Annotated in this window: 40 protein-coding genes; 18 read left to right on the top strand and 22 right to left on the bottom strand. The window is 66.2% G+C overall.

Annotated features, from left to right (window positions below; all coding sequences use genetic code 11):
• The 3 genes from AC1DTF_RS19720 to AC1DTF_RS19710 all read left to right on the top strand — a co-directional run.
• Nucleotides 1-518, top strand: a 518-nt coding sequence (locus AC1DTF_RS19720) for a phosphopantetheine-binding protein (protein WP_477475278.1), incomplete at its 5' end; no start/stop codon positions are given.
• 4 nt (nucleotides 519-522) lie between these two features.
• The gene (locus AC1DTF_RS19715) at nucleotides 523-3780 is read left to right on the top strand and encodes a non-ribosomal peptide synthetase (protein ID WP_477475277.1); all 3258 of its coding nucleotides are present in this window, start codon (nucleotides 523-525) and stop codon (nucleotides 3778-3780) included.
• Nucleotides 3777-4787 (top strand): thioesterase domain-containing protein, encoded by a 1011-nt coding sequence (locus AC1DTF_RS19710; RefSeq protein WP_477475276.1) that lies wholly within the window; start codon nucleotides 3777-3779, stop codon nucleotides 4785-4787. Before AC1DTF_RS19715 ends, AC1DTF_RS19710 begins: the two co-directional genes overlap by 4 nt.
• Nucleotides 4788-4798: 11 nt before the next feature.
• Here the strand turns inward: AC1DTF_RS19710 and AC1DTF_RS19705 are convergent, their stop codons facing one another.
• Nucleotides 4799-5293: a YdcF family protein gene (locus AC1DTF_RS19705; protein ID WP_477475275.1), complete on the bottom strand. Its 495-nt coding sequence runs from the start codon at nucleotides 5291-5293 to the stop codon at nucleotides 4799-4801.
• Between the two features lie 188 nt (nucleotides 5294-5481).
• Between AC1DTF_RS19705 and AC1DTF_RS19700 the strand changes: the two genes are divergently transcribed.
• Nucleotides 5482-6735 (top strand): hypothetical protein, encoded by a 1254-nt coding sequence (locus tag AC1DTF_RS19700; protein WP_477475274.1) that lies wholly within the window; start codon nucleotides 5482-5484, stop codon nucleotides 6733-6735.
• Between the two features lie 16 nt (nucleotides 6736-6751).
• On the opposite strand, the gene AC1DTF_RS19695 is transcribed toward AC1DTF_RS19700, so the two are convergent.
• Together AC1DTF_RS19695 and AC1DTF_RS19690 are read right to left on the bottom strand one after the other, a co-directional pair.
• Entirely contained in the window at nucleotides 6752-7474 is a 723-nt protein-coding gene (locus AC1DTF_RS19695; RefSeq protein ID WP_477475273.1) for a GAF and ANTAR domain-containing protein, read from the bottom strand.
• A gap of 52 nt (nucleotides 7475-7526) precedes the next feature.
• On the bottom strand, nucleotides 7527-8258 hold the full coding sequence (locus tag AC1DTF_RS19690) for a GAF and ANTAR domain-containing protein (RefSeq protein ID WP_477475279.1): 732 nt from the start codon (nucleotides 8256-8258) through the stop codon (nucleotides 7527-7529).
• A gap of 475 nt (nucleotides 8259-8733) precedes the next feature.
• On the opposite strand from AC1DTF_RS19690, the gene AC1DTF_RS19685 reads away from it, so the two are divergent.
• A complete protein-coding gene (locus AC1DTF_RS19685) occupies nucleotides 8734-9513 on the top strand; it encodes a response regulator transcription factor (RefSeq protein WP_477475272.1) in 780 nt (259 codons plus the stop codon).
• Between the two features lie 3 nt (nucleotides 9514-9516).
• Here the strand turns inward: AC1DTF_RS19685 and AC1DTF_RS19680 are convergent, their stop codons facing one another.
• Together AC1DTF_RS19680 and kstD are read right to left on the bottom strand one after the other, a co-directional pair.
• Nucleotides 9517-10380: a MaoC family dehydratase gene (locus AC1DTF_RS19680; RefSeq protein WP_477475271.1), complete on the bottom strand. Its 864-nt coding sequence runs from the start codon at nucleotides 10378-10380 to the stop codon at nucleotides 9517-9519.
• Entirely contained in the window at nucleotides 10380-12065 is a 1686-nt protein-coding gene (gene kstD, locus AC1DTF_RS19675) for a 3-oxosteroid 1-dehydrogenase (RefSeq protein WP_477475270.1), read from the bottom strand. Before kstD ends, AC1DTF_RS19680 begins: the two co-directional genes overlap by 1 nt.
• A 95-nt stretch (nucleotides 12066-12160) precedes the next feature.
• Between kstD and AC1DTF_RS19670 the strand changes: the two genes are divergently transcribed.
• Genes AC1DTF_RS19670 through dmpG form a run of 3 tightly spaced genes read left to right on the top strand, consistent with a single transcriptional unit; the run spans nucleotide 12161 to nucleotide 14928 of the window.
• On the top strand, nucleotides 12161-12946 hold the full coding sequence (locus tag AC1DTF_RS19670; RefSeq protein WP_477475269.1) for a 2-keto-4-pentenoate hydratase: 786 nt from the start codon (nucleotides 12161-12163) through the stop codon (nucleotides 12944-12946).
• 9 nt (nucleotides 12947-12955) lie between these two features.
• Nucleotides 12956-13876, top strand: a complete 921-nt coding sequence (locus AC1DTF_RS19665) for an acetaldehyde dehydrogenase (acetylating) (protein ID WP_477475268.1) — start codon at nucleotides 12956-12958, stop codon at nucleotides 13874-13876.
• Nucleotides 13873-14928 (top strand): 4-hydroxy-2-oxovalerate aldolase, encoded by a 1056-nt coding sequence (gene dmpG, locus AC1DTF_RS19660; protein WP_477475267.1) that lies wholly within the window; start codon nucleotides 13873-13875, stop codon nucleotides 14926-14928. The genes AC1DTF_RS19665 and dmpG overlap by 4 nt, the downstream gene beginning before the upstream one ends.
• Nucleotides 14929-14951: 23 nt before the next feature.
• Here dmpG and AC1DTF_RS19655 read toward each other — a convergent pair whose 3' ends face one another.
• Nucleotides 14952-15557 (bottom strand): TetR/AcrR family transcriptional regulator, encoded by a 606-nt coding sequence (locus AC1DTF_RS19655; protein ID WP_477475266.1) that lies wholly within the window; start codon nucleotides 15555-15557, stop codon nucleotides 14952-14954.
• A gap of 253 nt (nucleotides 15558-15810) precedes the next feature.
• Between AC1DTF_RS19655 and AC1DTF_RS19650 the strand changes: the two genes are divergently transcribed.
• The 3 genes from AC1DTF_RS19650 to AC1DTF_RS19640 all read left to right on the top strand — a co-directional run bounded on the left by AC1DTF_RS19650 (nucleotide 15811) and on the right by AC1DTF_RS19640 (nucleotide 17558).
• Nucleotides 15811-16245 (top strand): nuclear transport factor 2 family protein, encoded by a 435-nt coding sequence (locus tag AC1DTF_RS19650; RefSeq protein ID WP_477475265.1) that lies wholly within the window; start codon nucleotides 15811-15813, stop codon nucleotides 16243-16245.
• Between the two features lie 80 nt (nucleotides 16246-16325).
• Nucleotides 16326-17051, top strand: coding sequence for a Type 1 glutamine amidotransferase-like domain-containing protein (locus tag AC1DTF_RS19645; protein WP_477475264.1), 726 nt, complete (start codon nucleotides 16326-16328; stop codon nucleotides 17049-17051).
• 3 nt (nucleotides 17052-17054) lie between these two features.
• Nucleotides 17055-17558 (top strand): GNAT family N-acetyltransferase, encoded by a 504-nt coding sequence (locus AC1DTF_RS19640; RefSeq protein WP_477475263.1) that lies wholly within the window; start codon nucleotides 17055-17057, stop codon nucleotides 17556-17558.
• 1 nt (nucleotide 17559) lies between these two features.
• On the opposite strand, the gene AC1DTF_RS19635 is transcribed toward AC1DTF_RS19640, so the two are convergent.
• Genes AC1DTF_RS19635 through AC1DTF_RS19615 form a run of 5 tightly spaced genes read right to left on the bottom strand, consistent with a single transcriptional unit; the run spans nucleotide 17560 to nucleotide 22658 of the window.
• Nucleotides 17560-18486: an alpha/beta fold hydrolase gene (locus tag AC1DTF_RS19635; RefSeq protein WP_477475262.1), complete on the bottom strand. Its 927-nt coding sequence runs from the start codon at nucleotides 18484-18486 to the stop codon at nucleotides 17560-17562.
• A 28-nt stretch (nucleotides 18487-18514) separates the two neighbouring features.
• The gene (locus AC1DTF_RS19630) at nucleotides 18515-19507 is read right to left on the bottom strand and encodes an SIS domain-containing protein (protein ID WP_477475261.1); all 993 of its coding nucleotides are present in this window, start codon (nucleotides 19505-19507) and stop codon (nucleotides 18515-18517) included.
• Nucleotides 19504-20703 carry a glucosamine kinase gene (locus AC1DTF_RS19625; protein WP_477475260.1) on the bottom strand — a complete coding sequence of 400 codons (1200 nt, stop codon included), beginning with the start codon at nucleotides 20701-20703 and terminating at the stop codon, nucleotides 19504-19506. The genes AC1DTF_RS19630 and AC1DTF_RS19625 overlap by 4 nt, the downstream gene beginning before the upstream one ends.
• A 21-nt stretch (nucleotides 20704-20724) precedes the next feature.
• Nucleotides 20725-22038 (bottom strand): glycosyltransferase, encoded by a 1314-nt coding sequence (locus AC1DTF_RS19620; protein WP_477475259.1) that lies wholly within the window; start codon nucleotides 22036-22038, stop codon nucleotides 20725-20727.
• The gene (locus tag AC1DTF_RS19615; RefSeq protein WP_057165520.1) at nucleotides 22038-22658 is read right to left on the bottom strand and encodes a TetR/AcrR family transcriptional regulator; all 621 of its coding nucleotides are present in this window, start codon (nucleotides 22656-22658) and stop codon (nucleotides 22038-22040) included. The genes AC1DTF_RS19620 and AC1DTF_RS19615 overlap by 1 nt, the downstream gene beginning before the upstream one ends.
• 208 nt (nucleotides 22659-22866) lie before the next feature.
• On the opposite strand from AC1DTF_RS19615, the gene AC1DTF_RS19610 reads away from it, so the two are divergent.
• The 3 genes from AC1DTF_RS19610 (at nucleotide 22867) to AC1DTF_RS19600 (ending at nucleotide 27370) form a co-directional block, all read left to right on the top strand.
• The gene (locus AC1DTF_RS19610; RefSeq protein WP_477475258.1) at nucleotides 22867-24255 is read left to right on the top strand and encodes an NAD(P)/FAD-dependent oxidoreductase; all 1389 of its coding nucleotides are present in this window, start codon (nucleotides 22867-22869) and stop codon (nucleotides 24253-24255) included.
• Nucleotides 24256-24268: 13 nt separating this feature from the next.
• Nucleotides 24269-25726 carry an aminobutyraldehyde dehydrogenase gene (locus AC1DTF_RS19605; RefSeq protein ID WP_477475257.1) on the top strand — a complete coding sequence of 486 codons (1458 nt, stop codon included), beginning with the start codon at nucleotides 24269-24271 and terminating at the stop codon, nucleotides 25724-25726.
• 216 nt (nucleotides 25727-25942) lie between these two features.
• A complete protein-coding gene (locus tag AC1DTF_RS19600) occupies nucleotides 25943-27370 on the top strand; it encodes an APC family permease (RefSeq protein WP_057165516.1) in 1428 nt (475 codons plus the stop codon).
• Nucleotides 27371-27377: 7 nt separating this feature from the next.
• Here AC1DTF_RS19600 and AC1DTF_RS19595 read toward each other — a convergent pair whose 3' ends face one another.
• A complete protein-coding gene (locus tag AC1DTF_RS19595; RefSeq protein WP_477475256.1) occupies nucleotides 27378-27686 on the bottom strand; it encodes a hypothetical protein in 309 nt (102 codons plus the stop codon).
• A gap of 129 nt (nucleotides 27687-27815) precedes the next feature.
• Here AC1DTF_RS19595 and AC1DTF_RS19590 point away from each other — a divergent pair, with 129 nt between their 5' ends.
• Nucleotides 27816-28310 (top strand): NUDIX domain-containing protein, encoded by a 495-nt coding sequence (locus tag AC1DTF_RS19590; RefSeq protein WP_477475255.1) that lies wholly within the window; start codon nucleotides 27816-27818, stop codon nucleotides 28308-28310.
• A gap of 5 nt (nucleotides 28311-28315) precedes the next feature.
• On the opposite strand, the gene AC1DTF_RS19585 is transcribed toward AC1DTF_RS19590, so the two are convergent.
• Nucleotides 28316-28759 (bottom strand): hypothetical protein, encoded by a 444-nt coding sequence (locus tag AC1DTF_RS19585; protein WP_477475254.1) that lies wholly within the window; start codon nucleotides 28757-28759, stop codon nucleotides 28316-28318.
• Nucleotides 28760-29090: 331 nt separating this feature from the next.
• Between AC1DTF_RS19585 and AC1DTF_RS19580 the strand changes: the two genes are divergently transcribed.
• A complete protein-coding gene (locus AC1DTF_RS19580; protein ID WP_477475253.1) occupies nucleotides 29091-31157 on the top strand; it encodes an adenylate/guanylate cyclase domain-containing protein in 2067 nt (688 codons plus the stop codon).
• A complete protein-coding gene (locus AC1DTF_RS19575) occupies nucleotides 31154-32563 on the top strand; it encodes a mechanosensitive ion channel domain-containing protein (protein WP_477475252.1) in 1410 nt (469 codons plus the stop codon). The genes AC1DTF_RS19580 and AC1DTF_RS19575 overlap by 4 nt, the downstream gene beginning before the upstream one ends.
• Before the next feature lie 86 nt (nucleotides 32564-32649).
• Here AC1DTF_RS19575 and AC1DTF_RS19570 read toward each other — a convergent pair whose 3' ends face one another.
• The 3 genes from AC1DTF_RS19570 to AC1DTF_RS19560 all read right to left on the bottom strand — a co-directional run bounded on the left by AC1DTF_RS19570 (nucleotide 32650) and on the right by AC1DTF_RS19560 (nucleotide 37377).
• Entirely contained in the window at nucleotides 32650-33645 is a 996-nt protein-coding gene (locus tag AC1DTF_RS19570) for an esterase family protein (RefSeq protein WP_057165510.1), read from the bottom strand.
• A gap of 169 nt (nucleotides 33646-33814) precedes the next feature.
• Nucleotides 33815-35212 carry a mechanosensitive ion channel domain-containing protein gene (locus AC1DTF_RS19565; protein ID WP_477475251.1) on the bottom strand — a complete coding sequence of 466 codons (1398 nt, stop codon included), beginning with the start codon at nucleotides 35210-35212 and terminating at the stop codon, nucleotides 33815-33817.
• On the bottom strand, nucleotides 35209-37377 hold the full coding sequence (locus AC1DTF_RS19560) for an adenylate/guanylate cyclase domain-containing protein (protein WP_477475250.1): 2169 nt from the start codon (nucleotides 37375-37377) through the stop codon (nucleotides 35209-35211). Before AC1DTF_RS19560 ends, AC1DTF_RS19565 begins: the two co-directional genes overlap by 4 nt.
• A 91-nt stretch (nucleotides 37378-37468) precedes the next feature.
• On the opposite strand from AC1DTF_RS19560, the gene AC1DTF_RS19555 reads away from it, so the two are divergent.
• Complete coding sequence (locus AC1DTF_RS19555) at nucleotides 37469-38800, top strand: NAD(P)/FAD-dependent oxidoreductase (RefSeq protein ID WP_057165507.1); 1332 nt, start codon at nucleotides 37469-37471, stop codon at nucleotides 38798-38800.
• 10 nt (nucleotides 38801-38810) lie between these two features.
• Here AC1DTF_RS19555 and AC1DTF_RS19550 read toward each other — a convergent pair whose 3' ends face one another.
• The 6 genes from AC1DTF_RS19550 to AC1DTF_RS19525 form a co-directional block, all read right to left on the bottom strand.
• Nucleotides 38811-40091 carry an alpha-amylase family protein gene (locus AC1DTF_RS19550; RefSeq protein ID WP_477475249.1) on the bottom strand — a complete coding sequence of 427 codons (1281 nt, stop codon included), beginning with the start codon at nucleotides 40089-40091 and terminating at the stop codon, nucleotides 38811-38813.
• Entirely contained in the window at nucleotides 40088-40567 is a 480-nt protein-coding gene (locus AC1DTF_RS19545) for a nucleoside deaminase (RefSeq protein WP_057165505.1), read from the bottom strand. Before AC1DTF_RS19545 ends, AC1DTF_RS19550 begins: the two co-directional genes overlap by 4 nt.
• Nucleotides 40568-40576: 9 nt before the next feature.
• Nucleotides 40577-40783: a hypothetical protein gene (locus AC1DTF_RS19540; protein WP_156409010.1), complete on the bottom strand. Its 207-nt coding sequence runs from the start codon at nucleotides 40781-40783 to the stop codon at nucleotides 40577-40579.
• A 134-nt stretch (nucleotides 40784-40917) separates the two neighbouring features.
• Nucleotides 40918-42594, bottom strand: coding sequence for a tetratricopeptide repeat protein (locus tag AC1DTF_RS19535; protein ID WP_477475248.1), 1677 nt, complete (start codon nucleotides 42592-42594; stop codon nucleotides 40918-40920).
• Between the two features lie 20 nt (nucleotides 42595-42614).
• Complete coding sequence (locus AC1DTF_RS19530) at nucleotides 42615-43658, bottom strand: hypothetical protein (protein WP_057165503.1); 1044 nt, start codon at nucleotides 43656-43658, stop codon at nucleotides 42615-42617.
• Between the two features lies 1 nt (nucleotide 43659).
• On the bottom strand, nucleotides 43660-44259 hold the full coding sequence (locus AC1DTF_RS19525) for a TetR/AcrR family transcriptional regulator (protein ID WP_057165502.1): 600 nt from the start codon (nucleotides 44257-44259) through the stop codon (nucleotides 43660-43662).
• Nucleotides 44260-44417: the final 158 nt, after the last annotated feature.

The raw sequence follows: 44417 nt of genomic DNA, 5'->3' as shown, positions 1-44417 counted from the left end.
ATCTGGTGGCCCCGCAGGCGCCACCGGCTCTGATCGCCGATCTGCGCCAGAGCCTGCACACCCGGTTGCCCGAATACATGGTGCCCGCGCACTTCCAGTACCTGGACGCCCTGCCGTTGACCACCAGCGCCAAACTCGACCGCAAAGCCCTACCCGCCCCCACCCACCACCACAGCGGAACCTCCGAACCCCGGCAGGCGCCGCGCAACCCGGCGGAGGAGACGATCGCCGGTGTCTGGAAGGCGGTGCTACGTATCGACAGCGTCGGCCTTGACGACCACTTCTTCGAACTCGGCGGTGATTCGCTGCTCAGCATCCGGGTACATGCGCAACTCACGGACAAACTGCGCGCCGATCTGCCGATCGTCGCCTTGCTGCAGTATCCGACCATACGCACGTTGGCGCGCCACCTTGCCGGGGAACCCCGTGACGTCATGGGTACCGACGACGCCATGGACCGCGCACACAGACAACGCGAAGCCTTTGCGCGCCAACGCAAACTGGTCGGACGGCGGTGACATCATGGCTCACTACGAATCCGTGGACTTCGACCCGTTCGCCGAGCTCGAGGATGACTTCGCCCTGACCGAGCCGCAACGTGAGATCTGCGCGGCGACGCTGATGGGCGATGACGCGAACTGCTCGTACAACCAGTGTTTCGTGCTGACGTTGCAGGGCGAGCTGTCGGTGGAGTCGTTGCACACCGCACTGTCGCAGGTGGTGCGTCGGCACGAGGCACTGCGCATCTGCATCGATCTGGTGAACGAATCGCAGCGCGTCCTGCCCGAGGTGGAGGTCACGCTGGCACTGACCGACCTCGTGACGCTCGGGGCCCGGGACCGCGAGACGGCGATCGCGGCCATCGTGGACCGTGAAACACACACACCGTTCGATCTGGGGGCCGCTCCCTTGTGGCGCGCTGAAGTCCTCCGCGAGGCGCCCGACCGTCATCGACTGATATTCACCGCGCACCACGTCATCGTCGACGGGTGGTCCTCGACCGTGATTTTCGATGACCTCGCGAAGATCTACGCGGCCGACCGTGTCGGTCTGCCGGCCGATCTGCCCCCAGCAGCTTCCTTCCGTGACTTTGTGGCCGATCAACAGAGCACCGACACCATCGCAGAAATGGATGCGGCGCTRGACTTCTGGACAGACCAGTACACGAGTGGCGTGCCGAGCTTCGAGCTGCCGCTCGACCGCAACCGCCCCGTCTACAAGACCTATACCGCCGGCAGGCAGGTCCTGGCCATCGACAAGGAGCTCTTCCGGGCTTTTCGTGCCGGCGCGGCAAAGGAGGGCGCCACGCAGTTCGTGGCCATGCTCGCCGCCTTCGAGGTGCTGGTCGCGCGCCTCACCTCCGCCGACGATTTCATCATCGGCGTTCCGATGGCGAGTCAGGCGCTACAGGAGAACCGACACCTGGTGGCACACGGGGTCAACACGATTCCGCTGCGCTGCCGCATCGATGAGCAACTGACGTTCGCCGAACACCTGCGCGCGGTACGCAGCGCGTTCTTCGATGCCCAGGCACATCAGCGTCTGACCTTCGGCACGCTGGTGCAGCGCCTCAGGCTGTCCCGGGACCCGGGCCGGATGCCGTTGGTGTCCCTGTTCTTCAATGACAAGTTCAGCAGCACCTTCGATTTCGGCGACACTGCCGTCACGGGCGTCGAAATGCCCAGGGCGTATTACAACTTCGAGCTCGGCGTCACCGCGATCGATGACGGCGACAGCGTCGTGCTCGAATGTGAATTCAACGCTGACCTTTTCGAGGACACGACGGTCGCGCGCTGGCTCACGCAGTACCGCCTGCTACTCGAACAGATCGTGGCCGACCCGGCCGCACCTCTGGCCGACCTGTCACTGCTGAGTGCTGCTGAGCGGGTGGTGTTGGTGGGTGATGGTGGGGTTCCGGTGGTGGTGACTCGTGATGTGACGTTGCATGGGGGTTTTGCGCGTCAGGTGGCGGTGCGTCCGGATGCGGTGGCGGTGTGTGCTGATGGTGTGGGTGGTCGGGTGGAGTTGAGTTATGCCGAGCTTGACTGTCGTGCCGAGGCGGTGGCGGGGTGTTTGCGTGGGCTGGGTGTGGGTGCCGGTGCCGTGGTGGGTCTTCGGGTGGCTCGTGGTGTTGATGTGGTGGTCGGGATTTTGGGGATTTTGAAGGCGGGTGCGGCGTATCTGCCGTTGGATCTGTTGTATCCGGTGGATCGGGTGGGGTTCATGCTCGCTGATGCCGGGGTTGAGGTGGTGTTGACCCAGCGTGGTGTGGCTGGGCAGTTGGGTGTGCTGCCGGTGCGGTGTGTGTGTCTGGATGAGCCGCTGCCGGTGGTGGGCCGCGACCCTGCGTCGCCGGCGGCGCAGGGTCGCGGTGAGGACCTGGCCTATGTCATGTACACCTCGGGTTCGACCGGTCAGCCCAAGGGTGTGCGGGTTACTCACCGTAATGTGTTGCGGCTGTTCGAGACCACGATCGGGCAGTTCGGTTTCGGTCCTGATGATGTGTGGACGTTGTGGCATTCGTATTCGTTTGACATCTCGGTGTCGGAGTTGTGGGGTGCGCTGCTGGTGGGGGGCCGGCTGGTGATGGTGGATCATGACACCAGCCGTGATCCGGCGGCGTTTCGTGCGCTGGTGGCCCGTGAGGGGGTCAGTGTGCTCAGTCAGACTCCGACGGGGTTCAGTGCGTTCATCGATGTCGATCGGGTTGCCGCGCGGGGTGTGTTCGCGTTGCGTTATGTGTTGTTGTGCGGTGAGGCATTGCAGTTGGCGAGTCTGGCGCCGTGGTTCGAGCGTTACGGTGATGCCGGCCCGCAGGTCATCAATATGTACGGTCCGACCGAGGCGACGTTGTATGTGACCTGTCGGCGGATCACCGGGGCTGATCTGGCTGCTGGTGTCGGCAGTGTGATCGGGTCGCCGTTGCCTGATATCCGGATTTATCTGCTCGATGAGCGTGGCCGGCCGGTGCCGGTGGGGGTGCCCGGTGAGCTCTATATCGCTGGTGCGGGGGTGGCGGCGGGTTATCTGAATCGTCCTGAGCTCACTGCGCAGCGGTTTCTGACCGATCCGTTCCATGGTGGGCCGATGTATCGCAGTGGGGATCTGGCGCGTTGGTGCCAGGGTGGGGAGTTGGAGTATCTGGGCCGTATCGATCAGCAGGTCAAGATCCGTGGTTTCCGTGTCGAGCTCGGTGAGATCGAGACGGTGATCGCCGAACATCCTGCGGTGCATCAGGTTGCGGTCATCGACCGTGAGGATGTTCCCGGTGAGAAGAAGCTGGTGGCCTATCTGGTGGCCCCGCAGGCGCCACCGGCTCTGATCGCCGATCTGCGCCAGAGCCTGCACACCCGGTTGCCCGAATACATGGTGCCCGCGCACTTCCAGTACCTGGACGCCCTGCCGTTGACCACCAGCGCCAAACTCGACCGCAAAGCCCTACCCSCCCCCACCCACCACCACAGCGAGCCGTGTCCGTTCATGGACCCGCGGTCGACCACCGAGGCGCTCGTCGTCGCCGCCTTCAGCGAAGCGCTGCGCCGCAGCGATATCGGTGTCTTCGACAACTTCTTCGAACTCGGCGGGCATTCGCTGATGGCAGCCAGGGTGATGGCGAACGTGTGCGAGTCGGCGCGTGTCGAGCTGCCCTTGCGCAACCTCTTCGAACGGCCGACACCGGAACAGCTCGCCGCCGCGATCGACGCGCTCTCGTGGGCAACCGTCAGCAGCGACCAACTGGCGTTCGCCGGCGGCGGGGAGAGGGAGGAGATCGAGCTGTGACGACTGCTGACCTACTGGAAGAGCTGCGCAAGCTCGACGTCCGGATAGCGCTGGACGGTGATCGCCTGCGGCTCAATGCGCCCGTCGGGGCGCTGACCGACGCGCACAAGCGCGATCTCGCGCAGCGTAAGCCCGAAGTCATCGCGTTCCTGCGCGAAGCGCAGCGGGTCGTATCCCAGCAGCGCGCAATCGTGCCGCTGGAACCGCGGGGATCGCGGACCCCGATCTTCGCGGTGGCCGGCCACAACGGCGATGTTTTCGCCTATCGCGCGCTCGCGCGGCAGCTCGGCGCGGAGCAGCCCTTCTTCGGCCTGCAGCCGCCCGGGCTCGAGGAGGGCAGCGAACCGCTGACGTATGTCGAGGACATCGCCCGCTATTTCGCCGATCAGATCCGCGCGTTCCGACCCGACGGGCCGGTCACCATCGCCGGTTACTGCGCCGGCGGCTCGATCGCGTTCGAGCTCGCCCGCCAGCTCACCAACTCCGGCACGTCGGTCGCCAATCTCATCATGTTCGGCGCGCCGTACTGCACGTTCTATCGCCGACTGCAGTGGACGGTGGCGCTGGCTCGTCATTACGGCAGCCGATCGATGACGCACGCCCGCAGACTGTGCACCGTCCCGATGGCCGAGCGCAGGCGTTACATCGCGCTGCGCGCACGGCATCTCGCCGACACCGTGCGCGGCCTACGACAGCAGCGGTCTGAGCAGGTGGGCGACGCCGTGCTGGCCCGCCGCCGTGCCGTGGTGGCGGCGACGCTGGCTGCGGCACGGGCGTATGTGCCGACATCCTCGGGTCTGCACCTCGACGTCATGCTTCCGTGCGAGTCGTGGCAGCGGTCATCGGCGCGCCCGTTGCGATGGAATCGACTTGCCGCGAGCACCACTGTGTTCACCGGACCCGACGGCTGCAGCAGCGACACCATGCTGCTGCCGGAGCACGTGGCGACGTTCGCGGCCTTCGTCCTGCAGACGCAGCAGCGTTATGCGCAGAGTGGCCCGACGTGACCGCCACGAGTTCAGCAGCCGGGTTGCAGCAGTGCCCGGACGTACCCCGCGGTCTGGTACAGGTACTCGAATGCCCACCGGCGCGCCGAGATGGGGGTCGGGTTCGGCACCATCACGAGCTCACCGTCGAAACACTGGCGAAGGATGTACCTGGCCCGGGATACGTGAGGCCGAAATGTGACGACGATGACTGTGCGCCAACCATGTTCGGCAGCCAGCGCCTGCAACTGCCGCGCTTCGCCCTTGGTGGTCGGTGGGTCCGGGACAAAGCAGTGCACCGCGAACCGGGCATGCGGTTCGGCGCAGTACCGGGTCAGGCGGGGATTGTCCGTCCCGCTCGGGTTCGACACGACCAGATTGGGCGCCCAGCCCTGTTCGGCGAGTTCGAAGCCGAAGGGGTAGCGGCCGTGGTGCGGCCCGCTCAGGATCACTATGGCGTCGGCGTGGCGCAATTCGTCGACGCGCGGATGGACGTAGACCGGGAGGCCGGCGGCGACGGCGGTCATCAGAACGAAAGCAAGAAATATCATACGGCGCACCAGTTTCCGCGCTGTCGCGGACGAAGTGTGTCGTCGACGATCAGGGCGCACAGGTGTGCCCGCGGCGGATCCTCACGGAGATCGTCATATCGCTACACGGTAGTCGGGCTCCCGGCCGGCCGGCGCCACGAATGCTTAAACGAGGAGTGCGTCCGATGAACGATCACACTGAACTTCAGCTGCCGCCGTTGACGGCCATCCGCGAACCCAAAACCGGCGGGCGCGGGTTTGCGCACCCCATCGGCCGCGGTGTCGGACCCTTGGGTGTGACGGGTAAGCGCGGCTTTCTCGTGCTGCTCGTCTCGGGCGTGGCGATCAACGCGTGGGCGCTTTTCCCCTCGGCTGTCGAGTCGGGAGTCTATGTCCCACTCCCGCAGGGGCCTCCTCCCGTCGCCGCGGAATCCAATCCGGTGCGGGATGCCGCCGGCGATCTGTCGGTGCAGACGAGCCGGATCAGCTTCAGGTTGATGGACACCGGCCGGTCGACCGCGGTGTCGGCGAGCTACGGATCGTTCAATCATGCGAGTGCGGCGTTCGCTGTCGCCATGATGCCGCTGAGGTCGAAGCTCGAGGCGTTGTTGATGCTGCTCTACTCCCGCTACGGCCACGACGCGAGTGTGGTGGGCCTGGAAATGAAGCTCCAGGCGTTGCTGCGGCTGCCGGATTCGCTACTGGCCCAGCTGATTCAGCATCCTGATCTGGCCGATCTGGCCACCATGCTGGATGCCGTTTTCCTGGACTCGAACAATCTGTCGGGAATCAGGACCGAGTTGGACAAGATCGACATCAACTCCACGACGGGGCCGACCGAGCAGATCGATGTGGTCAGCATCAGCGGCAGGCAGTCCTACATCGTCTATTCCCCTGCCGTCCAGCCGGCGGCCGAGAACATCGCAGTGATGCCGACATCCGTGGTCCTGCAACAGCCCGTCCAATTCGCGGTGGTGGTCCAGATCGAGGCACCGGCCGAGATGGCCGCTTTCTCGATCGCGCCGAGCATGGAGACGTTCGCAGTGGAGACGTTCGCCCCGGAGACGTTCGCCCCCGAGACGTTCGCCCCGGTTCCCGAGCAGGCCGAACCGATCATGGCCGACTTCACCACCCCCGCAATCGCCGAGCCGGTGGCGCCCGCCGAGCCGTCCTTCACGAGTGCCGCGGCGTCCGAGGAGCCCACCTTCTCTCCGCAACCGGACTTCGAGGACGCCGTGGACCCCGACAATCCGTTCGAGTCGGACGAGGAGTCGCAGGACCAGGGGGAGCCGTTCTCCTCTCCGGACGATCCCGGCGCCGCCCCGGGTCAGGACGATGCGCCCGCCGCGGAGGCGAACGATACGTCGCCCGCGGATGAACCGAGCGCCGCCGCGCACAATGACAACGAGGGGAACTCGTCGGGTGAGCCGAGCCCCTGACCGGGTGGTCGAGCAGTTAGCTCGGGTTGAGGATGTCGGCGGTGTCGGCGCCGTCGACGACGGAGCGTGCGACATCGGCGAGTCGTCTGTTGTTGCGACGGGCGTAGCGGCGCAACACACCGAATGCCGCGTCCATGTCGACGCCGCCCCGCTCGGCGAGGACACCCTTGGCCTGTTCGATGACCGTCCGTGTGTTCAGCGCGGTTTGCAGCTGCTGATTCAGGACGTCCGACTGTAAGGCGACACGTTGGTGGACGATCCCGATCGTCGCCACGTCGGCGAGCGCCTGACCGATCGCGATATCGGTATCCGACATCTTCCCGGAATCGAAGCGCAGCAGATTCAACGCGCCCACCCGATCGTTGCGCAGCCGTAGCGGCAGTGCGTGCACGGACAAAAAGCCGTATTCGATGGCCAGTGCGGCGAACTCCGGCCAGCGGGCGATGTCGATCCGAAGATCCTCGGCGACCACTTGTTCGCCGGTGCGGTAGGACAGCAGGCACGGGCCGTTGTCATGCTGGATCTGGAACAGTTCCAGCAAACGCGTCTGTTCGCTGTTGGAGGCCAGCACCTGGAATCTGCCGTGCACGTCGGCGAGGACGATTCCCGCGGCATCGACCGGCAGCAGCGTCATGGCGTTCTCCACCAGCTGCTGGGCCAGTTCGATCACGTCGAAGTCTGCGACCAGCGTGTCCGCCAGCCCCACAAATGCGCGGGCCAAACCCTCGTAACGGTCCATTTTGCTCCCTACGGCATTCTGCCACGGCGTGGCCTGTGTTCATACGGTGTGCTCATGAGGCGGGGGCCTGATCGTCATCGGGATCAACGTCGATGCGCAGGCCGCCGTGCACCACCTCGGCGGCCACGTCGTCGAGCCGGCGTCCCCGCACGAAGGCATATCCCTGCAATCTCGCGTACGCGACGCGGACACTCACCCCGAGTTGCGCGACGACCATCCCGGTGGCCTGGTGGATCTCCCGGGAAGACTGCGGCTGAACCCACCAGTGGTCGAGTGGATCCGGCTCCTCGGTGGTTCCCGAAGCGAGCAGAAGCGACGTGACGAGGTCGGCGATCGCGATGGCGTCGCCGAAATCGCTTGTGCTCAGTTGGGTCCCGGCGTCCAGATAGAGGCTGAGGACACCGACCCGGATCGCGCCCAGTTGTAGCGGCAGCGCGTACACCGAACCCGCCTCGGCGGCCTCCGCTTCCCGGGCGAGTAGCGGCCATCGGGGGTCCGGTGCCGACGCATCCGGTGTGGAGACCGGGCCGCCGGTCATGAAGGCTGCCACCGCGGGACCTTCTCCCAGCGCGATCTGAGCCCACTCCATCCGCTCTGCGACACTGTCGCTGGCACAGAGGAATTCGTGTCCTTCATCGCCGGATATGACGGATATGCCGACCCGTCGCACCGGGAGTGTGGCCAGACAGGCCGCGCACAGTTGCTCGGCGCCGCGCAGGTCCGTCGGTGTCTGACCGACAACGGCCAGAAAGTGGGCGCGGACACCCGTGCGGTCGGCCGGCATCACGGGAGGGGTCCGTCCGCAGACATGGAGGCCGGGCGGAGGTCCGGGGTGAAGGACACAGGGCACCGCCTCCCGTAGCTCGGATACGCCCACCGCGTGGCGGGCATGGCCCGACCCGCAGTCAGCGTACCGCCATTGCATCGGTCTGCCCGGTATGCGACCTGACGCCGTTTGCCGCTCAAGTGTTTGCGTTCGCCACGAGCTGTCGATCGCGTGGGTCAATCCGTTGCGGAAACTGCACGACATGAATTAACGTGTGCGTAGCAAAGCCGCCCCGGACCCTGGTTGTTTAGCTTTTGATCAGCTAGTTTGAACATCCGGGCAGTCGAATTTCGGGTAGCGGCCGATGGTGCAGGCATATGGGGGAGAATTTGCCTGATTCGCACCACTCGTCTCAGTTGCCCACTCGGAAGGCTCGGCGATACGCGAAGTGGGGGAAAAGATGAGGGCTTTCGGATCTGTCGCGGACAGGACGGTGCCGACCGGTATCGGCCTGGATCTGTCAGAGGACTGCGCTCGCGCCGAGGGGCACCGGGCCGGTGAGCCGGCCGGGATGGCATTGCCGACGGGCCGGGACCGGCTCCGGGACGTGCAGATCCTCATCGTCGACGATTGCGTGCTGTACCGGGACAGCCTGGCGACTGCGCTGGCGGCCAACGGCACACCGGCCACCGGCTCCGCGTGCGACCTGGTCACGCTGGTCACCGCCCTGCAGACGATTTCGGGTGGATTGATTCTGCTGAACATCGCCACCCGCGACAGTGCGGCGCTGTTGCGGACGGCGCTGGCCACCGATCCGGGTGCGCGGGTGGTGGTGCTCGGCGTCTCCGATGACGACGACGACGGCGTCATCCAGTGCGCCGAGGCCGGCGCCGCCGGGTATCACACCCGCAGCCAGTCCTTCCAAGATCTGCTCGAGGTGATGGGCAACGTCGCTGCCGGCGAGCCGTCGTGTTCCGCGCGGGTGTCGTCGATCCTGCTCCGCAGACTCGCGGCGCTCGGCTCGCAACGGCCACCCGAAGTCCAGGAATTGGCCCTCACCGCGCGTGAGGTGCAGATCTTCGGCCTGCTGAAGCTGGGATTGTCGAACCGCGAGATCGCCGCTCAGCTGTGTATCGCGGTGCACACGGTCAAGAATCATGTGCACAGCCTGCTGACCAAGCTCGGTGTGCGGACCCGCGCAGAAGCCGCAGCGCTCGCGCATCCTTCGCAGCATGGGTTCGCGGCGCCGACGGCCATCGCGGCATCCTGGTGAGGCCTACCGGGACGGAATGAGCTCCACGCCGGACAGCACCACGGTGTTGTCCCGGCTGGGTGCGGTGAGCGTCCCGATGTACGTGCCGTCCTGCTTCCAGATGTTGGCCTGCAACGTCTCTCCGGGGATGACGGTGCCGGCGAACCGCGCGCCGTAGGTGCCGACCTGGCGCACGTCGCCGTCCAGGAAGTGGTCGACGATGGCCTTGGCGCCGATGCCGTAGGTGCACAGCCCGTGCAGGATGGGCCGGTCGAAACCGGCGGCCTTGGCGAATCCGGGGTCCGAGTGCAGCGGATTGCGGTCACCGCACAGCCGGTACAGCAGAGCCTGCTGCGGCAGCGTCGGAATGGCGATCTCGGCATCGGGTGCCCGGTCGGGCAACTCCACCGACGTGGACGGCCCGCGCTCACCGCCGAACCCACCTTCGCCACGGGCGAAGATGGAGCGCTTCRTCGTCCACAACACCGTCCCGGACTCATCGGTCACGGTGGATTCGCTCACGATGACGGCGGCCTTGCCCTTGTCCCAGATCTCGGTGAAGCGCTGCTTGGACCAGGCCTTGCCGCTGGTCGGGATGGGACCGGGCACGGTCACCGCCTCGCTGGCGTGCAGCACCTTGGACAGCTCGATATCGATGCCGGGGAACTGCACCGACGGCGCCTCGGTCATGTGGAAACTGACCGCGACATTGCCGAACGTGGGGAGCACCTGCGGGGTGTTGTCGGTCAGGTAGCGCAGCTCCCGTTCATCCATCGGGTCCGCTCCGGCACCGAGGCCGAGGTGGTACAGCTGGATATCGCTACTGGTCCAGGAGAACTCGATGGGATCCAGGTCGGCGGYGAGCGCCTTTTCGACATCGATGGGCACTAGCGGGCCTTTCCAGCTATGGCGAGCGCGGCGAGGTAGCCGAACGTCATGGCGGGGCCGATGGTCCCGCCCGGACCGGGATAGGTGTGGCCCATCACCGGCGAGCTGACATTACCTGCCGCATAGAGCCCTTCGATCACGGAGTTGTCGTCACGCAGCGCGCGCCCGTCGTTGTCGGTGCGGATGCCACCCTTGGTGCCGAGGTCGCCGGGCACCATCTTCGCGGCATAGAACGGGCCGTGCTTGATCTCGCCCAGGTTCGGGTTGGGCTTGATGGTGGGGTCGCCGTAGTAACGGTCGTACGCGCTGTCGCCGCGGTGGAAGTCCTCGTCCACGCCGGAGCGGGCGAAACCGTTGAACCGGTCCACGGTGGCGGCCAGCGCCTCCGCGGACAGCCCGGTCTTCTCCGCCAGCTCGGCCAGCGTCTCGGCCTTGACCACGACGCCGGACTCCAGCCACTTCTTCGGGATGCGTTGTCCGGGCTGCAGTCCCGCGAAGATGTAGCGGTCGCGGTACTGCTGGTCGAAGACCAGCCAGGCCGGCACGTTCTCGCCCGGGCCCTCGCCCTGCCCGTACTGACCGCCGTACATGTGGTGGCAGGCCTCGACGTAGGGCATCGACTCGTTCATGAACCGCTTGGCGGACAGGTTGACGATGATCGACCCGGGTGAATTACGTTCGGACAGCGCGAACCACGGCGCGTCCACCAGCGGAACCGTCGGGCCCCACCAGGAGTCCTCCATGAGTTCCAATGCAGCACCGAGTTTTTCGGCGGCGAGGATGCCGTCACCGGTGTTGGCGGCGGCGCCCACGGTCCACTCGGTGGTGATCGGGGCCCGCTGGTACTTCACCCGCATCTGCTCGTTGTGCTCGAAGCCGCCGGAGCCCAGGATCACGCCCTTGCGAGCCCGGATCAGCGTCGGCTCAGCGCTTTCGGGGTCGTGCGTATTGCGCACGTAGATCCCGCGCACCACGCCGTCCTCGACGTACAGATCGGTGAGTGCGGTGTCGAGCAGCACCGGCACGCCGGCCTTCTGCAGCCCGATGCGTAGCGGCGCAATCAGTGCGCGGCCCATGCCGACCAGGTTCTTGCCGGTCGCGTTGGCCCAGACGGAGCGCACGCCGACCTTGAGGCTGCGCAGTACGCCACGCGGGTGGCGCTTGAGCTGGTTGAGCCGGACATAGTCCTGCTGCAGGACCACCATGTTCAGCGGCACCTTGCCGTAGGGCGGCTCGAGGCCCTTCTCGTCGGGGCCGAGCTTCTTGGCGTTGAACGGTTTGGGTTCCACCGACCTGCCGGTGGCCTTACCGCCCGGAGTCTCCGGGTAGTAATCGGAGTAGCCCGGCACCCAGCAGAGCTTGAGTGGGGAGTTCTTGAGGACGAACGACAGCATCTCCGGACTGCGGTCCAGGTAGGTGTCGATCTTGTCGGCGGGCACCGCGTCGCCGATGATGGCGTGCAGGTACCTGCGAGCCTCCTCAGCAGTGTCTTTGACCCCGTCACGCTTGAGGATCTCGTTGTTCGGGATCCACACTCCGCCGCCGGATCGCGCCGTTGAACCGCCATAGTGCGGAGCCTTCTCAACGACTACTGTCGAGAGACCCTGGTGAGCAGCGGTGAGGGCGGCGACCATGCCGGCAGCGCCGCTGCCGACCACGACGACGTCGTACTCCTGTCCAGTCATGTAGAACACGTTATAGAATTGCAGTGCCTTTCGACAACAGGCCCGCAACTGTGCCGGTCGGGGGCTTAACAAGATTATGAGGGGAATTCACCAAGATGCTCAGTGTCGAGGTCCGTGACGAGCTTGCTGCCGACCTGGCTCAGGCGGAGCGTAGTCGGGTGCCGACGACTCCGTTGACGGATCGGTATGGCGATATCGATGTGGTCGATGCCTATGAGATTCAGTTGATCAATATTCGGCAGCGGGTGGCTGAGGGTGCGCGGGTGATCGGGCACAAGGTGGGGCTGTCGTCTGAGGCGATGCAGAAGATGATGGGCGTCGATGAGCCTGATTACGGTCATCTGCTGGCCGATATGGAGGTTTTTGAGGACAAACCGGTTGCGGCGGGCCGGTTTCTGTATCCGCGGGTGGAGGTCGAGGTGGGTTTCATCCTGGCCGATGATCTGCCYGGGGCGGGGTGTACCGAGGATGACGTGCTGGCGGCCACGGCGGCGTTCGCACCGTCGATYGAGCTGATCGAYACCCGGATCACGGACTGGAAGATCAAGTTGTGCGACACGATCGCCGACAACGCCTCGTCGGCGGGATGGGTGTTGGGCCCGGAGCGGGTGTCGCCCAAGGACATTGACATCAAAAACATCAGCGCCGTGCTTAAACGCAACGGCGAGGTGGTRGCCGAGGGMCGCAGTGACGCTGTGCTGGGCAATCCGGTGACCTCGGTGGCGTGGTTGGCGCGCAAGGTCGATCAGTTCGGGGTGCGTCTTCGTGCGGGKGACATCGTGTTGCCSGGTGCGTGCATGCGTGCGATAGATGCTCGTCCCGGTGACGATTTCGTAGCAGATTTCGACGGGCTAGGTTCAGTTCGTCTTTCTTTCGAATAGGAGCCGTATATGGCTGAGAAGTTGAGTGTCGCGATTGTGGGGTCGGGCAATATCAGCACCGACCTGCTGTACAAGCTGTTGCGSTCMGAYTGGTTGGAGCCGCGCTGGATGATCGGTATCGACCCGGMSTCYGAGGGTYTGGCGCGGGCSCGCAAGCTCGGGCTGGAGACCAGCCATGAGGGGGTGGACTGGCTGCTGGGACAGGCCGAGCGCCCCGATATCGTGTTCGAGGCGACCAGTGCCTATGTGCACCGTGATGCCGCACCGCGCTATGAGGCGGCCGGGATCACCGCGATCGATCTGACCCCTGCCGCGGTGGGGCCGGGGGTGATCCCGCCGGCGAACCTGCGCGCGCATCTGGATGCGCCGAACGTGAACATGGTGACCTGYGGTGGGCAGGCGACCATCCCGATGGTCTACGCCGTGAGCCGCGTGGTGGATGTGTCCTACGCCGAGATCGTGGCGTCGGTRTCCTCGGCGTCGGCGGGTCCSGGGACGMGGGCCAATATCGATGAGTTCACCAAGACCACCAGTGCCGGTGTGCAGCACATCGGWGGSGCGCGTAGCGGTAAGGCGATCATCATYYTGAACCCGGCGGAGCCGCCGATGATCATGCGCGACACCATTTTCTGCGCGATCCCCGAGGACGCCGACCACGACGCGATCACCGCGTCGATCAAGGAGGTCGTCGCCGACGTGCAGACCTATGTGCCCGGCTACCGGCTGCTCAATGAGCCGCAGTTCGAYGAGCCCACGGTGTTCAACGGCGGCAATCATCTGGTCACCACGTTCGTGGAGGTSGAGGGCGCCGGTGATTACCTGCCCCCCTATGCCGGGAACCTGGACATCATGACCGCGGCGGCCACCAAGGTCGGCGAGGAAATCGCCAAAGAGCGCGTCTCGGCTACCAGCGCAGGAGCACAGGCATGAGTGGCACAGGCGAGATCTTCTTCAACCCGGTGTGGGATGTCCGGATGACCGACACGTCGCTGCGCGACGGCTCCCATCACAAGCGCCACCAGTTCAGCGCCGACGAGGTGCGCTCCATCGTCGCGGCGCTGGACACCGCCGGGGTGCCGGTCATCGAGGTCACCCACGGTGACGGGCTGGGCGGCTCGAGCTTCAACTACGGGTTCTCCAAAACCCCTGAGCAGGAACTGATCAAGCTGGCGGCCCAGACCGCCACGAACGCCAAGATCGCCTTCCTGATGCTGCCCGGTGTGGGCACCAAGGAGGACATCAAGGAGGCGCAGAACAACGGTGGCGAGATCTGCCGGATCGCCACCCACTGCACCGAGGCCGATGTCTCCATCCAGCACTTCGGGCTGGCCCGCGAACTCGGTTTGGAGACCGTCGGCTTTTTGATGATGAGCCACACCATCAGCCCGGAGAAGCTGGCCGCCCAGGCCCGCATCATGGCCGATGCCGGCTGTCAGTGCGTCTACGTGGTCGATTCCGCGGGAGCGTTGGTGCTCGACCAGGTCGCTGACCGGGTGGCCGCGCTGGTCGCCGAACTCGGCGAGGACGCCCAGGTCGGCTTTCACGGGCACGAGAACCTCGGGCTCGGGGTGGCCAACAGCATCGAGGCCGTGCGCGCCGGGGCCAAGCAGATCGATGGCAGCACCCGCCGCTTCGGCGCCGGTGCGGGCAACGCACCCGTGGAGGCCATGATCGGTGTCTTCGACAAGATCGGCGTGAAGACCGGTATCGATTTCTTCGAGATCGCCGATGCCGCCGAGGATGTGGTCCGCCCGGCCATGCCCGCCGAATGCCTGCTCGACCGCAACGCCCTGATCATGGGCTACTCCGGGGTGTACTCCAGCTTCCTCAAGCACGCCATCCGCCAGTCCGAACGCTACGGCGTGCCCGCGCACCAGCTGCTGCACCGCGCCGGGCAACGCAAGCTGATCGGCGGCCAGGAAGATCAGCTCATCGACATCGCCCTGGAAATCAAACGCGAACAAGAGGCCGCCAACGCCTGACTTCCGGCGGGCCGAGTGCAGCGTCAGCCAAGATTGATAGCCACCATGGCGCGCTCCAGGCGCTCGAGCAGATCCCCTACAGAACTGCGCTGCTGGATGATGGCCGGAACATTGGTAGCCCACATATCCGCGATCAGGTCGACGAGCATCCCGCTATGCTCGTCACGAGTGGCGCCGAGGGCATTGATGAATATGCTGGCCAATGTATTTCGGCATAGAGCCGCGTTCTCCGCAGCATCGCCATTCGCATAGAGATAGGCGCGAACGGCGGCGTCTGCAAGCACTGGTTGAGCGCACAGCTCGCGCGTCGTCTTCTCGACGACAACCAGCACCCGTTCGATCGGACCGGTCAACAGCCCGAGGTCGCCGTGCCGCGAAGAGATCTCAAGTAGCCATTGGTGCAGACATGCCACGAGGAGATCGTCTTTCGACGCGAAGTACCGGTACACCGCGCTCGCCGATACCCCGGCACATGCAGCCACATGGCGAATCTGCACCGCCGCGTGTCCACCGGTGGCCAAAGCCCTTGCGGCCGCGATGATTCTCGACCGGCGCTGGAGCCGCCTGGGTGCAATCGCGATCACGGTGTGGGTCGGCTGGTCGTACTGAGACTCGAGTTGAGCCGGCAAAAGCACTCCCCGTTTCGAAATCCGCCGACGGACCGACAGTCGGCGGGTGTCCCTGAGGCGGGTATGGATGTCAGCCGTGATCAGTCCGAGGCTCTGGCCCTACCCGATGGCACTGTACGAGCAGACCATTCCGCCGGCGAACTGTTATCTCGGTGAACGGAACGCCGCAACAACACTTGTCGAGCCCCGACTCACAATCGAATGAGGTCGTTGCGTATGACGACGACCTCAGCCCACCGAAGGGAAGTGCGCCGTGACAGGCGAGGCCATCAGCCGGATCATCGACGAGCGGTGTATCGAGCGGGCTCTGATCGAAGTCGCTCGTGCCATGGATGAACGCGACTGGGACGCGATAAACCAGATACTGGCGTTCGACGCCGTCGGCGACTTCGGCACCGGACGACTCGACGGACGCGCGGCGATCATCGAGATGATCCAAGGGTTTATGGACAATTGCGGGGTCACCCAGCACCTGCTCGCCAACATCCTCGTCGACGTGGACGGGGATCACGCCACCAGTAGGGCCTACGTACGAGATCTGCACCTGTCGCGTAGCAACTCGGACCTGACGTTCCACACTCTCGGCGACTATCACGACCGGTGGGAACGCCGCGACGGACGTTGGTGGCTGGTTGAGCGGATCAAGGACAACCGTGGCACCGTCGGCTCTCTGGACGTCTTCGCCTAGGCCGAGGCTGTCAGCGTGGGTGGCGCGACGAGTCGACAAGTGGGTTGATCTGGACGACGATCCGCGCCTACCGTCGCACCATGCCCGCAGACGCACCGACCATCCTGGCCACCAGCGGAGGCGTTGGCCCGGGGCTGCGCACCCGGTTCGGGTTCACCGCATTGACCGACCTCGCCGTCGACCTGGCCGGGGTGACCGGCCGCGCACCGCGGATCTGCTTTCTCGCCACCGCGATGGGTGACGACAAGACGGTGCTGCACCACCTGACCGAGGCGGCGCAGAGTAGGGGATTCTCGGCGTCGCACGTATCGCTGTTCCCGATGCCGACGGTCGAGGATGTCACCGCGCACCTGCTCGAACAGGACGTGGTCTGGGTGTTCGGTGGCAGCGTCGCCGGTCTGYTGGCGATGTGGCGCCTGCACGGGGTCGACGCCGCGATGCACGCGGCGTGGCAGGCGGGGGTGGTCTTGACCGGGATCTCGGCCGGTTCTATCTGCTGGCATGCCGGTGGCACCACCGATTCGTTCGGGCCGCAGTTGCGTCCGATCACCGACGGTCTGGGTTTTGTGCCCTATGCCAACGGCGTGCACTACGAATCGGAGCCCCAGCGCCGCCCACTGCTGCATTCCCTGGTCGGCGAAGGGGTGCTCCCGGCTGCCTACGCCACCGATGACGGCGCCGGAATCCTCTATCGGGGAACAGCATTCGTCGAGGCGGTGGCCGAGAATGACTGTGCCGGAGCCTACTTCGTCGAAGCCCGCGACGGTGTGGCGGTGGAGACGGCCCTCGATGTGCGGCGGCTGTAACCCATGCACCACACCGATTTCCGGCCGGCCACCGCCGATGACTTCGCGTTCTTCTTCCAGTTGCACAAGGACACCCTGGGTCCCTATGTCGAGCAGGTCTGGGGATGGGACGACGAGGATCAACGCACCTACCTGCAGCGCACGATCGACTACGACACCACCCAGGTCATCGTCGTCGAGGGGACCGATGCCGGACGGCTGAAGGTGGAACGGCGACCGCAGGAGATCTATCTGGGCCTGATCGAGATCGCCCCGTCTCATCAAGGACGCGGCATCGGCACACAGATCGTGCGCGGCATCGGCACACAGATCGTGCGCGGCATTCTGGACGAAGCCTTCGCCGACGGCAAGCGCGTATGTCTCAATGTGTTGCGCGTCAACACTTCTGCCTACCGCCTGTACCGCCGCCTCGGATTCGCCCAGGCGGCCGCCACAGAAGTCAGGTTCCAGATGGTGGCAGAGCCGCCGCCACTTCGCCACGGACTGAACCAGACTGCCCGCCGCTGATCTACGTGATGGACCAGAACTCGAGCAGGGTTCGGATTGTCGCCACCAAAGGGAGCGGTTGGTCCAGCATCGGGTGGTGCCCGGCCTCGGCGAGTTCGACGAATGGACCCCGCAGCTGCAGCAGGGAACGAATCTGATCGGCCATCGGCGGTGGCACCAGGCCGTTCTCACACCGCAAATACCCTATCCGGCAGGGAATTCGGGCGAAGACATTCTCCAGGATCTCCTCGTCTGCCGGCGTCTCTTCAARCCGTAGCCCGCCGAAGATCTCGGGGTCGAACTTCCATACCCACCCGCTGTCGGCCTTGCGCACGGACTGCGCGGCGATATGGCGTTCGATGAAGGGCAGTGTCACCGGTTGCGTGGGCACCGCTCGGAAGCGGGCCAGGATCTCTGCCTCGGTGCGGTATCCGGGAGTGTCTCGGCGACGGGTGGCCAACCGCGACTCCTCGGGAACGCGGTCACGCAGCGGTGAATCGATGACCAGCACGCTGTCGATCTGCTCCCCGTACCGGGTGGCGGCCGCCGCACCGACCCATCCGCCCATGCTGTGACCCACGACGGCGGGCCGGGCCGACGATCCGGAGGCCTCCGCCGCGGCCAGCACCTCGCGCGCCCACATCGACATGGAGTATTCCGGGCGCGTGCCGCTGTCACCGTGCCCGCTCAGGTCGAGAGCGACGACCCGGTGGGTGGGGGTGAGCATGGGAGCGATGTGATCCCACCATCCCGAGTGCGCGCCGCCGCCGTGGACAAGCACCAGCGGTGGCCTATCGGTATCGCCCCACAGCCGCAGCTGGATGCGGCACCCGCGGACGTCGACCGTGGAGTGTTCCGGCCGCACAGCAAGGGCGGTGTTGAACCATTCCGGGACGTCGACCAGCGGTTCCGGACCCGACGGCTTACCGCGCCGGAAGTTGAGACTCACCTTGAGCAGTGTGTCGCATCCGCCTGACCTACCCGTCACCCGGCCCCGCGGAGTCCCCGTTCGCCGCCTGCCAATCCCGAGCCGCGACCAGTTCCGGAATGAGCGGCTCGGTCAACAACCGGACAGCGTCGACGTCGTCCCCCGGGTAACGCACCGTATGGGTGGCGGTGGGCACATCGCCACCCACCCCGACCACCGTCGTACCGCGCGGGCCGGTCCATTCGGCCATCTGGGCTTCCCACTTCGACCCGGCGAACACCAGCATCCGCAGATCGCTGTTCTTGGTGCGATACACGTCGACATGACTCCAGTCGCCGGTCTCGCACCCGATCGCTGAGCGCCGCGGTCCCTCCCGGAGCATCAACGCGCCCTGCTGGGCAGAGGAGAAACGATGCGCCGGAGCCACCAGATGTGTCTCCGCCTCTCCGAGCAGCGATTCCGAAACTTGAGGACGCCAATCGGTCTCGGTGGCCAGCAGCCGGTCACTTGYGCGCGCCGCCGACTCCACGGCCGCGATCAGGTCGGCGGTGGAGGTCCCGGTCAGCTGACATTCGAGCGCCATCAACATCGCCAGGGTGTGCTGGTAGCTGCGGCAGGCCACGCCGCCCACTTCGGGTTCGGCCAACATCTCGACGGTGTCCGTGCAGCGTGTGGTGATGGTGGACCCGGGTGTGTTCGTCAGCGCCACGGTATGCGCCGAACCGTCGAGTCGTTCCAGAGCATCGAGGGTCTCGACCGATCCGCCGGTCGCCGAGGTGGCCACCACGAGGGTCCCCGGCCCCCATTTGGGCAGCAACTCCGAGGACGCGATCTCGGACACCGCGCAGATGCCGCGGGCCCGCAGCCGCCCGGCGGCGATGCCGCTTGCGTAGGCCGACGAGCCCATGCCCAGCAAGACGACGCGTTCGACATCGGCGGGAACGGTGTGCGCCCACGGGTTCCGTGTCGCCAGTGCACCGGCCAGATTGGTCAGCACGTCGGGCTTGCGGGCGAGATCGGTGGCGAATCCGTCGGGTTTCATCGGCTCGTTTCGTTGAGTAGGGCGGGCAGCGCCGCGTCCGGGACGTACATCCAGCGCGGTAGGTGACGGCCCGCGTAGACGATCTCACGCAGCACCTGTTGCAGGCGGAAGGCGCCGAGGGCGTCGTCGATGTGCAGGTCGGTATGCCCTCGGTGGGTCAACCTGCCGAGGTACGCGGTGTACAACGCCGCCCGCGACACCGCGTCGACCTCGGCGAGGGTGTCCGCACCGAGATCGGAGCGTTTGACGGCGACGATGGCGACGTGGGACAGCGACTGCAGGATGCCGGCAAGATCGACGGCGGCCGGTACGGGTCGGACGCGTTCGGCGGGCGGGAGCACTGGATTGCCGTCGAAATCGGTGATGAACAGCCGATCGTCGGTGCGCAACACCTGACCGACGTGCAGGTCACCGTGTCCATCGAGCACCGGCACATCCACCAGTCCGGACAGTCCGTCCAGGATGCGCTCGATATCGTCGGCGCGCTCGGTGAGCAGCACGGCGTTGGCCGGACCGGCGAGCAGGCGTGCCTGGGCCAAGGTGTCGAAAGCGCTGTCGCGCCAACGTGTCGCGTCCTCGGACGTCGACCGGGTCGATGTGCTGCCCAGCGCCGCGTGCATGTCGGCGACCACGATTCCCAGGGCGCCGCAGGTTTCGGTGACGACACCGAGATCGCCGCTGGTGGCCGCGGCGATGAACAGATCCTTCGCCCAGGTCCAGCCGTCGACGGCACCCGGAAGGTAGCCGTTCACCGTGGCGACCAGGGTTTCGTCGCCACCCTGCGGTGTCCAGGTGACCACACCCCACGGGGTCGGCATGGATGTGAACCCGGCGGCGGTGAGGGCCGCGAGCCTGCCCGGCGCGGGATGCGGCCCGGGCTGCAGGTGGGTCGCCCACTTCACCACGGCCTGCTCGCCGACGATGACCGACTCGTTGGTCTGGTCTACGGCGACCGGACGTTCGGTGCCCGGCCGGTACCGCTCGGTCCATGACACCACGGAGAACCGGCCGTGCGACGAAGTGCCGGGGGCCTGGGCGAGCAGGCGCAACAGCGCGTCGGCGGTGCCGTCGCCCGCCGTCGCGCGCTGCCAGCCACCGGATGCCCAGACCACGGGAACAGCCGACAACGTCCCGTCGTGATCGACGATGGCCAGCGCGTGGCCATCGTCGAGCGCGAGGAGATCGGTGGGATCCATTGACCCGTCGGGCAACACGGGTCAGCCGCTGGCCGTCTGGTGCGACAAACCGGTGCGTTCGATGACGTCGGCGGCCACGCTGAGGCCATCGCGTGCGCGGACGGCCGCACCGATCTTGGACACCCGGTCGCGCAGTTCCTGATCGGCCAGGATCGTGTCCACGGCGGCGGTCAGTTCGGCATCGGCGAAATGGTAGGTGTCCAACCGCACGCCCAGCTTCAATTCGTCGATGCGCTGGGCATTTTCGTACTGATCCCAGAACAGCGGCAGCACGATCAGCGGCTTCCCGAAATGCAGGGCCTCGGTGGTGGTGTTGTTGCCGCCGTGCGAGATCACCGCATCCACCAGTGGGATGATCCTGGTCTGCGGCAGCATCTGCGCTCCGACCATGTTGTCGGCCAGCGTGATCTTGTCCGACTGCGGGCCCTTGCTGACGATGAAGCGGTGCCGGGTGGTCCCGAGGATGTCGACCAGCCGCTGCATCAGCGACACGTCAGCCGCGCCGAGCGAACCCAGCGACAGATAGAGCAGCGCGCTGCCCTCTGGGCGGTCGGCCATGGCGGCAGGCAGTTCGTAGTCCTCGTCGGTCTCCCGGATGCTGGAATCCACTCGCGTCCACGATGCGTCCAACGGCCGCCTGTCGACGTAGTCCGCCTCGGCCGGATAGATGTAGATGGTGGCCGCGTTGTCGCGCGGCATGAATTCCAGATCGGGTAACGGCGCCCCACCCTGTTCGCGTACCCAGGCATCGAAGTCTTCCCACAGCGGCCGCAACGCGCGGTCCAATTCGGCACGATATCCCGGCCATTCGGATCTGTCGTCACTGGGCAGACCCGAAAAAGGCGGCGGGACATCAGGTCCGGGTACTTCCAGCGGGCTGCAGGAGATGAACCGCACGAACGGCTTACCCGCGGTGGACAGCGCCGGAAACAGCACCACGTTGTCTTCGACGATCACATCGGGTTGGTGCTTGTCGATGATCTCGCGTAGGCGTGGTTCGCAGTACTTGGCGCCGTCGATGAGCGCCTGGTAAGTGGGACCGATGAAGGTCTCCAGCTGGTCGAGGGTCGGCTTGGCGAATTCGGGGGCCGTCTCGGCGATGAAGTCGGTCCAGAACTGGCCCGCGTCACCGTCTTCGGCGCCCTCGACAGGAGCCGCCAGATCGACGAGTTCCTCGATGAACCCGTACTTGGCGATCTTTCCCGCCCATGAGGATTCGGCGGCGAAGACGATGGTGTGGCCGCGGTCGCGGAGCTTGGCTGCGACGCCGATGCATTGATTGGTGGGTCCGTAGGCGGACTCCGGCCAGAACATTATGGTCAACGCCTGGGACATCATTCGGTCCTTTCGCCGTCAGCGCAGCGGGGTAGGGGATGGCCGGTAGCCACCCGCGCGTAATCGAGAATCAGTTCGGTGGACGCGTCGGCATCCAGACTCGGATGGCGGGCCACCATGCGGTATCCATAGGCGTCTTCCAGCGCCACGATGTTGCGCGCGATGGTCAGCGACGGTGACGTCAACGTGAAGACGCCCCGGGCGGCACCCGATTCCAGGATGACCTGGTACATCGCCACCTGGCGATCGAAGAGCGCGGTGAGCAACACCGCGTAGGTCGGGTACCGGCCGGCGGCCCCGCCGAGCTCACAGAGCAGTTTGACTGCCGGGTCATCGGAGTCGACGGGCAGACCGGACTCGATGGTGAGCACCAGACGGCGGTCGGGTTCGGCGATGCCCTCGATGCGGCGGAGGCGGTCATCGTAGAACCGCTCCATGCCCGCCCTGTTGGCCTCCACGAGGAGCGTCTGCACGTCGGGAAAGTGGTACAGGACGGCGCCCGAGGTGAGCCCGGCCTCGGCCGCGACCTGATTGAGCTGGACGTCCGCGCCGTGTTTCATCACCGCCCGTTGTGCGGCGTGCAGCAGGTTGGCGCGTCGTTCGGTGCGGCTGACCGCCACGGGGTCCCTCCCACTCGTCTGTCATGAGTCACCGTGCCAGACAGGCTGCCATAGCGGAAGCATTTCTTGAAGAGAAACTCAGGTTTCACATAAGTAACCACATTGACATGCAGTTTTTGGTGTTGTGTTCTCTGAACGACAGTGCAACTATCGTCCTGCCATCGACCGAATCAACGATGGCGGTCACCGATCGACAACGGAGCAGGACGTGAGAACCACCGACGAGTTACGTGACGCAGAACCACGGCCCGTGTGGTGGGACGGCGTGCACACCGAACCGCAGACGCAGCCGTTACGCGGGCGTGTCAGCGCGGACCTGGTGGTCGTGGGCGGCGGATATACCGGTCTGTGGGCGGCGATCGAAGCGCTCACCGCGGACCCGGGCCGCCGGGTGGTCGTGCTCGAACAAGCGTGGGTGGGTGCGGCGGCATCGGGGCGCAACGGTGGCTTCGTCTCCGAGTCGCTCACGCACGGCATCGCCCACGGCCAGGCGATGTGGCCCGACGAACTCGACGAGTTGCAGCGCCAAGGCCGGCAGAACGTCGAGCAGATCGCAGATATCCTGCAGCGCAACGAGATCGATGCCGATCTGCGCTTGGTCGGCAAAACGACGCTGGCCAGAACTGCGCACGAAGTCGAGGCGCTGCGCAACGCCGTGCCGAGCTATGCCCGCCACGGCGAGGACGTCGAGTTCCTCGACCGTGAGCAGGTCCGTGCCGACATCCACTCGACCGCCTTCCACGGCGGGCTGCGGATCCACCGCGGCGGCCTGGTCGACCCGATGGCGCTGGTGCTCGGATTACGCCGCTTGGCAGAGGAATTGGGTGCCGTCATCTTCGAACGGTCGCCGGCCACCGGGATCACCCGGACCGGTGGCAACCTCACCGTGCGCAGCACATACGGCGAGGTCGACACGTCACACATCGTGCTCGCCACCAACGCCTATCCGCCGTTGTTGCGGCGGCTGAAGTCCTGGATTCTTCCCGTCTACGACTACGTGCTCGCGACGGCACCGCTGACCGCCGGTCAGCTTGACTCGATCGGCTGGACGCAGAACCAGGGACTCACCGACGCCGGCAACCAGTTCCACTACTTCCGCCGCACCCGCGACGACCGCATCGTGTGGGGCGGCTATGACGCGATCTACCACTTCGGCAACGCCGTCGCCCCCGAACTCGAACAGCGCGACCGGTCACACCGACTGCTGGCCCGGCACTTTCGCGAAACATTCCCTCAGCTTGAGGACCTGCCGTTCACCCACCGCTGGGGTGGCGTCATCGACACCACCAGCAGGTTCACGCCGATCTTCGGAACAGCTTTCAACGGGCGCCTGGCCTACGCGGTCGGCTTCACCGGCCTCGGTGTGGCATCGACGCGTTTCGGTGCGCGCGTAGCTCTCGATCTGCTGGGCGGGCGGCCGACCGAACGCACCAGCCTTCGGGCCGTCACCAGCAGCGCCGTGCCGTTTCCACCCGAACCGCTGCGCTGGTCGGCGGTCGAGATGACCCGTGCGGCCTTGGCCCGTGAGGACGAAACAGGCCGCAGGGGAATGCTTCTGCGCACCCTGGACCGCTTCGGTGTGGGCTTCAACAGTTGACAGGAGTATGCGCATGACCGCAGGACTGTTCCATCGGGGTGAACGGATCGCCGGCTCCGGCGGCGACCGCACTCTGGTCGACCCGTCGACAGGGGAGCCCACGACGACGATCTCCGAGGCGTCGATCCAGGACGCCGAGCGCGCCGTCACGGCCGCGGCCGAAGCCTTCCCAGGGTGGTCGGGCCGGACTGCCGGCGAGCGCGCGCGGATGCTGCTGCGCTGGGCCGACCTGATCGACGCCCATTCTGCCGAGCTCACCGCACTGGAGGTCGCCGAAACGGGTAAGCCGGAGTCGGTCTTCCGCGACGGTGAGCTGCCTTTCGGCACCGACAATTTGCGCTTCTTCGCAGGGGCGGGCCGCTCCCTGGAGGAGACCGGTGCCGGCCTGCTCAGCGAGGGGTACACGTCGATGATCGTGCGCCGGCCCGTGGGTGCCGTCGTCGGCATCGCGCCATGGAACTTCCCGATGATCATGGGGCTGTGGAAGATCGGGCCCGCGCTGGCCGCCGGCAACACCATCGTCATCAAGCCGGCGCCCTCGACTCCGTCGACCACGCTCTACATCGCTGAACTCGCGATCGAGGCGGGTGTTCCACCAGGGGTGCTGGAGGTGGTGACCGGTGATCAGGCCGTCGGTGCGGCCCTGGTCGCCGATGAGCGGATACAGCTCGTCTCGATCACCGGATCGACCCGTGCCGGTCGCCAGGTCATGTCGACCGCATCGGTCCGCGGCGCCCGGGTTCATCTCGAACTCGGCGGCAAGGCACCATGTCTGGTGTTCGAGGATGCTCACCTCGACGACGCGGCGCACGGTATCGCGATGGGCGCGACCTACAACTCGGGGCAGGACTGCACCGCGGCGACCCGCGTGTATGCGCACGAATCGATCATCGACGATCTCATCGAACGTCTCACGGTGGCTTTCGGTGCCATCCGCGTCGGCGACCCGCACGAAGCGTCCACCGACATCGGCCCGCTGATCAGTGTCGAGCACCGGGCGCGGGTTCACGGTTTCGTCGAACGTGCCGTCGAGGCCGGCGCCACGGTGCGTACCGGAGGTGTGCTGCCGGAAGGCCCGGGCGCCTACTATCCGCCGACGCTGATCACCGGAGCGGAGCAGTCCGCCGAGATCGTGCAGGACGAGGTCTTCGGGCCGGTCCTGGTGGTGTTGCCGTTCGGCGATGAGGCAGAAGCGATCCGGCTGGCCAACGACTGCCGGTACGGCCTGGCGTCCTCGGTGTGGACCTCGGATGTGGCACGCGCACTGCGCACCGCGCATTCGATCGACGCCGGTGTGACATGGGTCAACGACCACCTGCCGATCGCCTCCGAGGCGCCACACGGCGGCGTCAAGGCAAGTGGTTTCGGCAAGGACATGAGTCAGGCCGCGGTCGCCGAATACACGGTCGCCCGGCACATCATGGTCAAGCACGCGCCGCGGGTGGCGCACAGTTCGTTCCGACCGTCCTGAATATCACTTCTCCGAGACCGTTCTGGCGCAGCTGTGGCCAGATCGGTGCCGAGTGCTGCTCGATAGCTCGAAAGATGTTGCGCCACAATAATTCAAGAAGCGCTGCGACATTGACGTCGAAGCCTTAACGTGTGAACAACACGTGGCGCAGGTCCTCCCAAGAGGACGCCGCCGGCCTTTCGGAACCACGACCCCACGCACTGGAGGAACACACCTATGACAACCAATAGGGAAGCAGCAGAGCTGCATTCGGTGGACGAGGTGCTGCCGCGCAAGATGCGCTGGTTCGACGGTTTCGCGATGGCGATGACGATGCCCGCCGCGCTGGTAGCCACCCTGGGCGCCTCGATCGCCGGGCTCGGCGGCTGGGGCGCCGCGGTGCTGTGGGCCATCTCGATGGCGATCTCGTTGGCGGTCAACTGGATCTACATCGAGTTGGCGGCGATGTTCCCCAACGCCTCGGGAGGCATCTCGGGCTACGCGGCCGAGGCATGGAAGAAGCGGGTGCCCTGGTTCGCGCCCCTGGCCGGCGTCGGATACTGGCTGCCGTGGGGGTCCAACCTGGCGACCTACGGCTCGTTCACCGGCCTGCTGGTGCAATCCCAGTGGTTCCCCGACCAGGAGTGGACGTATGATCTGGGGCCCCTGCACTTCAGCTTCCCGATCCTCATCGGACTGATCGTCATCTTCGTGCTGTATGGCATCAACGTCATCGGCGTGCGGGTCACCATGGCCTTCGTCTATGTGACCGCGGCGATCCTGATGATCCCGCTGGCCGTATTCATCTTCTTCCCGCTCTTCAACGCCGACTGGGCACCGATGGACCTGACGTGGAACCTGCACGGCCTGGAGGGTCTGCACACCGCGATCGTCTGGCTGTACGTGATGGCCTGGACCACACTGGGTATCGAGGTCTGCGCGACCTTCGCCTCGGAGTACCGCGATCCGGTCCGGGACACGTCGCGGGCGATCCGGGCATCGGCGCTGTTTTGCCTGGGAGTGTTCTTCCTCGTTCCGCTGACCCTCGGCGGATTCGCCGGTGAAGAGGCGATCGCGGCGGACCCCTCCACCTTCTTCGTGGCGAGCTTCTCGCAGTTGACCGGGGCAGGTGCGGACGTCATGGTGCTGTGCCTGATCGCTTCTCTGGTGCTGGTGATGTTGACATCTGTAGCCGACGCGTCGCGGGTCCTGTTCAACATGGGCAAGGAAGGCATCACCGTGCGCTCCATGGGCAAGCTCAACCGCCGCGGTGTTCCCATCCGTGCACTCAACGTGATGCTGGTGCTCAACATCGTTCTGCTGGTGGTCCTTCAGCAGCCGCTGGCGATCATCGTCACCGGCAACCTCGGCTACATCCTGGCCCACGTGCTGGCGGTGACCGGTTTCGCGCTGTTGCGCAAGGACCGCCCCGACGCGGTGCGCCCGATCCGCCTTCCGCGGGTCTTCGTGCCGGTGTCGATCGGTCTGGCGATTCTGCTCTCGGTGATGCTGGTGGTCGGCGCGACCGGGTTCTCGGTCACGGGATACGGCGGCGTGCTCGAACTCGGCATCGCCGGGTCGATCCTGGCAGCCGGTGTGGTGCTGTGGTGGTTCGTCCAACGCAGTGACCGGCGAGACGATGCCCGGGTGAACGCGACAGACTGAGCGCCGGTCACTGACCGTAGGTGAAACGTAGATTGGCGTTGATGAGTTCGCCGAGACGGTGCCGTATACGGCTCACCAGGTCGGTGTCGGGTTCGGGCTCGTCCATGCACAGGGTCCAGCGCAAGTCTGTGCCGCCGTCATCCGTGGCCGTGAGGTCGAACCGCACGATCGCGTCGGGGCGCTCGGGCCACAGCGACGACCAGACGACCAGGCGTGCCTGATCACTTTCGAGGACGGTCGGTGCGATCTCGTCATCTTTCACCTCGAGCCAGGGACGTGCCGGTTGGCGGTGAGGGTCGCACAGATCCTCGAACAAGGCCCATGGCGGCGCGGGCTGGCTGCGCCTTCGGGTTGCGATTTCCTTCATGCGTTGCCCCGGTGTCTGGATTGTCGTCGATTGAGGTGACCGCACCTGGTGTGCGATTCCACCCCTCATGATGGTGTCATGGGCGACTCGCAGGTATCAGCCGATCGGTACTACGCGCATCTAGCCCGTGTCCGCCAAGGCGCCGGCGCGCTCATCACGACCGACGACGGCCGCATCGTGATGATTGACACGACCTACCGCGACTTCTACGAAATCCCGGGCGGTGCCGTCGAAGCCGGAGAGTCCGCACTGGCCGCATGCGCGCGGGAGTGCCGAGAAGAACTCGGAATCGACGTGGCGGTCGGGCGGCTGCTCGCGGTCGAACACCAGAACGACGGCGACGAGCGCGGCGATTCGGTCATGTTCGTCTACGACGGCGGGTCGGTCGCATCCGGGGACCTCGCACGACGTAGTCCGGATCCGGAAGTCGCGGCTGTGGTACTCGTCGAGCCGGCGGACCTGGACGCGGTGACTGTCCCGCGCTTGGCCGACCGCATCCGTGGAGCGCTGAGCGCACGTGAGAACCGTTGCCTGCACGAGGCTGTCGACGGCAGGTCCCGCTTCGACGGCTGAAGCCGCTACTTCACCCGGTCCAGCCAGCGCGCGATGCGTGGCTCCAACACCGCGAGCAGAATTCCCGCGACCAGCCACACCCCGGACAGCGCGACGGTGGTGTTCCACGCGTCCATCGAGAAGCCCTCGTCATCTTCGGTGTGGAAGTACGGGGTGACGATGCCGTATTCGATGGCCGGTGCCACCGCGATGCTGAACGCGAGACCCGTTGTGGCGCCGAAGGCCCCGCGCAGCAGGTAGGAGCGCGGGCTGCCGTTGGTCGGCGCGGCGTGATGGTGGGCGAGCAGGATCAGCAGCAGCATCAGACCGATGACGACCGCCAGGATGTCCCAGTCCTCGCCGGCGAAGATGAAGGCGACGGCCCCACCTACCGTGGCCAGGGCCAGCGCGCCGGGATCGACGCGGTGCTGCACATGCAGGGTTGGTGTGCCCTGGTCATCGGCTGCCATGACTGAACTTTATTGCGGCTGCGCAGATAATTCGGCGCGAATCGCCGCCGCACAGCCAAAAGCCGCGGCGCCGGCGCGGTGCCTCGTCGTCTCGCGCCCGAGCAGTGGTTTGGCTTGATTCGCGGAAGGTCGCCGCGTATTCGGTCATCGCGGCATATCTTGATGACCTGATCAGTCGGTACGCGGTGGGTGCGGCAGCGCATTCTTTTGCGTCTCGGCGATGGTTCCGATCATCCGATGGAAGAGGTCGCTTGTGGCATCACGCTTCGCCCGTTCAGGTGGGTCGCGTCGGTCGCTCGGCATTCAATCCAAATTGCTGATCGTATTGCTCGTGGTCAGTGTCTTGTCGGTGCTCGTCGCCGGCGCCATCGGATATGTGTCGGGCACAGACTCGTTGCGTAGCGCGGAATTCGCCCGGATGACGCAGCTCCGGGAGTCCCGGGCGCGGGAAATCACCGCCTATTACCGAATGATCACCGACGCCGCCTCGATCGTCACGCACGGGACGACGACGGTGAACGCTGCCCGCGAATTCGGTGCGGCCTTCGCCGAGCTCGAATCCACCCCGCCGCCGCCCGCCGCGGAGGCCAACGTGGCGAAGTTCTACGAAACGGTGTTCGCACCCGAGTTGAGTGCACGCACCGGTGAGCCGGCCGACCCGACGCTGTTCGAGCCGACCGGCAACGCGGCCATCTACCTTCAGAACGCCTACACGGTGCCGGCCGGGGGCGACTTCGAGAAGGCACTGGCGGTGCGGACAGCCGGTGATCCCAGTGCGTGGTCGGCGGTGAACGCGCGCTATCAGAGCTTTTTCGCGGACCTGACGACGAGGTTCGGTTTCGAGGACGCGCTGGTGCTCGATACCAACGGCAATGCCGTCTACACCGCCTACAAGGGTGCGGACCTCGGGACGAATTTGTTCACCGGGCCCTACCGGACATCGTTGTTGGCCGACGGTTATCGCGAGGCGCTGCAAGCCACATCGGTCGACCAGACCTTCGTCACCGACTTCGAGCGCTATCCGCCCTCCTATGACAAGCCGACGCCGTGGGTACTGTCACCGATCGGCAGCGGCGGCAACATCGTGGGAGTTCTCGCCCTGCAGATGTCGCTGGACGGCATCAACAATGTGATGACCGGTGCCAACGGCTGGGAGCAGGACGGACTGGGGGCGACCGGCGAAACCTATCTCGCCGGCTCCGACAAGTTGATGCGTTCGGCCTCCCGTGAGCTGGTGACCAATCCTGACGGTTATATCGACGCGGTGGTCGACAACGGCACGCCCACCGACGTCGCCGAACGGCAGGTGGCGGTCAACGGAAGCGTCCTTCTGCAGCCCGTCGACACGCTGGCGGTCAACAATGCGCTGGCCGGTGAATCCGGCGTGGTGACCGATGACGACTACATCGGTCCGGCCTCACTGGTGGCCTATATGCCGTTGGACATTCCGGGCCTGGATTGGGTGCTGGTCGCCAAGATCGACGAGAACGAGGCACTGGCCCCGGTCAACAGGTTCGCCCGTAACATCGCGCTGTCGACCGCCGCCATCGTGTTGGTCGTGTGCATCCTGGCGTTGCTGCTCAGCCGGATGCTGACACGTCCGTTGACGCAGTTGGCTTCGGCCGTGCGCCGGGTGACCGGAGGTGAACTGGGAGTCAGCGTCCCGGTGACGACCCAGGATGAGTTCGGTGACCTGGCCGCGGAATTCAACAATATGAGCGACAGCTTGAGAACGAAGCAGGCACTGATCGACGAACAACGCCGGGAGAACGACGAACTTCTGGCCTCGTTGATGCCGGAGTCGGTCGCCCGTCGATTCCGCGGGGGCGAGAAGACAATCAGCAGCGATTACCGCGACGTCTCGGTGATCTACGCAGAGCTGTTGAACTACAAGGATTTCAGCCGGTCGTTGGCGTCCGACGAATCGGTGCGGCTGCTCAACACGCTGTTCGAGTCCTTCGATGCGGCAGCCGAACACCACGGCATCGAGCGGGTGCGCGGCTTGCACAACGGATTTCTGGCGACCTGCGGGCTGGTCACTCCGCGAGTCGACCACGCCAGCCGCACCGTCGCTTTCGCGATCGAACTCGCGGAGGTGATCGAGCTGTTCAACAAGCAGCACAACGCGGGGTTGACGGTGCGGGTCGGCATCGACAGCGGGCCGGTGTCCAGCGGGCTGATCGGCCAACGCACCAGGATCTACGACCTGTGGGGTGAGGCGGTCGATCTCGCGCACCGGGTGCATGCCGCCGCAGATCGACCCGGCATCTTCGTCAGCGACCGCGTGCACACCAGCCTCACGGGCTTCTACACGTTCGAAGAAGCGGGCACGGTGACGACCAACGACGGCACCGAAACCGTCTGGGCACTGCAGATTCCGACCCGGGTGACGTCATGAACGCGCTGATCTCACAACCGTGGTTCTGGCCGACCGCCATTGTCGTGGTCGCGCTTCCCGTGGCGCTGTTGATCCTCAACGAGGTGCAGCAATATCTGTCCCGCCGGCACAGCAGCTACGCCCGTCCGGTGGCGCTGCTGCGCAACGCGGTGTTACCGGCGCTGGCGCTGCTCATCCTGGTCGATCAGCTCAACGACACCGACGCCGAGGCAACCTGGCCACGGCTCGCGGCGACGATGTTCGGTTTCCTGGTCATCCTGTTCGCCCTGTCGGGGGCCAATGCGGCCCTGTTCGGTCAAGCCCGTGCCGGTAGTTGGCGGGAACGGCTGCCCTCGATCTTCATCGACCTCGGCCGGCTCATCGTCATCGCGATCGGACTGGGCGTTCTGTTCTCCTGGGTGTGGGGGACCGATATCGGGGGGCTGTTCGCCGCGGTCGGTGTGACATCCATCGTCATCGGTCTCGCGGTGCAGACGGCGGTCGGCCCGGTCATCGCCGGGCTGTTCCTGCTCTTCGAACAGCCCTTCCGCATCGGAGACTGGCTGGACACCCCGTCGGGGAAAGGTCGTGTCCTCGAAGTCAACTGGCGTTCCATTCACATCGACACCGGCAACGGCATCCAGATCGTCCCGAACGCGACGTTGGCCGGCGCGTCGTTCACCAACCTCAGTCGCGTGCACGGTGCCGCTTTTTATACGACCGCGACACTCGCGTTCGCCGCCGATGACCGGCCGGGCACCGTCGTCGAGACCCTCAGGGCCGTCGCCGATGCCCTTCCCGCCAAACTGGCCGACGTCGACTCGCGAGTATCCGCGTTGGGCGCCGGCGAATACCGGGTGTCGGTGCCGATCGGATCACCCGCCGAGGACGGCTCGACCAAAAATGCGCTGCTGCAGCGGACCTGGTAKGCGGCGCGGCGCGCCGGTTTGCATCTCGACGAAGCCGACGGCGGATTCGTCGACGACACTCACATCGCCGCCCACCCCCGTCGGATCGCGTCGGCTCTGGGCCTCGACGAGGAGACCGTCGCCGACATGATCGCCGAAAGCCGTCAGCTGATCTACTGCCAGGGGGAGGTCGTCCAAGAGGTCGGATCGGTACCGGATGCGCTTGCTTTCATCGTCGCCGGGGAACTGGAGCTGACGGTGATCACCGACATCGGCGAGCAGGTTGCCGTCGGGCGACTCGAGGTGGGGGATTACATCGGGACCACCGCGTTGACCCGTCAGCCGGTCCTCACCGGGGCGGTCGCGCTGACCGACACCACCTTGCTCGCCATTCCCCGACGCACCATCAGCTCTGTGGTGCAGAGCAATCCGCAGCTGGCCAGGATGTTGGGCGAAGCCATCGAACTGCGCCGCCGCGCAGCAGAGGACGCGCGCGGCGCTCAGGTGCAACCGACCTGACCGGGCCCCCCGAACACACAAAAGCAGGGAGCCTGCCGTTCGGGGGGTACGGCAGGCTCCCTGGGTTTTGGTGGCTCAAGCCCTCATCAGGCGACGGCTTGAGCTCCCAGCACACGCTGGATATCCGGCTTCATCATCTGGAGCTGCTGGCCCCAGTAGCCCCAGCTATGGGTGCCGTTCGGCGGGAAGTTGAACACACCGTTGGTGCCACCGGCTGCGATGTACTTGTCGCGGAAGGCGACATTGGTGCGCAGCGTGAAGCCCTCAAGGAACTGGGCGGCCATCAGGTTGGCGGCGTTTCCGGCGGCATCGAGATCCGACGGGGTGCCGGTGCCGCAGTAGATCCAGACCCGGGTGTTGTTGGCCACCAGCTGGTTGATGTTGACCATCGGGTCGTTGCGCTTCCAGGCCGGGTCACTCGACGGGCCCCACATGCTCTCGGCGTTGAAGCCACCGGCGTCGTTCATGGCCAGACCGATCAGCATCGGCCACCAGCCCTCGGACGGGTTCAGGAAGCCCGACAGGGTTGCCGCATAGATGAACTGCTGCGGGTGGTGGATGGCGTAGGTCAGCGCCGCGCTGCCGGCCATCGAGATGCCGACCGCGGCGTTGCCGGTCCGCGACACGCCCTTGGCGGCTTCCAGGTAGGTGGGCAGTTCCTGGGTCAGGAACGTCTCCCACTTGTAGGTGTAGTTCTGCCCGTTGCCCTTCGAGGGCTGGTACCAGTCGGTGTAGAAGCTGGACTGGCCGCCGACCGGCATGACGGTCGACAGACCTGATTCGTAGTAGTACTCGAATGCGGCTGTGTTGATGTCCCAGCCGTTGTAGTCGTCCTGGGCGCGCAGACCGTCGAGCAGGTAGACCGCGTGTGGCCCGCCGCCCTGGAACTGCACCCGGATGTTGCGATTCATGGACTGGGAGAACACGTCCAGGTACTCGACGGGCAGGCCGGGCCGCGAGAACGCTCCAGCGGTCGCCGAACCCCCGGCGAAGCCGATCAGCCCGGGCAGCACCAGGACTGAAGCGGCGACCACCGCCGCCCTGCGTAGCACTCCGCCTCGGATATTTCTGATGAACTTCATAACGGCAACCAACCCACCTTTCTTCACGTGTTAAGCAAGCGCCGCTGCTTTCTTCGTGAGGTAGTTGAACATGCGCCTCAGCAGTCACACGCGTAACAGCGCGGCGTGGTGTGGTCGCGGGTTGCTAACGATTGCGACTCGGAGTCGAGACCAGCTCCGACACCGGTGTTCAGTCGGTCGCGGACAGCGCCTGCCGGACGGCGGTCTGGCGTTCCTCGATGGCCCTGCCGAATTCCTGCAGCAGCACCGGTTTCCGGGCGACGAGCTGCTCCAGGTCACCCCGGTCGATCTGCACGACGGTGACCTCGTCGAGCGCATACGCGCCCGTCGCAACGGGCTCCCGGGTCAGCGTGGTCTGGCCGAGGAAGTCGCCTTCCTCGGCCGTGCGGACCGTGACGATCACGCCGTCGTCACGCACCGCCGTCAGTTTCACCCGGCCCTGCACGATGAACGTCATTCGGGTCGGGACCTGACCGGGTGACTGAATGGACTCCTCGGCGCCGTACCGCGCCAGCCGCACCCGGGACGTCACATCGTCGAGCTCGGCACCCTTCAGACGCAGGCTGGACGCCACGATCGTCATGGCGTCAGCGACCCGCTCCGGAGTCGCGAAATCGTCATCGGCCTCATCGAGATGAAGCTCGGCCCGACGCGATGCGTACCAGACCCAGCGCAGGAACGTCGCCCTGGCGGCGACGTCATCGGTGGGGGAGCGCAGCGGGATGGAGGCCTGGTAGTCCAGCCCACCGCTGTACACGGCGGTGGCCGTCGCACCGGCACGCAGGTGCGGTAGCGCATTGGCCGCCCGGGCCAGCAGGGCGCACACCACATCCGGTGAATCCTCCACACCGAACACGCAGCGCACCGTGATCGAGTGCTGACCGGCCGGCCGGCTCAGATTGGTGAACGACGCACCGGCGAGCACCGAGTTGGGGATGATCTGCATGCCGCTACGGGTGTCGATATGCGTTGCGCGCCAGTTCACCTCGATGACACGTCCACGCGCGCTCGGGGTGTCGAGCCAGTCACCGAGGCGGAACGGCTGCTCGAACAGCAGCAGAAGACCCGAGACGATCTGGCCCACCGAATTCTGCAGCGCCAGACCCAACACGATGGACGTGATGCCCAGCGCGGTGAACAGACCGCCGACGTTGGCGCCCCATACATAGGAAAAGATCAGGGCCAGCCCGACGGCGATCACCGCAAAGCGGGCCACGTCCAGAAAGATCGAGGGCATGCGTTTGCGCCAGCTGTCGTCGGGAGCGCCCTGGAACAGGGTGGCGTTCAGCCCCGACAACAACAGGATGAGAACGACGAATCCGAACCCCGTGGCGATGATCCGCACCGGCGTGGCATTCGCGGACACCTCGTTGGCCTTGGTGAGCAGCAGCAACAGTGCGCCCAGCGGCAGGATGTAATTGCGCAGCAGTCCGACCGCGCGAGCCAGCGTGCTTCCTCTGCGCACCAGTGCGTTGCGCAGTTCGGTCAGCAGCACGATCGTCAGGGGCAGGCCGACGGAGATGCCCACCGCCCAGGCAAACCATGGCGCTCCGGTGATCTCGTTCACGGCTGGGTCTCGACGAGCCGCCACACCGGCTCGGCCCCGTCGGCTCCCACGACCTCCCCGGTCTGGACGAACCGGTGTTCCTCACCGAGGGCGTCATACACCCTGGCCGTGACGTAGATGCCGCCCTGATCCGAGCCGGTCTGCACCCGGTTGGCCAGATCCACCGTGGCGCCCCACATGTCGTAGGCCAGGGTCGAGCGCCCCACCAGGCCGCTGGTGACGGTGCCGGTGTCGATACCGGCCCGGAGCGTGAGCGCGCTGCCGGTCTCGCCGTTGAAGCGGTTCACGATCAGCTGCATCTCCATCGCGAAATCCACTGTGCGCCGGACATTGTCGAGACGAGGTACGTTCAATCCGCAGCTGGCCAGATACCCGTTGTGCAGGGTGCGGATATGTTCCACCCCGAGACTGTCGGCCGCGGCGTCGAACTGGCGGACCAACCGGTTGACGATGGCCAGCGACTCCTCGGAGCTCAGCTCCGCCGAGAGTTCCTCCAGGCCGACGATGTCGGCGAAGATGACGGATACGTCCTGATGATCCTGGGAGATGGTCTCTTCACCGTCGCGATAGCGCGCCACCGCCGTCTCCGGCATCAGGGACAGCATGATTCTGTCGTTCTCACTGCGCTGCTCGTTGAGCAGATCTTCCTTGATGGCCAGGTTGCGACTCATGTCGTTGAAAGCCACTGTGAGATCGCCGAATTCATCTCTGGACAGCACCGGAACGGTGACGCCGTAGTCCCCGGAGCTGATTTGTCTGGCTCCGGCTTCCAGCCGGCGGATGGGTCGCACGAAGAACCGCGCCAGCAGCATGGCCGCGATCGAGACCACGAAGATGATCGCCGCGGTGGACAGCACCAGGGTGCGGGTGAATGCCGACACCGGCGCGAACGCCTCTGCGGTATCGATCTCGGCGATCACTCCCCAGTGCAGCCCCTCGATCTCCACGGGTCCATACGCCTGCAACGACTGCTGCCCGAGGTAGTCGTCGGTGACGACAGTGCCGCGTTCACCGCGCAGGGCGCTGTCGGCGGACGGACCATCGACCGGTTGCACCAGGGTGGTGCCGTTCTGCCGAAGCGAGTCCTCCGCGACCTCCGGGGGCGTCCCGGCCTCGATGACGGCGCGTTTGAACGCTTCGCGATCCTCCACGAACAGCCGTGAGTCCGAGCGCATCAGGCCGTCCGGCCCGACGATGTAGGTTTCTCCGGTCCGGCCCATCCCGGACGCCTCCCACTGCTTGTCCACCGTCATCAACCGGTTGATCTTCGAGATGGGGAACTGCATGGCCAGCACGCCCGTGGCGCGGCCGGCGTCCCCGACCGGAGACACCAGCCACGCCGTGGGAGCGGGTGCCGGCTGGTATTCACCGAAATCGGTGATCGCCACGTAGTCCACCGCGTTGGACTGCATCGCCTTGACGTAGGCCTCGGTGAGGTTACCGCCCTTGTAGGGGCCGCTGAGAATGTTGCTGCCGAGTTCGACACCCTTGTTCGCGGTGTAGACGATGTTGCCGCGGGTGTCGATGAGCAGCGCGTCCTCGTATTTGAAGCGGGTGACGATTTCGCGGAAGAAGTCGTTGTACTTCGCGTTCGCCGCCGACCATGCGCTGCGGTCACCGGCGTCGTCGAACAGAATCGACTGCTGGTCGTCGGTGAACGGCGTCGTGTACAGGGCCTGCAGGTAGCGCTGGGCATTGCCGTAGGGCAGCAGCGCGGCCACATCGATCTCGTTGCCGGTCTGTTCCTTTTCCTTCTGCGCGAACGGTCCGGTGTAGTAGTCGGTGAGGCGTTGTTGCTGCTGTGGGTTGATCGTGGCGTCGGCCAGCTGGTCGAAGCCGGCGGTGAAATCCTGGAGCGCCTGGGTCGCCGTCGCGCCGCGGCTGTAGATCACCAACGAGTCCTTCAGATCCGCCACGCCGATGCCCAGAGTCCGTGTCTGCGCCTCCCGGATCTCGGTCAGCCGGTCGAACACCGACTCCCGCAGCGACTCGTGACCGGACTGATATCCGATGAAGCCGACGATCGCCGCCGACAGCACGCTGGTCGCGAGCAACATCAACAGCAGTCTGGATTGGATACTGGCTCGGGAGAACAGGTGGCGCCGGCTCAGGTGCGGTGTCGACGCTGTCGCGTCGAGGTCGCCGGGCGCAATCGTGGTCGGCATCAATTCGGCAGCCTATCCCGGCGACGAGCGGTGGCGCTCCGCTTGGCGGATGCCGGCCGTCGGCCCCCGCGATGCAGCTACCCTCGAAGCGATGAGCGACGAACGCACCAGGGTGCTCATCATCGGCGGCGGATTCGGCGGACTGTTCTGTGCGCGCAGGCTCGGCAGACACGACGTGGATGTCACCCTGCTCGACCGCGGCGCGGGCCATATCTTTCAGCCGCTGCTGTATCAATGCGCCACCGGAACGCTGAGCATCGGGCACATCAGCCGGTCGCTGCGTGAAGAGCTTTCACGCCACCGCAATGTGACCACCCTGCTGGGCGAGGCGATCCGGCTGGACCCCGGCACCCGCACCGTCACCGCCATGCGTCCCGATGAAACCACCTTCACGGTCGGCTACGACGTCCTGGTGGTGGCCGCGGGCATGAAGCAGTCCTATTTCGGCAACGAGCATTTCGCCGAATGGGCGCCGGGAATGAAGACACTCGATGACGCCTTGTGCATCCGTCAACGGTTGTTCACCGCTTTCGAGATCGCCGAGACGTTGCCCCCGGGGCCCGAACGGGACAGCTGGCTGACCTTCGCGGTGGCCGGTGGCGGACCGACCGGTGTGGAGATCGCCGGGCAGATCCGCGAGGTGGCCAGCAGGACGCTGGCCAACGAGTTCCACAGCATCGCCCCCGAGGACGCCAAGGTGTTGTTGTTCGACGGCGGCGACCGGGTGCTCAAGAGTTTCGCTCCGGGCCTGGCGGGCAAGGCCACCCGCACCTTGGAGGCGCTCGGAGTCGAATTGCACATGGGTGTACACGTCACCGATGTAGGACGCGACGGGGTGACCGTGACGCCGAAGTCCGGTGGGGCAGCCGAACAGTTCGCCGCGCGCACCGTGTTGTGGACCGCCGGTGTCGAGGCCGTGCCGTTCGCGCGGCACGTCGCCGAAGTGCTGGGGGCGCAGGCCGACCGCGCCGGCCGGATCAGTGTCGAACCCGATCTCTCGGTGCCCGGGTACCCCGAGGTCTTCATCGTGGGAGATCTGGTCGGCCGCGACGACCTACCCGGCGTCGCCGAGAACGCCATGCAGGGCGGGCTGCACGTGGCCGCCTGCGTGCGCCGGGACCTCGATGGCAAACCGCGCAAGCGCTACCGCTACCGGGATCTGGGATCGGCGGCCTACATCAGCCGGGGCAACGCGCTGCTGCAGGTCGGGCCCGTCCGGGTGTCCGGTTTCGCGGGCTGGCTGGGGTGGGGCTTCATCCACATCGCGTTCCTCACCGGGCTGAGCAACCGGGTCAGCACCCTGTTCACCTGGATGGCAGCCATCGGCCGGGCCGACCGCCACCATCGGGCCTTCATGCTCGGTGGCGGAACGGCGGCCGAACAGCACTACACGTGGTCCGAGTGTGACGAGACGCCCGGCTGATCGAGCCGGATCATCCGGCGTCGACGATCACCCAACCGTGTGCGGGCACCACGAGCTGCTGCACCCGTTCGGCGGGTGGGGCGCCGGAACCGGCGACGAYGTGGCCCGGGTCGGGTAACTGCGCCGACAGCGGCTCGTCGTCGATGTTGAGCGCGACCACCAGCGCGCGGTCGCCGGCGCTGGTGCGGTAGATGTAGCCCGTGTTGGTCAGCTGCAGGGACTCGGTGGTCGCGGTGTGCAACCACGGGTTCCGGCGGCGCAGGCCGATCAGATACTGATGCAGCGACAGAATGTCGTGCGGGCCCGGCTGCGGATGCCCGAATTCGGGGCGCACCGCGTCGTCGCCACCGACGCGTTCCTCCTTGACGCCGTGGGCCGCCCATTCGTCGCCGGCGTAGATACTCGGCGTCCCGCCGGTCGTCAGCAGGAGCACCAATGCGTGTTCCACGTGCCGCACATCGGTCAGCTGGCTGGCGATTCTGCTGACATCGTGGTTGCCGATGAAGGTGAGCGGGACGAAGGTGTCCAGGAACTCGTTGTGCCGCTGCAGGGCCCAGTCGAGTTCGTGGAAATTGCCGTCGTTGAGGCTGCTCCAGATCGCCTTCCACAGCTCGTACTGGGTGATGGAATCCAGCGTGCCCGCACGCAGCTGCGCCGGGTAGTCGCCGTGGATGACCTCCCCGACGAACCACGCATCGGGGTGCCGGCGGCGCACCTCGGGCAGTACTGCGGCCCAGAACGACGGGGCCACCGCATAGGCCGCGTCGAGGCGCCAGCCGTCGGCTCCGCGTCCGAGCCAGTGGTCCATGACCTCGATCGTGTAGGCGATGACATCGGGGTTCTCATGGTTCAGGGCGATCAGTTCGCCGTGGCCCTCGAAGGTGGCAAAACCGTTGCGGCTTTTGCGGAACCAGTCATCGGGGCCGTTCGCCAGAGCATCGCGGTAGCGCGGAAAATCGGTGCCGACGTGGTTGAACACGCCGTCGAGCAGCACCCGCAGTCCGCGCCGGTGGCATTCGCCGATCAACTCGTCGAAGTCGGCCTCGTCGCCCAGGCGCGGGTCGATACGCAGGTGGTCGGTGGTGTCGTAGCCGTGGGTCCGGGAAGCGAATACCGGGCCCAGCGCGATCCCGGAGGCGCCGAGTTCCACTGCGTGGTCCAGCCATTCGACGATGCGCAGCAACCGGTGCTCATCGGCGGTCGGCGGCTTTTCGGAGGGAAACGCCCCGACGAAGCCGAGTGGATAGATCTGCCACCAGATGACGTGCTGCACCCAGCCTGGATCGGTCACGGGCGGAACGTCGCTTCGTAGAGTGCTCGCATGTCGTCCTCCAACTCCGGTGCCGGCCCGTCGCAGGGGATGCCGGGCGCGACGACCGTGATGGGGAGTGCGGCGACCGGCGCGGGCGGGGTACCCCACTCGGTGCACCACCGGCTCAGTTGCTCCGAGGAGGTCGCGTAGACGATGCGGCCGAGGCCGACCCAGGCGTGCGCGGCCGAGCACATGGCGCAGTGCTCACCGGAGGTGTACACCACCGCGGTGGCGCGCTGCTGCGGTGTCAGGCGTTCGACGGCCCACCGCGCGATGGCGAACTCGGGATGTCGGGTGGCATCGCCACCCTGGACCCGGTTGTGATCTTCGAACAGCACACTGCCCGACTCGTCGACCAGGATGGACCCGAACGGTTCATCGCCACCCTCGTGGGCGGTGCGGGCGAGTCCTACGCAGCGGCGCAGATATTGCAGGTCTTTGTCGCTGATCGGCACACCGGCAGTTTACGCGGGCATGCTCGCCAGGCCGGGAGGCTCGGCATCGGCGGTCGGGGCGGACCCCCAGCACCATGCCGCGTAGGCCGCCGCGACGGCGATCGCCTCGAGGTCATGATCGTCGCCGCCGGCCGAACGAACGGGGTCCTCGACGGCACCCCGGATCATCCGGACAAGGGCGAACAAGGGTTCTTCTACATGGCGTTCGCACGTCATCGGGCGTCCTCTCCACAGCGGAGGGCAGCACCTCACCCAGATGTGTGCAAGCCCCCCGTATCGCTTCTGCCGCCAACAGTAGCCCTCACCACCGCAAATGGTGGCATGACACGTTGAGAGGCAACCAAATTCATTCAATCGCAACATTGGGTCGGCTGGTTTGTGACCTCCAGCCGGCAAGCGCAGGACGCCAGCACCGGAACATCGGCCCGTGCCCGCGCCACGTCGAGCTCCGCGGCGATGACGTCGGCCTCCTCGTCGCGGCCCAGGCGGCGCAGGCTTTCGTGGTATCCGTGCAGGCTCCAGACGTTTCCGGGGTGCTGGCACGAACGCCGCAAGGTGTCGTCGAGCCCCAGGTCGGCGGCGTAGACGCCGGCGGCCTCCTCGACCCGTCCCTGTTCGAGCAGCAGGGCCCCGTAGGCGTGCCGGGTCGGTTGCATCCAACCCCACGGCTCGTCGTAGGGCAGCGCGTCGTCCAGTGCGATGGCACGCCGCAGATGGCTGAACGCTTCCTCGAATCGTCCTTCCCGGTAAGCGATTTCGCCGTCGAGCATGGCCACGGCTACCGCGAGGATGTCGCGGCTGGTGTTGTTGAACAGGTAGCGGGAATCGGGGATACGCGCGTAGCTCGCAGCCAGCGCCTCCTGTTCGGCATGCGCCTGAGGTAACTGGCCTTTCGCGGCGTGCGCGACACCGCGTCCGTAGTGAATGGTCGCCGTGGTGGTGCAGTAGAGGTCCGGGTCCGCGGGCAGGGGCAGGGCGGTCAGCTCGTCCCACCGGCCGAACCGCACCAGGACGTGCACCCGCAGCGGGACGAACGCCTCCAGCCAGTCCGCCATCGGTGGTGATTCGATGGCCAGCAGCTCGGGTGTCAGCTGGCCGGCGAGCTCGGCGGCCGCATCCTCGGCGACCTGGAACCGGCCCTCGAACATGGCCGAATAGACCACGAAGTGCAGATCGTGCGCGCGGTAGAGGGAGTAGAAGTTCAGCGGGCCGGACCGTTCGACGAACTTCCGGTCTGCCCGCACCGCAGCGTGGTTGGCGATCACCGAGGCTCGGTAGTCGCCGCAGAGCACATCGATGTGACTCGGCATGTGCTGCAGGTGCCCGGCGTCGGGGACCAGATCGCGCAGCAGATCGGCCGCGGGCAGCGCTTCCTCGGGGTGCGCCGACATCTCCATGGCGTGGATGTAGAGGTGCAGTACGCCGGGGTGCGCACGCCCGATCGGGGTGGCAAGGGCGGCATCGAGAATGGCCTTGGCCTCGATGACCCTGGATCCTTCCGCGGGATCCCCGGTCGCGCTGTCCCACAACGCCCATGCGGTGACGTTGAGCAGGGCGTCGGCAGTCAGGGCCTGGACGTCGACGTCATCGGGATGGCTCTGCACCACCGCGGACATGGCCTCGGCGTAGGCGAGGTGGCCCGCGGCGAGCGCTGCCGCGTCATCGGGGTCGTCGGTGGGGAAGCGCGTCGCCAGCGCATCGATGAGCACGCGCTCGGTGGCCGATGCCCGGCCGCCCGCCGCGGCGGCCAGCTCCGCCCGGGCGCGGGCCAGCGAGACCGCGAGTTCGACCGGGTCGAACGCGTCCCACGCCTTGTTGTAGTTCGGGCCGACGGCGTAGGCGATGCCCCACCGGGCGATGGCGAGGTCGGGATCCAGTTCGAGGGCCCGTTCGAAACAGTGCACGGCCTCTTCGTGATTGAACGCGTAGGCCCACACCAATCCGCGGTCGAACCACATCTGAGCCTGCGGGGCAGTGGTGTCGATCGGCCGGTGATAGGACCCGAGGTCGTAGTACGGCTCGCTCATGGCGAGAACGATAGTTGTCCTCAGGTGCGGGTGGCGATGCGTTGCCACAACTGCTTGGTGCCGGGCATTCGCAAGGTGGTGGCCAGCACCGCCAGGATGCAGCCGGTTGCGGCCCAAATCATCAGCGTCCCAAGCGGTGTCAACGCACCGTTGCCGCCGAAGTATTCGATGCTGCGCAGCAGTGAGACCCCGGATCCCTGCGGAACGACGTGATTGAAAGTCGTGTAGAAACCCGACAGCAGCGGCCGCCCGATCGGTCCGGCGGCAGCGGCGTTGCCGACGACCACCAGAAATGCGGTCACCGCCATCGCCGCCGCCGTCCCGAACGCGGCGGCCACCCCGGTGACGGCGCCGCCGACGGCCATGGCGTAGAGCCACAGTGCGCCGAACACCTGCCAGGGATGGCCGGTCAGCGCGCCGAGTGCGGCGTCCACGTACACGGTCACCACGCCGGCCAGCAGCGCGGAGTAGGCCGAGAGCGTCAGGGTGCGCAGTCCCAGCGTCCAGGGCCGCCGCACCGCGCCGACCAACCGGCCGAACGCGGCGGCACCGACCGAGGCCCCGATGGACACGAAGATGACCGCATAGAACTCGACGGTGCCGGACGGGTCGCCCGCCGACGTCGGCGCAATGTCGGTCACCACGGGTGCCAGGCCGGCCTCGGTCGCGGTTGCRCGTCCGACGGTCTCGGCGGCGGTGGCGACGCTGCGCCCGCCGCCGCCCGCGACATAGACATCGAGGCGTCCCGATGGCTGGACCACGAACGCGGCGTCGGCCTTGCGTTCGAGGACCTGGGCACGGGCCGCGGCGTCGTCACCGACGGCGGTCACATCCAATTCGGAGCGCGTGTCGAGCGCGTCGAGCATCTGCTGCGGTGCGGCGACGGCGATGTCGAGGTGGTGCAGGGTGGGTTTGGCGAAGGCGCCGGCGTAGCTCGCGATCATCGCGAGCACCAGCAGGGTGAAGGTGACCATGGCCAGCACCACATGGCGGACCTGGGTGCGGGTGATCCCGTGTCCTGTCGGGATGGACGGTGCGGTGGTCTGGCCGTTGTGCTTGCCCATGTCATGCCCTCCCAGCGGTGTCGGGCAGCGTCAGAAGCGCGTTGACGGTGTCGAAGGCGGCGGCGACACGGTCGCGGAGGTCTCGGGCGTCGCGCGCCTCGGGCTCCTCCATCCAGGACCGCAGTACCTCCATGAAGCCGCCCACCAGGAAGCGGGTCACGGCTTCGACGGTCAGTCCGGCGATCGGCGTCACGGTGCCCCCAGGGCCGGTGCCCGCCCGTGCGATCTCGGCGCAGGCGGGGGCGAGTTCGGCGCGGAAGGCGCTGACCACCCGTTGGGTGACCGAACTGGGCACCACATTGCGGTACATCGCGCGGTGTTCGCCGGCGAAATCGAACAGGCGCATGATGCGCACCCGTGCGTCGCCGCCGTTATCGGCGCATGCCTGTCCGAAGGCGACCGAGAAGGCCGCCGCGACGGCGTCGTCGCGGTCGCGGAAGTGTTGGTAGAAGACCTGCCGGCTGACACCCGCCCGGCCCACGATGACGGCCACGGTGAGTTCATCGACCGGGCGTTCGTGGGCGAGCGCGAATGCCGCCTCGTGCAGGAGGGTGCGGACCCGCTCGGCGCGCGGGTCGGCGCTGTGTGTGCGTGCTGCCATGAATCACAGCGTAAGCCACTTCGTGGACAGATGACTACGAAAGCTTAGGTTATCTATGACACCTGCTGAGCTGCGCTGTGACCCGCGTCCCAGGCCGGGCGAAACTCGCGTACCCGTAGTTGGGAGCGGGGTTTTTCGACGGTTACGCGAGTTTCGCC

The organism is Mycobacterium sp. P4_H6, from assembly GCF_056400845.1.
The sequence above is the reverse complement of the archived record's forward strand: the minus strand, read 5'-3'. Positions and strand labels throughout refer to the sequence as shown.

Excerpts from the sequence above, each read along its gene's own strand:
- AC1DTF_RS19705 (WP_477475275.1), bottom strand. The coding sequence starts at position 5,293 with ATGACCGCCGTCGCCGCCGGCCTCCCGGTCTACGTCCATCCGCGCGTC.
- AC1DTF_RS19700 (WP_477475274.1), top strand. The coding sequence starts at position 5,482 with ATGAACGATCACACTGAACTTCAGCTGCCGCCGTTGACGGCCATCCGC.
- AC1DTF_RS19695 (WP_477475273.1), bottom strand. The coding sequence starts at position 7,474 with ATGGACCGTTACGAGGGTTTGGCCCGCGCATTTGTGGGGCTGGCGGAC.
- AC1DTF_RS19690 (WP_477475279.1), bottom strand. The coding sequence starts at position 8,258 with ATGCCGGCCGACCGCACGGGTGTCCGCGCCCACTTTCTGGCCGTTGTC.
- kstD (WP_477475270.1), bottom strand. The coding sequence starts at position 12,065 with ATGACTGGACAGGAGTACGACGTCGTCGTGGTCGGCAGCGGCGCTGCC.
- dmpG (WP_477475267.1), top strand. The coding sequence starts at position 13,873 with ATGAGTGGCACAGGCGAGATCTTCTTCAACCCGGTGTGGGATGTCCGG.
- AC1DTF_RS19640 (WP_477475263.1), top strand. The coding sequence starts at position 17,055 with ATGCACCACACCGATTTCCGGCCGGCCACCGCCGATGACTTCGCGTTC.
- AC1DTF_RS19625 (WP_477475260.1), bottom strand. The coding sequence starts at position 20,703 with ATGGATCCCACCGATCTCCTCGCGCTCGACGATGGCCACGCGCTGGCC.
- AC1DTF_RS19620 (WP_477475259.1), bottom strand. The coding sequence starts at position 22,038 with ATGTCCCAGGCGTTGACCATAATGTTCTGGCCGGAGTCCGCCTACGGA.
- AC1DTF_RS19605 (WP_477475257.1), top strand. The coding sequence starts at position 24,269 with ATGACCGCAGGACTGTTCCATCGGGGTGAACGGATCGCCGGCTCCGGC.
- AC1DTF_RS19600 (WP_057165516.1), top strand. The coding sequence starts at position 25,943 with ATGACAACCAATAGGGAAGCAGCAGAGCTGCATTCGGTGGACGAGGTG.
- AC1DTF_RS19590 (WP_477475255.1), top strand. The coding sequence starts at position 27,816 with ATGGGCGACTCGCAGGTATCAGCCGATCGGTACTACGCGCATCTAGCC.
- AC1DTF_RS19585 (WP_477475254.1), bottom strand. The coding sequence starts at position 28,759 with ATGGCAGCCGATGACCAGGGCACACCAACCCTGCATGTGCAGCACCGC.
- AC1DTF_RS19570 (WP_057165510.1), bottom strand. The coding sequence starts at position 33,645 with ATGAAGTTCATCAGAAATATCCGAGGCGGAGTGCTACGCAGGGCGGCG.
- AC1DTF_RS19560 (WP_477475250.1), bottom strand. The coding sequence starts at position 37,377 with ATGCCGACCACGATTGCGCCCGGCGACCTCGACGCGACAGCGTCGACA.
- AC1DTF_RS19555 (WP_057165507.1), top strand. The coding sequence starts at position 37,469 with ATGAGCGACGAACGCACCAGGGTGCTCATCATCGGCGGCGGATTCGGC.
- AC1DTF_RS19540 (WP_156409010.1), bottom strand. The coding sequence starts at position 40,783 with ATGACGTGCGAACGCCATGTAGAAGAACCCTTGTTCGCCCTTGTCCGG.
- AC1DTF_RS19535 (WP_477475248.1), bottom strand. The coding sequence starts at position 42,594 with ATGAGCGAGCCGTACTACGACCTCGGGTCCTATCACCGGCCGATCGAC.
- AC1DTF_RS19525 (WP_057165502.1), bottom strand. The coding sequence starts at position 44,259 with ATGGCAGCACGCACACACAGCGCCGACCCGCGCGCCGAGCGGGTCCGC.